General features: G+C 72.0%; 55 protein-coding genes, 1 rRNA gene and 1 riboswitch (1 of these 57 only partly in view). Of the genes, 23 read left to right on the top strand and 33 right to left on the bottom strand.

The features are described 5' to 3' along the window. Positions 1-243 carry the end of an alpha/beta hydrolase family protein gene (locus ACZ6BG_RS14425; RefSeq protein WP_469000445.1) on the top strand. 2580 nt of this gene lie to the left of the window's left edge, so only the last 243 of its 2823 coding nucleotides appear in the window; the start codon falls outside the window, past its left edge; its stop codon occupies positions 241-243. On the opposite strand, the gene ACZ6BG_RS14420 is transcribed toward ACZ6BG_RS14425, so the two are convergent. Further along, a complete protein-coding gene (locus tag ACZ6BG_RS14420; RefSeq protein ID WP_469000441.1) occupies positions 215-817 on the bottom strand; it encodes a cupin domain-containing protein in 603 nt (200 codons plus the stop codon). The genes ACZ6BG_RS14425 and ACZ6BG_RS14420 overlap by 29 nt on opposite strands. A gap of 169 nt (positions 818-986) precedes the next feature. Between ACZ6BG_RS14420 and ACZ6BG_RS14415 the strand changes: the two genes are divergently transcribed. Further along, on the top strand, positions 987-1910 hold the full coding sequence (locus ACZ6BG_RS14415) for a LysR family transcriptional regulator (RefSeq protein WP_469000437.1): 924 nt from the start codon (positions 987-989) through the stop codon (positions 1908-1910). Between the two features lie 3 nt (positions 1911-1913). Here ACZ6BG_RS14415 and ACZ6BG_RS14410 read toward each other — a convergent pair whose 3' ends face one another. Continuing rightward, complete coding sequence (locus tag ACZ6BG_RS14410) at positions 1914-2600, bottom strand: TetR/AcrR family transcriptional regulator (protein WP_469000433.1); 687 nt, start codon at positions 2598-2600, stop codon at positions 1914-1916. Positions 2601-2668: 68 nt separating this feature from the next. Here ACZ6BG_RS14410 and ACZ6BG_RS14405 point away from each other — a divergent pair, with 68 nt between their 5' ends. From ACZ6BG_RS14405 to lnt, 4 genes are all read left to right on the top strand, one after another. Further along, positions 2669-4162, top strand: coding sequence for an MFS transporter (locus ACZ6BG_RS14405; protein WP_469000431.1), 1494 nt, complete (start codon positions 2669-2671; stop codon positions 4160-4162). 295 nt (positions 4163-4457) lie between these two features. Further along, positions 4458-4637, top strand: coding sequence for a hypothetical protein (locus tag ACZ6BG_RS14400; protein ID WP_078619226.1), 180 nt, complete (start codon positions 4458-4460; stop codon positions 4635-4637). A 242-nt stretch (positions 4638-4879) separates the two neighbouring features. After that, positions 4880-5407 carry a nuclear transport factor 2 family protein gene (locus tag ACZ6BG_RS14395; RefSeq protein ID WP_469000428.1) on the top strand — a complete coding sequence of 176 codons (528 nt, stop codon included), beginning with the start codon at positions 4880-4882 and terminating at the stop codon, positions 5405-5407. Between the two features lie 106 nt (positions 5408-5513). Then, positions 5514-7184: an apolipoprotein N-acyltransferase gene (lnt, locus tag ACZ6BG_RS14390; RefSeq protein WP_469000426.1), complete on the top strand. Its 1671-nt coding sequence runs from the start codon at positions 5514-5516 to the stop codon at positions 7182-7184. Here lnt and ACZ6BG_RS14385 read toward each other — a convergent pair. Both ACZ6BG_RS14385 and ACZ6BG_RS14380 read right to left on the bottom strand, forming a co-directional pair. Next, a complete protein-coding gene (locus tag ACZ6BG_RS14385) occupies positions 7108-8013 on the bottom strand; it encodes a Gfo/Idh/MocA family protein (RefSeq protein WP_469000424.1) in 906 nt (301 codons plus the stop codon). The genes lnt and ACZ6BG_RS14385 overlap by 77 nt on opposite strands. A 10-nt stretch (positions 8014-8023) precedes the next feature. Then, complete coding sequence (locus ACZ6BG_RS14380) at positions 8024-9262, bottom strand: FAD-dependent monooxygenase (protein WP_469000422.1); 1239 nt, start codon at positions 9260-9262, stop codon at positions 8024-8026. A 114-nt stretch (positions 9263-9376) separates the two neighbouring features. On the opposite strand from ACZ6BG_RS14380, the gene ACZ6BG_RS14375 reads away from it, so the two are divergent. Further along, positions 9377-9991 carry a TetR/AcrR family transcriptional regulator gene (locus ACZ6BG_RS14375; RefSeq protein ID WP_469000420.1) on the top strand — a complete coding sequence of 205 codons (615 nt, stop codon included), beginning with the start codon at positions 9377-9379 and terminating at the stop codon, positions 9989-9991. A 102-nt stretch (positions 9992-10093) separates the two neighbouring features. Continuing rightward, positions 10094-10627, top strand: coding sequence for a hypothetical protein (locus ACZ6BG_RS14370; RefSeq protein WP_469000418.1), 534 nt, complete (start codon positions 10094-10096; stop codon positions 10625-10627). Positions 10628-10743: 116 nt separating this feature from the next. Here the strand turns inward: ACZ6BG_RS14370 and ACZ6BG_RS14365 are convergent, their stop codons facing one another. The 7 genes from ACZ6BG_RS14365 to ACZ6BG_RS14335 all read right to left on the bottom strand — a co-directional run bounded on the left by ACZ6BG_RS14365 (position 10744) and on the right by ACZ6BG_RS14335 (position 17037). Next, entirely contained in the window at positions 10744-11238 is a 495-nt protein-coding gene (locus ACZ6BG_RS14365) for a hypothetical protein (RefSeq protein ID WP_469000415.1), read from the bottom strand. Between the two features lie 225 nt (positions 11239-11463). Further along, positions 11464-12147 (bottom strand): uracil-DNA glycosylase, encoded by a 684-nt coding sequence (gene ung / locus ACZ6BG_RS14360; protein ID WP_469000412.1) that lies wholly within the window; start codon positions 12145-12147, stop codon positions 11464-11466. 115 nt (positions 12148-12262) lie between these two features. Further along, complete coding sequence (locus ACZ6BG_RS14355; RefSeq protein ID WP_469000409.1) at positions 12263-13849, bottom strand: ABC transporter substrate-binding protein; 1587 nt, start codon at positions 13847-13849, stop codon at positions 12263-12265. A 172-nt stretch (positions 13850-14021) separates the two neighbouring features. Next, on the bottom strand, positions 14022-14777 hold the full coding sequence (locus ACZ6BG_RS14350) for an SDR family oxidoreductase (RefSeq protein WP_468462283.1): 756 nt from the start codon (positions 14775-14777) through the stop codon (positions 14022-14024). A gap of 46 nt (positions 14778-14823) precedes the next feature. Next, the gene (gene fabG / locus ACZ6BG_RS14345) at positions 14824-15585 is read right to left on the bottom strand and encodes a 3-oxoacyl-ACP reductase FabG (RefSeq protein WP_469000405.1); all 762 of its coding nucleotides are present in this window, start codon (positions 15583-15585) and stop codon (positions 14824-14826) included. A 232-nt stretch (positions 15586-15817) separates the two neighbouring features. Then, a complete protein-coding gene (locus ACZ6BG_RS14340; protein WP_469002879.1) occupies positions 15818-16171 on the bottom strand; it encodes a DUF3037 domain-containing protein in 354 nt (117 codons plus the stop codon). An 89-nt stretch (positions 16172-16260) separates the two neighbouring features. Then, positions 16261-17037 (bottom strand): HipA family kinase, encoded by a 777-nt coding sequence (locus ACZ6BG_RS14335; protein ID WP_469000402.1) that lies wholly within the window; start codon positions 17035-17037, stop codon positions 16261-16263. A 97-nt stretch (positions 17038-17134) separates the two neighbouring features. Between ACZ6BG_RS14335 and ACZ6BG_RS14330 the strand changes: the two genes are divergently transcribed. After that, a complete protein-coding gene (locus ACZ6BG_RS14330) occupies positions 17135-19408 on the top strand; it encodes a S9 family peptidase (protein WP_469000400.1) in 2274 nt (757 codons plus the stop codon). A 32-nt stretch (positions 19409-19440) separates the two neighbouring features. Further along, the gene (locus ACZ6BG_RS14325) at positions 19441-20007 is read left to right on the top strand and encodes a Rieske (2Fe-2S) protein (protein ID WP_469000398.1); all 567 of its coding nucleotides are present in this window, start codon (positions 19441-19443) and stop codon (positions 20005-20007) included. 46 nt (positions 20008-20053) lie between these two features. Here the strand turns inward: ACZ6BG_RS14325 and ACZ6BG_RS14320 are convergent, their stop codons facing one another. Then, positions 20054-20698, bottom strand: coding sequence for a cysteine hydrolase family protein (locus ACZ6BG_RS14320; protein ID WP_469000396.1), 645 nt, complete (start codon positions 20696-20698; stop codon positions 20054-20056). 290 nt (positions 20699-20988) lie between these two features. On the opposite strand from ACZ6BG_RS14320, the gene ACZ6BG_RS14315 reads away from it, so the two are divergent. Then, on the top strand, positions 20989-21456 hold the full coding sequence (locus ACZ6BG_RS14315) for a pyridoxamine 5'-phosphate oxidase family protein (RefSeq protein ID WP_469000393.1): 468 nt from the start codon (positions 20989-20991) through the stop codon (positions 21454-21456). 155 nt (positions 21457-21611) lie between these two features. On the opposite strand, the gene ACZ6BG_RS14310 is transcribed toward ACZ6BG_RS14315, so the two are convergent. Further along, positions 21612-22514 (bottom strand): LysR family transcriptional regulator, encoded by a 903-nt coding sequence (locus ACZ6BG_RS14310; RefSeq protein WP_469000391.1) that lies wholly within the window; start codon positions 22512-22514, stop codon positions 21612-21614. A gap of 74 nt (positions 22515-22588) precedes the next feature. On the opposite strand from ACZ6BG_RS14310, the gene ACZ6BG_RS14305 reads away from it, so the two are divergent. Further along, positions 22589-23704 carry a DMT family transporter gene (locus ACZ6BG_RS14305; RefSeq protein ID WP_469000389.1) on the top strand — a complete coding sequence of 372 codons (1116 nt, stop codon included), beginning with the start codon at positions 22589-22591 and terminating at the stop codon, positions 23702-23704. A gap of 128 nt (positions 23705-23832) precedes the next feature. Here ACZ6BG_RS14305 and ACZ6BG_RS14300 read toward each other — a convergent pair whose 3' ends face one another. Next, entirely contained in the window at positions 23833-25164 is a 1332-nt protein-coding gene (locus ACZ6BG_RS14300; protein WP_469000386.1) for an aminotransferase class I/II-fold pyridoxal phosphate-dependent enzyme, read from the bottom strand. 90 nt (positions 25165-25254) lie between these two features. Here ACZ6BG_RS14300 and ACZ6BG_RS14295 point away from each other — a divergent pair, with 90 nt between their 5' ends. Together ACZ6BG_RS14295 and ACZ6BG_RS14290 are read left to right on the top strand one after the other, a co-directional pair. Then, positions 25255-25956 carry a pyridoxamine 5'-phosphate oxidase family protein gene (locus ACZ6BG_RS14295; protein ID WP_469000384.1) on the top strand — a complete coding sequence of 234 codons (702 nt, stop codon included), beginning with the start codon at positions 25255-25257 and terminating at the stop codon, positions 25954-25956. A 7-nt stretch (positions 25957-25963) separates the two neighbouring features. Further along, positions 25964-26608 (top strand): FMN-binding negative transcriptional regulator, encoded by a 645-nt coding sequence (locus ACZ6BG_RS14290; RefSeq protein ID WP_469002877.1) that lies wholly within the window; start codon positions 25964-25966, stop codon positions 26606-26608. A 59-nt stretch (positions 26609-26667) separates the two neighbouring features. Here the strand turns inward: ACZ6BG_RS14290 and ACZ6BG_RS14285 are convergent, their stop codons facing one another. The 3 genes from ACZ6BG_RS14285 to ACZ6BG_RS14275 all read right to left on the bottom strand — a co-directional run bounded on the left by ACZ6BG_RS14285 (position 26668) and on the right by ACZ6BG_RS14275 (position 29616). Then, positions 26668-27648, bottom strand: a complete 981-nt coding sequence (locus tag ACZ6BG_RS14285; RefSeq protein WP_469000382.1) for a DMT family transporter — start codon at positions 27646-27648, stop codon at positions 26668-26670. Between the two features lie 263 nt (positions 27649-27911). Further along, positions 27912-28931 carry an EamA family transporter gene (locus tag ACZ6BG_RS14280; protein ID WP_469000380.1) on the bottom strand — a complete coding sequence of 340 codons (1020 nt, stop codon included), beginning with the start codon at positions 28929-28931 and terminating at the stop codon, positions 27912-27914. 142 nt (positions 28932-29073) lie between these two features. After that, entirely contained in the window at positions 29074-29616 is a 543-nt protein-coding gene (locus tag ACZ6BG_RS14275) for a peptidase (RefSeq protein ID WP_469000378.1), read from the bottom strand. Between the two features lie 198 nt (positions 29617-29814). Here ACZ6BG_RS14275 and ACZ6BG_RS14270 point away from each other — a divergent pair, with 198 nt between their 5' ends. Then, a complete protein-coding gene (locus ACZ6BG_RS14270) occupies positions 29815-30003 on the top strand; it encodes a hypothetical protein (RefSeq protein ID WP_289953619.1) in 189 nt (62 codons plus the stop codon). 141 nt (positions 30004-30144) lie between these two features. On the opposite strand, the gene ACZ6BG_RS14265 is transcribed toward ACZ6BG_RS14270, so the two are convergent. Next, positions 30145-30921 (bottom strand): putative protein N(5)-glutamine methyltransferase, encoded by a 777-nt coding sequence (locus ACZ6BG_RS14265; RefSeq protein WP_469000375.1) that lies wholly within the window; start codon positions 30919-30921, stop codon positions 30145-30147. Between the two features lie 155 nt (positions 30922-31076). Here ACZ6BG_RS14265 and ACZ6BG_RS14260 point away from each other — a divergent pair, with 155 nt between their 5' ends. Further along, entirely contained in the window at positions 31077-31505 is a 429-nt protein-coding gene (locus ACZ6BG_RS14260; protein ID WP_469000373.1) for a type II toxin-antitoxin system Rv0910 family toxin, read from the top strand. A gap of 94 nt (positions 31506-31599) precedes the next feature. Here ACZ6BG_RS14260 and ACZ6BG_RS14255 read toward each other — a convergent pair whose 3' ends face one another. Next, entirely contained in the window at positions 31600-32220 is a 621-nt protein-coding gene (locus tag ACZ6BG_RS14255; protein WP_469000370.1) for a PadR family transcriptional regulator, read from the bottom strand. A gap of 216 nt (positions 32221-32436) precedes the next feature. Between ACZ6BG_RS14255 and ACZ6BG_RS14250 the strand changes: the two genes are divergently transcribed. The 3 genes from ACZ6BG_RS14250 to ACZ6BG_RS14240 all read left to right on the top strand — a co-directional run bounded on the left by ACZ6BG_RS14250 (position 32437) and on the right by ACZ6BG_RS14240 (position 34851). Then, positions 32437-33015, top strand: a complete 579-nt coding sequence (locus ACZ6BG_RS14250; RefSeq protein WP_469000366.1) for a carboxymuconolactone decarboxylase family protein — start codon at positions 32437-32439, stop codon at positions 33013-33015. Then, the gene (locus tag ACZ6BG_RS14245) at positions 33015-33881 is read left to right on the top strand and encodes an RNA polymerase sigma-70 factor (RefSeq protein ID WP_469000363.1); all 867 of its coding nucleotides are present in this window, start codon (positions 33015-33017) and stop codon (positions 33879-33881) included. Before ACZ6BG_RS14250 ends, ACZ6BG_RS14245 begins: the two co-directional genes overlap by 1 nt. A gap of 142 nt (positions 33882-34023) precedes the next feature. Next, positions 34024-34851, top strand: coding sequence for a PhzF family phenazine biosynthesis protein (locus tag ACZ6BG_RS14240; protein WP_469000360.1), 828 nt, complete (start codon positions 34024-34026; stop codon positions 34849-34851). A 66-nt stretch (positions 34852-34917) separates the two neighbouring features. Here the strand turns inward: ACZ6BG_RS14240 and ACZ6BG_RS14235 are convergent, their stop codons facing one another. Then, on the bottom strand, positions 34918-35718 hold the full coding sequence (locus ACZ6BG_RS14235; RefSeq protein ID WP_469000356.1) for a CPBP family intramembrane glutamic endopeptidase: 801 nt from the start codon (positions 35716-35718) through the stop codon (positions 34918-34920). 203 nt (positions 35719-35921) lie between these two features. Here ACZ6BG_RS14235 and ACZ6BG_RS14230 point away from each other — a divergent pair, with 203 nt between their 5' ends. Further along, entirely contained in the window at positions 35922-37694 is a 1773-nt protein-coding gene (locus tag ACZ6BG_RS14230) for a substrate-binding domain-containing protein (protein WP_469000354.1), read from the top strand. Positions 37695-37758: 64 nt separating this feature from the next. On the opposite strand, the gene ACZ6BG_RS14225 is transcribed toward ACZ6BG_RS14230, so the two are convergent. Continuing rightward, positions 37759-39279: a glutamate-cysteine ligase family protein gene (locus tag ACZ6BG_RS14225; RefSeq protein ID WP_469000352.1), complete on the bottom strand. Its 1521-nt coding sequence runs from the start codon at positions 39277-39279 to the stop codon at positions 37759-37761. Positions 39280-39760: 481 nt separating this feature from the next. Between ACZ6BG_RS14225 and ACZ6BG_RS14220 the strand changes: the two genes are divergently transcribed. After that, positions 39761-40345 carry a hypothetical protein gene (locus ACZ6BG_RS14220; protein ID WP_469000348.1) on the top strand — a complete coding sequence of 195 codons (585 nt, stop codon included), beginning with the start codon at positions 39761-39763 and terminating at the stop codon, positions 40343-40345. Between the two features lie 358 nt (positions 40346-40703). Beyond that, positions 40704-40910 carry a DUF5999 family protein gene (locus ACZ6BG_RS14215; RefSeq protein ID WP_190120131.1) on the top strand — a complete coding sequence of 69 codons (207 nt, stop codon included), beginning with the start codon at positions 40704-40706 and terminating at the stop codon, positions 40908-40910. Positions 40911-41016: 106 nt separating this feature from the next. Here the strand turns inward: ACZ6BG_RS14215 and gcvP are convergent, their stop codons facing one another. Then, entirely contained in the window at positions 41017-43905 is a 2889-nt protein-coding gene (gene gcvP / locus ACZ6BG_RS14210) for an aminomethyl-transferring glycine dehydrogenase (RefSeq protein WP_469000345.1), read from the bottom strand. Positions 43906-44093: 188 nt separating this feature from the next. Continuing rightward, a riboswitch (glycine riboswitch) is annotated at positions 44094-44191 on the bottom strand. Positions 44192-44376: 185 nt separating this feature from the next. Between gcvP and ACZ6BG_RS14205 the strand changes: the two genes are divergently transcribed. After that, a complete protein-coding gene (locus ACZ6BG_RS14205; RefSeq protein ID WP_469000342.1) occupies positions 44377-44739 on the top strand; it encodes a PRC-barrel domain-containing protein in 363 nt (120 codons plus the stop codon). A gap of 155 nt (positions 44740-44894) precedes the next feature. Here the strand turns inward: ACZ6BG_RS14205 and ACZ6BG_RS14200 are convergent, their stop codons facing one another. The 11 genes from ACZ6BG_RS14200 to rrf form a co-directional block, all read right to left on the bottom strand. After that, positions 44895-46742 (bottom strand): DNA polymerase IV, encoded by a 1848-nt coding sequence (locus ACZ6BG_RS14200; protein ID WP_469000340.1) that lies wholly within the window; start codon positions 46740-46742, stop codon positions 44895-44897. Between the two features lie 93 nt (positions 46743-46835). Beyond that, positions 46836-47468: a MerR family transcriptional regulator gene (locus ACZ6BG_RS14195; protein WP_468462228.1), complete on the bottom strand. Its 633-nt coding sequence runs from the start codon at positions 47466-47468 to the stop codon at positions 46836-46838. Positions 47469-47716: 248 nt separating this feature from the next. After that, positions 47717-48190 (bottom strand): bifunctional nuclease family protein, encoded by a 474-nt coding sequence (locus tag ACZ6BG_RS14190; protein WP_005475662.1) that lies wholly within the window; start codon positions 48188-48190, stop codon positions 47717-47719. A gap of 53 nt (positions 48191-48243) precedes the next feature. Then, positions 48244-48987: a transcriptional regulator FtsR gene (gene ftsR, locus ACZ6BG_RS14185; protein ID WP_469000336.1), complete on the bottom strand. Its 744-nt coding sequence runs from the start codon at positions 48985-48987 to the stop codon at positions 48244-48246. 43 nt (positions 48988-49030) lie between these two features. Continuing rightward, a complete protein-coding gene (locus ACZ6BG_RS14180; RefSeq protein ID WP_469000334.1) occupies positions 49031-49915 on the bottom strand; it encodes an FHA domain-containing protein in 885 nt (294 codons plus the stop codon). A 139-nt stretch (positions 49916-50054) separates the two neighbouring features. Continuing rightward, entirely contained in the window at positions 50055-50888 is an 834-nt protein-coding gene (locus ACZ6BG_RS14175) for a DUF881 domain-containing protein (RefSeq protein WP_469002874.1), read from the bottom strand. A gap of 56 nt (positions 50889-50944) precedes the next feature. After that, positions 50945-51277 carry a small basic family protein gene (locus tag ACZ6BG_RS14170; RefSeq protein ID WP_003988855.1) on the bottom strand — a complete coding sequence of 111 codons (333 nt, stop codon included), beginning with the start codon at positions 51275-51277 and terminating at the stop codon, positions 50945-50947. Further along, a complete protein-coding gene (locus ACZ6BG_RS14165; RefSeq protein WP_469000332.1) occupies positions 51274-52173 on the bottom strand; it encodes a DUF881 domain-containing protein in 900 nt (299 codons plus the stop codon). The genes ACZ6BG_RS14170 and ACZ6BG_RS14165 overlap by 4 nt, the downstream gene beginning before the upstream one ends. Positions 52174-52262: 89 nt before the next feature. Then, entirely contained in the window at positions 52263-54758 is a 2496-nt protein-coding gene (locus tag ACZ6BG_RS14160; protein WP_385725489.1) for a sugar phosphate nucleotidyltransferase, read from the bottom strand. Positions 54759-54869: 111 nt separating this feature from the next. Then, positions 54870-55478, bottom strand: coding sequence for a CDP-alcohol phosphatidyltransferase family protein (locus tag ACZ6BG_RS14155; protein ID WP_087883245.1), 609 nt, complete (start codon positions 55476-55478; stop codon positions 54870-54872). Positions 55479-55652: 174 nt separating this feature from the next. Next, positions 55653-55746 (bottom strand): 5S ribosomal RNA (gene rrf / locus ACZ6BG_RS14150); the annotation flags it as partial.

The raw sequence follows: 55746 nt of genomic DNA, 5'->3' as shown, positions 1-55746 counted from the left end.
CTGAAGGAGACCTTCGACCGGTCGCCGAACCCGGCACGCCGTCTGTCCAAGGTGTCGGAGATGCCGTACATCCCGGCGGGCATCGCCGCGGGCAAGCGCAGCGTCGAGGTGACCGTGCCCACCGTCAAGGACCGGGTGCGGGAGTCGAAGGAGACCGTGCGGCTGCGCCTTGTCACCTACGACCAGTCGTGGCAGCAGCACCGCGGCCCGACGGTCACCGGGACGGTGCGCGACCCGGCGTAGTCCGGCCGCGTGCCGCGTCCCAGGCGGCGGCGTCCGCGCCGCCGATGAAGTGCACGTCGTACCGGTCCTGTTCGGGCAGGAGGCTGTCGAAGGCGTCCAGGCCGTGCTGCACACGGCCCAGGGTGCGGAAGTAGCCGAACCGGTCGACACCCGGTGTCAGGACCGCGAGCAGCGCGGCGGTCGCACCGTCCGCCGCGCCGAACGCGTGCGGCATCCCGGGCGGGATGACGACGAGACCCCCACGGGTCACCGTCGTCATCCCGCCGTCCAGGGAGAACTCCACGGCTCCGTCGAGGACGTAGAACAGCTCCGTCGACCGCGCGTGGACGTGCGGCCTGGCTCCGTCCGCGCCCGCGCCGAGGGCCAGCCGGTTGGCCCCCAGGGCGCCGCCCGTGTCCGCGGCGTCGGCCAGCAGGTCGAAGCCGCCGCCGTGCGGAAGGGGTACGTGTTCGGCGGACCCGGCCCGCACCACGAGGGCGCCGGGCCGGTCCGGAACATGATCGGTATCCGAGGTGTACGGGATGTCCGGGGCATTGAGGGTGTCCTGGGCCTTCGGGATCGCTTGATTCGTCATGGTCCGCGTTCTCCCTGTTCTCTCTTCCGGTTTCCGGTTTCCGGTCCCGTCGCGCGCTGCGACCTTCTTCGTGGCTCCCATTCGATCCGGGGAAGAAGCCGCGAACCACCAGCAGTTGTTCCCTGCAGAAATCACCGATCGTGATGAATCGGCGCCGCAGGAGGAACCCGTGGAACTGCGCCAGCTCCAGTACTTCGCCGCCGTGGCCGACGAGGGCGGCTTCAGCCGGGCCGCCGAGCGGCTCGGCATCGTGCAGTCGGCGGTCAGCCAGCAGGTCCGCCGACTGGAACGCGAGCTGGGCGTCGCGCTGTTCGACCGTTCCACGCGGTACGTCCGCCTCTCCGCCGCGGGCGAGCGGCTGCTGCCCGAGGCCCGCGCCGTGCTCGCGGCGGCCCTGCGCACCCGGCAGGTCGCCGCCGACATCGCGTCCGGCGACGAGGGTCTGCTCCGCCTCGGCACCGTCCAGGGGCCGGGCGACCGGACGTACCGCCTCTTGGACGAGCTGCGGCGCACGGCTCCCCGGCTCCGGGTGCGGCTGCGTCGGCTGCCCCTCACCGAGCGGCTCGCGGCGGTGCGCTCCGGCGAGCTGGACGCGGCGCTGGTGCGGGCGGCGACGGCGGCGCCGGGGCTCGAACTCCTGCCGGTCCGGCGGGATCCGCTGTACGTGGCGCTGCCCGAGGACCACCCGGCGGCAGCCCCGCCCGACGACGTGCCGGAGTCCGCGTCCGGCCCCGCCCCGGCGAGCGCCCCGCCCGTGCGACTCGAACAACTGGCGGGCCTCCCGCTGCGCCTGGCCCCGCGCGAGCACAACCCGCCCTTTCACGACCTGGTGACCGGCGCGCTGCGGGCCGCCGGGGTGGAACCGCCGCCCGGGCCGCCGTTCACCAACCTCCAGGAGACCCTGACCGGCCTGGCCGAGCAGCGCGCGGACTCCCCGTCCTGGACGGTCTTCTACGAGGTGGCGGGGCTGCCGCCGGTGCCCCGCGTGGCCGTACGACGCCTTGCCGCGCCCGAACTCACCACGTCCCTGGCCGTGTTGCCCGGCCCGCCCGGCCCACCGCTGCGCCACCTGCTCCGGGCGCTGCGGGCCTGACCCTCAGCCGGTGCGTCCGCCCGGGCGCGGGTCGTCCTGGTGCCGCTGCTGGTAGTGGCCGCGCCAACGCGGTGTCGCGGCACCCTCCATGAGCACCATCACGACGTCGTGCGCGAGTGAGTCCGTCACCGGCAGATGCCCGAAGAGCACGCGGTGGTACGTGGTGGCGCCGAGCATGTCCAGGAGCAGGTCGATGTCGGCGTCGGGGCGGATGTCACCCCGCTCGATGCCCCGGCGCAGCGCCGCCTCGGTCGTGGCCCTGCGGGGCCGGAAGAGGGTTTCGGTGAAGACGCGGTCCAGCTCCGGGTCGTCGGCCAGTTCGGCCACGAGGGCGGGCAGCGTCCTGCGTCCCAGCGTCCCGCCGAACGCCTGGCTCAGGGTCTCGACGCCGAGGATGAGGTCGCAGTGCGTGCAGCCGGTGTCGGGGGTGGGCGCGGTGCCCACGGTCTCCGCGAGCGCGGCGATGACCAGGTGCTGCCGGGAGGACCAGCGGCGGCGGATGGCCGGCTTGGTCGTACCGGCGCGGCGCGCGACGCCCTCCATCGTCAGGTTCGGGTAACCGGACTCCTCCAGGAGCGCCAGCGTCGCTTCCAGGATGGCCTCGTCGAGCCGCGCGTCGCGGGGCCGCCCCGTCCGGCCGGTCTCTGGGACGGAACGAGCGGCGTGGGCCACGGACTCGGGGGTTGCCATGACGGTCAGTATAGGTAGCATCTACTTTCATTCCGTTCCGGATCGAAACATAAAGAGGAGGGTCGACCTTGCCGTCCGAGCAGGAAACGACCACGCAGGAACCGCCCGCGCGGGAATCGGGTACGCAGGAATCGGGTGCGCGGCAGGCGCCCGCGCCGAGTGCCCGCCCCGAGAGCGCCTTCCGCGCCCCCTACTCCGCCCTCACCTGGGGCATCGTGCTCTCCGTCGGGCTCGTCGCCTTCGAGTCGATGGGGGTCGCCACCGTGCTGCCCGAGATCGCGGGCCGCCTCGGCGGACTCAACGCGTACGGCTGGGGCCTGTCCGCGCTGATGCTCGCGAACCTCATCGGCACCGTCGCCGCAGGCGTCGCCGCCGACCGCCACGGCCCGGCCCGCCCGTTCGCCCTCGGCCTCGCGGTCTTCGCCGTCGGCTGCGCGCTCGCCGGGGCCGCGCCGAACTGGCCCGTCTTCCTGGCCGGGCGGTTCCTGCAGGGGCTCGGGGTCGGAGCGGTCATGGCGCTGGCGTACACCGCCATCGCGCTGGCCTATCCGCAACGCCTGCGTGCGCGCGTGTTCGCCCTGGTCTCCGGCGCCTGGACCGTGCCGTCCCTGGTGGGTCCGAGCATCGCCGCCGTGATCTCCGACCAGGTGTCCTGGCGCGGCGTGTTCGTCCTGCTGCTGCCCCTGATCGCGGCCGCGGCGGCGCTCGCGCTGCCGCAGTTGCGCCGCCTCGGCCGCCCCGGCAGCCCGGGAGACCAGCAAGTCCCGAGCCCGGCCACCGCGGCGACCCGCTGGTGGTCCACCCCCGTCGCCCGCAGCGTCCTGCTGGCCGCCGGGACCGGCCTCCTCCTCGCGGGCCTCCAACTGCGCCAACTCGCCCTCCTGATCCCCCTGGCCGCCGTGGGCGCCGCCACGGCCGTGCTCGCACTGCGCCGGGTCACACCGGCGGGCACGCTGTCCGTGCGCCGCGGCGTTCCCACCGGTGTCGTCCTGCGCTTCCTGCTCTGCGGCGCCTACTTCGGCAGCGAGGCGTTCCTGCCCCTCGGGCTTGTCAGGCTGCGCGAACTGAGCGCCACGGAGGCCGGGTTGGGGCTCTCGGCGGGCGCCATCACATGGGTGCTCGGGGCGATGTGGCAGGGCCGGGCCGACAGCCGCTGGAGCGGGCGGTCGCGGGCCGTGCCGATCGCCGCCGGGTTCGCGGTCCTGCTCGTGGGGATCGCCGTGATGGCGCTCGGCGTCCTGGTCGACGCGGTGCCCGCCCTGACGGCCGTGGCGGGCTGGGCCATCGGCGGCGCGGGCATGGGCGTCGCCTTCAACGCGGCGACCACCGACGCCATGGAGCAGGCACCGGCCGACCGGCAGGGCGAGGCCAGCGGGTCGATGCAACTCGCGCAGACCCTCGCGGTGGCGGTACTCAGCGGCCTCGGCGGCGCCGCCGTCACCCTGTCCGCGACCCACGGCGGCTCGGTGTCCCTCGCCCTGACGGTGACCTTCGCCCTCACCGCGGCACTCGCGGCCGCCGGAGCCCTGACGGCGCGTCGCATCAGGCCCCGCGCCGCCTGACAGGCGCCGGACCCCGGTCCAGTGCCGGTGATGCCGCTGTCCGACGGCGGCATCACCGAACGCGGGCACCCGACGCCCCAAGCGACGTACGGAATCGTGCCGTCCATCACTGCCCGAGGCCGTCGCGCCGCGCCCCAACCGGCCCCAAGGGCCTCCCGCCGCCTCGCTGACCAGCGCGCCTGCCCCAACTCGCGCCGGACGCGCGCGCCTTGCGGCGCCCCGGCGCGATCACGTGCCGCAGGTGTGCGGTAGCTGACAGTTCCGATTGTCAGGGCTATCCCCTAGGCTTGACTTCATGCCCCTCACCCCTCAACCCCATGGTTCCGTGCGGTCGTCGGCCGAGTTGAACGAGCGGATACGCGGCCTGTGGCTGCGTGCGGGCGGCCGCCTCTCCGTCGAACAGCGGCGGGAGTACGAGCAGTTGGTGACCGAGTGGGCCGAGGCGGTACGCGCGGAGATCGTGCAGGCCGCGTAAGCGGCACACAACGGGGGCGACACGCACGCATCTTCCGCACGTGAGCCGTCCGTCGGCGTCACCGCACCGGAGGCCCGCCCTCCACCGAGGAATCCCTCACCGCGCGCGAGCGATCCGGACCCGCTCGCGCGCGCCCTCCCCACCCATCCGGACGAGCACATCGGGCCACCCCGGCCCCCGGCGGCACAACGACTCACGCCCGGCCTCTTGGCTCCGTACCCCCGGTGCCCAAGACTGATCCGATGACGCAGCGCGTGGAACTCGCCGCAGTCCTTGACCGGTTGGCCATCGACACCCTCATCACCGACTACGCCATCACCGTCGACGACGGCGACTGGGACGCCTACCGTCGGCTGTTCGCACCCGACGGACGCGCCGACTACCGCTCGGCCGGCGGCATCGAAGGACCCGCGTCCGAGGTCGCCGACTGGCTCACGGAGTCCCTGCGGATCTTCGCGGTACGCCAGCACCTCATCGTCAACCGCAGAATCCGCTTCGACGTCCGCGACCAGGACATCGGCGACACCGCCCGGATACAGGCCGACTACGCCAACCCCATGCGGTTCGCGGACAGGGCGGACAGCGCCGACAGCACGGGCGGGCCCGACGGCACGGGCGGCGCCGACCGGCGCGCGGGCACCGCGCCCGACTTCGAATGCGGCGGGCGCTACGCCTTCACCGCAGTCCGCGCCCACAACGGCTGGCGGCTGCGTCAGGTCGTCGTCCAGGAGAAGTGGCGCAGACAGAACTGGTCCGACCCGGTTACATGAACCAGGCGCCCCCTGTCCTAGATCGTCAGGGGCGCGCACACTGAACGTACGACGGCGGGGGGGGCACCGGCCGCGTCGGACGGATCGGGGCAGAAAGGCGCGCTGCATGGACGCACTCGGCAGCAAGCGGCGGCACCGATGGGTGCCGCGGTGGGCGGACGCGACAGCGTGGCGGCGCGGTGATCGCACCGCCCCGTGGCGGCACGTCGACCTGGCCTCGCCGTGGCAGCGCGGCGCCCTCGCCGCCCTGTGCGGCGCCCTGCCCGCCCTGGCGTTCCCCGCGCCCTCCTGGTGGTGGTTCGCGTACGTCGCGCTCGTGCCGTGGCTGCTCCTCGCCCGCTCGGCCCCGACGGGCCGCCGCGCGGCCCTGGACGGATGGCTCGGCGGGCTCGGCTTCATGGTCGCCGTGCACCACTGGCTGCTGCCGAGCCTGCATGTGTTCACGCTGGTCATCGCCGCGCTGCTCGGCCTGCTGTGGGCGCCGTGGGGCTGGCTCGTACGCCACCTCATCGGCGGCACGTCCTCCCCGGGGCGCGCCGCCGCCGCGCTGCTCGTCCTTCCGTCCGGGTGGCTGATGGTGGAACTGGTGCGGTCCTGGGAGGGGCTCGGCGGGCCCTGGGGTCTGCTCGGCTCCAGCCAGTGGCAGGTCGAGCCCGCGCTGCGACTCGCGTCGGTCGGCGGGGTCTGGCTGGCCAGCGCCCTGGTCGTGGCCGTGAACACGGGCGTCGCCGTGCTCGTCGCCCATCGCGGCGCCCGCGTCCCCGCCGTCGCCGGTCTCGTCGCCGTCGGCGCGGCCACCGCGGCGGCCTGGACCTGGTCCCCGCGCCCCGAGCCCGCGGGCCACATCCGCGTCGCCGTCGTCCAGCCCGGCGTCATGAACGGCATCGACAGCGGCGACCAGCGGTTCGCCCGCGAGGAGAGCCTGACCCGCACCCTGGCGGGCCGCGATCTGGACCTCGTGGTGTGGGGCGAGAGCAGCGTGGGCCACGACCTGACCGAGCGGCCCGATCTGGCCGGGCGGATCACCGCGCTGTCCCGGCAGGTCGGCGCCGACATCCTGGTGAACGTCGACGCGCGCCGCTCGGACCGGCCGGGCATCTTCAAGAGCTCGGTGCTCGTCGGTCCCCAGGGGCCGACGGGTGATCGCTACGACAAGATGCGCCTGGTCCCCTTCGGCGAGTACGTGCCCGCCCGCTCCCTGCTCGGCTGGGCGACCTCCGTCGGCAAGGCCGCGGGCGAGGACCGCAGGCGCGGGGACCGGCCCGTCGTCATGACCATCGGTCAAGGCCAAGGGCAGGGGCGGGGGCTGCGGGTCGGGCCGCTGGTGTGCTTCGAGTCGGCGTTCCCCGACATGAGCCGCCACCTCACGCGCGAGGGCGCGCAGTTGCTGCTCGCCCAGTCCGCCACGTCGTCGTTCCAGCACAGCTGGGCGCCCGAGCAGCACGCGTCGCTCGCGGCGGTGCGGGCCGCCGAGACCGGCCGCCCCATGGTGCACGCCACCCTCACCGGCGTCTCGGCCGTCTACGGCCCGAGCGGCGCACGCGTCGGCGCGCCGCTCGGCACGTCGGCGTCGAGCACCGCGGCGTACGAAGTGCCGCTGGCCACCGGCACCACCCCGTACGTGCGGTTCGGCGACTGGCCGGTGCACGCGGCCCTCGTCGTGCTCGCGCTGCTGTGCGCGGCGGAGGGCGCGCGGGCGTTCAGGAGGCCTGCTCCTGAACGGCCCGCACCACCCGCTCGCACAGCTCATGGCTCGCCAGCGCGTCCCGAGCACTGAGCACCTTGCCCGCGCGCACGGAGTCCAGGAAGGCGAGCACGACCTGCTCGATGCCGCGCTGCCGCGCCACCGGCACCCAGTCGCCGCGCCGCCGCACGGTGGGCTGGCCCTTGTGGTCGACGACGTCGGCGAGGTTCAGGACCTGCCGCTTGGTGTCCTGGCCCGAGACCTCCAGGATCTCCTCGGTGGACCCGCTCAGCCGGTTCATCACGCCGATCGCGGTGAACCCGGCGCCCCCGAGCTGCAGCACGACGTGTTCGAGCAGACCGTTCTCGACCCGGCCGCGCACGCTCACGTCGTCGATCTGGCCGGGCACGAGGAAGCGCAGGGTGTCGACGACGTGGATGAAGTCGTCGAGGACCATGGTGCGCGGGTCCTCCGGCAGTCCCACGCGGTTCTTCTGCATCAGGATGAGCTCGCGCGGGTGCTCGACGCACTGGGCGTAGCCGGGGGCGTAGCGGCGGTTGAAGCCGACGGCGAGGCTGACGCCCCGCTCCTCGGCCAGGTCCACGAGGCGCTCGGAGTCGGCGAGTTCGTAGGCGATGGGCTTGTCCACGTACGTCGCCACCCCGGCCTCGAGGAGGCGGCCGACGATCTCGGGGTGGACGGCGGTGGGCGCGTGCACGAAGGCCGCGTCCAGGCCCTGGGCGAGCAGGGAGTCCAGGTCGGTGTGGCGGCGCTCCCCGGGCACGTGGTGGACGGCGGCGACGCGCTCCAGGGTGGCGGGGGTGCGGGTCTGGAGGTGCAGTTCGACGCCGGGCTGTGCGGCGAGCACCGGGAGGTACGCCTTCTGCGCGATGTCGCCGAGTCCGATGCAGCCGACCTTCACCAGTGTCTCCCTATCGTCGTGCCGGTTCACGCTCCTGCGCCCCCGAGCCTGTTCCCGCAGCATACGGGGGCTGGGGCGGCCGCCAGTCGGCGATGGAGGCGAAGCCCCGCATGATCATGTCCGGGCCGAGCCCGGCCGCCGTGCGCACCAGGGAGTCGCGCACCGCCCGCAAGGGGCCGCTGGTGACGTGGTTGAGGCGGGCGGTGCGGGCGGCCTGGCGCACGATCGCCGTGGTCCGTGGCACGCGTACCGCGCTGTACGCGGCCAGGCCCGCGAAGAGGTCGGCGCGCGGTGCCGCGTGGTGGGCGAGCACGACGGCGTCCTCGATGGCCTGGTTGCCGCCCTGGCCGAGGGTGGGTGCCATGGCGTGCGCGGCGTCGCCGAGGAGGACGGTCCGGCCGCGGTGGTGGGCGGGCAGCGGGTCGATCAGGTGGCGCACGTCGTTGCGCAGGACGTCCTCGGGGCGGGCGGCGGCGATGATCCCGGGGATCGGGTCGTGCCAGTGCGCGAAGCGCCGCTCCAGTTCGGCCTTCTCGTTGTCGGGGGCGCGCCCGCCCTCGGGGACGAGCGCGGTGGCGTACGCGTACACCCGCCCGTCCTTGAGCGGCTGGGTGCCCCAGACTCCGCCGCGCCCCCAGGTCTCGTGCGGCGCGAAGGGGCGTTCGGGCGCGGGCACGATGAGCCGCCAGGCGGTGAAGCCGGTGTACGCGGGCGCGGGGTGCGCGGGGAACAGGGCCCCGCGGACGGCGGAGTTGATGCCGTCGGCGCCGACGACGAGGTCGGCCTCGATGTCGCCGTCGGGGGTCGTGACGACGGCCCTGCGGCCGGGGCCGCCGCAGTCGGTGAGGCGGGCGTCGACGCCTGTGCGCAGGCAGTGCGCGGGCAGTTCGGCGACGAGCAGGTCGACCAGTGTCGCGCGGTGCAGCAGCACCAGCGTGCCGCCGAACTCCCGCGTCGTCGCGGCCGCGCTGGTCCGCACGATCCAGCGTCCGTCCTGCGCGCGCACCCCGCCCACTCCCTGCCACGCTGCCAGGTCGCGCACCCGGTCGCCGAGGCCTAGCACGTCCAGGGCGCGCTGGGCGTTGGGGGCGAGGCCGATGCCGGAGCCGACGGGCTCCAGGGACGCGGCGCGTTCCAGGACCGTGACCCGCCAACCGGCCTTGTCCAGGCCGATCGCGGCGGTCAGCCCACCGATCCCACCACCTATGACGACGGCGTGGGGCTGGGGAGATTTCGCTGTTCCGGGCATGATCTCTCCTTGTCGCGCGCATACTTGGCAAAGGCGGAACCGTCGGCAACTACAGATGTAGTGCCCACGTCCAGACGCTACTACATCTGTAGTGAGAACGGTAGGCTGGGCCACATGCCTGTACGTGCCACGGGGACAGCCCGCACCGAACTCATCGCCGACACCGCCCTCTCGCTGCTCGCCGAGCGCGGCATGCGCGGCCTCACCCACCGGGCCGTCGACGAGGCGGCGGGGCTCCCTCCGGGGTCGACGTCGAACCACGCCCGCACCCGGCTCGCCCTCCTGGAGGCCGCGGTCCGCCGGCAGGCCGAGCGCGAGAACGACGTCCTCACCCCGAGCGAGCTGCCGGACCCGGCGGGCGACCGCGACACCCTGATCTCCGGCCTGGCCGTGGCCCTGCACCGCTTCCTCACCGGCGACGCCCACCGCGGCCTGCTCCTGTCCCGCTACGAACTCGCCCTGGAGGCGACCCGGCGGCCCGAACTGCGGTCGTACTACGACTCGGCGGGCGCCCAGTTCCGGGAGCCACTGCGCGAACTGATGGTCGCCGCGGGCTCCAAGGATCCGGAGCGGCACACGCTGTCCCTGGTGGCGTGGTGCGACGGCATGATGTTCTCGTGCGTCGCGGGTTCGTACCACGCGACGGCGCCGACGGTGGACGAACTGCGGGACGGCTTCGGGGAATTGCTGCGGGGGATGCTGGACGGGGAAGGGCGGGGAGGGGTGTAGGGCGGGAGCCGTCGCCCGGTGGCGCGCGCCGGTGTCACCCGTGCGGGGCATGCGGAGGCGTTCGGCGCCCGGGGACGCGCCGGGGCCAGCAGAGTGGCGCGGGTGCAGCGATCGACGACCACCTCGGTGACCACTTCGGTGCTCCTTGTGTCCACGTCCGTGGCCGTGCTGACTCTCTCCGGTTGCATGGGGGTGGAGCGGGCGGGCGGCCGGGGCGCGGTGTCGGCGGGCCCGGCGACACCCGCCCGGGCTCCTTGGAGTCGGCCGCCGCGGGCGGTGCAGGACCCGGCGCGTGACGCGCTGGAGCGCGGCGGCCCGGCGGACACGCCGTCCCGCACCGCGCCCCCGCGGGCGAAGGCCACCCCGTCCGACCGGCCCTCGGCCACGTCACCCGCGCCCACCGAAGGCGGCGCCGCTCGCGAGCGCGACGAGCACCGCGGGCGCTTGGCCCCGCCCCCGCGCCGCCACGACGGCCGCTCTCAGGATCCCGGTCGCGACGGCGGGGAGGCACCCCGCTCCGACGCGCCGCCGCACGTCCGCGCCGAGGTCGACCTGTGCGCACTCGGCCGCACGCACGGGGGCTGGGAGCCGGACAGCCCGGAAGCGACCATCTGCCGGGCGGCGTATGGGCATTGACGGGGGGCAGGCCCTCGGCGGAGCCTGCCCGGTCCCCCGCGCTGCCCGGCCTGGGCCTCGGCTGGCTCCGGCTGGCCCGACTGGGCCCAGCGGAGCCAATCACACCGACCAAGCCCCTACTCCTCCACCGCCCCCTCCCCCACCTGCGCCTCAAGGCGGTCCAGCGCCGCCCTGATGCCGTCCCCGTAACCGTCGTCGCCGAGCGCGCCCACCGCGCCGCGGGCCAGGCGCAGATGGCTGCGGGCCGCCTCGGGGCGGGCGAGCTTCACATAGTCCGCGGCCAGGTTGAGGTGCAGCGAGGGGTAGAACCCTCGCACCGCGAGGGACTGGTGGTGGGCGCCGACGCGTTCGTCCGACAGCTCCTGGGCCGCCGACAACGCCCTGAGGTCCCAGGCGAGTTCGTCCGCCGGGTCGTCCTGGGTGTCGGCCATGTAGTGCGCGAGGGTGCAGCGGTGCAGGGCGTCGCCCTCCTCGCCGATCTCCGACCAGAGCACGAGGAACCGCGTCCGCGCCTCCTCGCGGTCGCCCGCGTGCTGGAGCATGACCGCCTGCCCGATCCGGGTCATCATGGCGTCTTCGTCGTCCGTCGTCTGTTCCTGCCGCTCCGCCACCGCGTCGCCCTCCGCGTCCGCCGGACGTACCGCGGGCCGGGCGGGGCCCCGCGGCAGGTCCGACGTCAGTCCGTCGTCAGCTGTCAGTCGATCCGTCGGTCGTTCGTCAGCCGTGGGGCCGTCGGCCGGTGTCCGGCCACCGGCCCCACGAGTCGGTTCCGACGCTAGCGGCCACCACTGACAATCGCGGTCAGGCGCGGTGCGACGCGGGGCGCTCCCGCCTGCTCAGCCCAGGTCGGGGATGCGCCAGTCGATGGACTCGTGCCCCTGGGCCGCCACCGCCTCGTCGATCTGCGTGAAGGGCCGGGAGCCGAAGAACTTCTTCGCGGACAGCGGCGAGGGGTGCGCGCCCTTGACGACGACGTGCCGCTCCGTGTCGATGAGGGGCAGCTTCTTCTGGGCGTAGTTGCCCCACAGGACGAAGACCGCCGGATCCGGCCTCTCGGCCACCGCGCGGATCACCGCGTCGGTGAACTTCTCCCAGCCCTTGCCCTTGTGGGAGTTGGCCTCGCCGGAGCGGACCGTCAGGACCGCGTTCAGGAGCAGCACGCCCTGCTGGGCCCACGGCATCAGATAGCCGTTGTCCGGCACGGGGAGGCCGATGTCCTCCTTCATCTCCTTGTAGATGTTCCGGAGCGAGGGCGGGGTCTTCACTCCGGGGCGGACCGAGAAGCACAGGCCGTGGCCCTGGCCCTCGCCGTGATAGGGGTCCTGGCCGAGGACGAGGACCTTCACCCGGTCGAACGGTGTCGCGTCCAGCGCGGCGAACACCTCGTCGCGCGGCGGGAAGACCGGGCCCTTCGCACGCTCCTCCTCGACGAACTCGGTGAGCTCCTTGAAGTAGGGCTTCTGCAGTTCCTCGCCGAGGACTCCGCGCCAGGACGCGGGCAGCATGGCGATGTCGGTCACGTCAACAACCTCCGGGGTGCGTTCAGTTCTGCACCACAGAACCTACCGGCGGCCACTGACAATCCACCGCCCCCGGCCCCACCGGGCGGCCCCGCGCCCACGGGGAAGCCGCCACCTACCAGCTCGTCTTCCGCCCGAGCTCCCACATCATCATGATCGCCGAGGGGTCGAGGGCCCGCTCGGCGCCCGAGATCTCCTCGGTCGCCATCACGTACTGCTTGCCCTGCCACACCGGCAGCAGCCGCACGTCGTCGACGAGGATTCGCTGGGCGCGCTCGAACTGGTCCACGACATTGCTCCGGTCGGCCTCGCGGCGCGAGCGCGGCAGCAGCTCCTCGGTGAGTTCCCGCGACGGATAGGGCATGTTGTGGACGTTGCGCTCGCCCACGAAGGGCGCGATGAAGTTGTCCGCGTCCGGGAAGTCCGGGAACCAGCCGCGCCCGAAGACCGGGTACTCACCGCGCTTGTAGGCCGCGTCGAACTCCTTCCACGGCTGCCCCTTGACCGTGATCTTGAACAGGCCCGAGGCCTCCAGCTGCCGTTTGATCTCGGCGAACTCCGGCTCGGTGGCCGAGCCGTAGCGGTCGGTGGTGTACCAGAGGGTGAGCGGTACGCGCTCGGTGATGCCCGCCGCCGCCAGGATCCGCCGCGCCTTGGCCACGCTCGGATCGCCGTAGGCGTCGAAGAAGCTCGTGCCGTGCCCGGCGACACCGCGCGGGACCATCGAGTACAGCGGCTCCACGGTGCCCTTGTAGATCTTGTGTGCGATCGCGCCGCGGTCGATCACCTGGGCGAACGCCTTGCGCACGGCCGGCTTGCGCGCCCACCGGTCCTTCGGGTTGAACACCAGGTAGCGGATCTCGGTCCCGGCGCCCTCGACGAGCCGGATGTCGCTCTCCTTGTCCGGGCCCTGCTGCGCCACGATGTCCCGCGCCGCGAGACCGCGGAAGGTGACGTCGACGTCCTTGTCACGCAGTGCCTCGACCATGGAGTCGGAGTCACGGTAGTAGCGGATGGTCACGGCGTCGTTCTTGCGGTCGGCGGCGCCTTCATAATGGCTGTTCCTGGTGAGTTCGGCCCGGTCACCGGCCTGGTAGGACTCGAGGGTGTACGGCCCGGAGCCGCTGATCTCGTCGCCCTCGCGTATTTTGTCGGCCGGGTACTCGCGGGGGTCGACGATCGACATGGCGGGGGTGGCGAGGACGAAGGGGAACGTGGCGTCGGGCTCGCGCAGCCGGAACACCACGGTCCGGTCCCCCTTGGTCCGCACGGTCCGCAGCGCGCCCAGAAGTCCGGCCGGACCGCCCTTGACGTCGAGGCGCCGCATCCGGTCGATGGAGAACTTCACGGCCCGCGCGTCCAGCTCGTGGCCGTCGGAGAACTTCAGCCCCGCGCGCAACGTACACGTGTAGACCATGCTGCTGCCGTCGGTGAACCGGCAGCGCTCCGCCGCGTCGGGCTGGGGCTCGGTGGCGCCGGAGGGGAAGCTCAGGAGCGTCTGGAAGACGTTCCGGTACAGCTCCCACGAGCCGTCGTAGGCCGCGGCCGGATCGAGGGTGCTCGGCGCGCTCGTCGTACCGACGGTGATCGTGTCGCCGCCGTCCGAGCCCTCGGAGGACAGCACACCGCAGCCGGCGACGAGGGACAGGGACGCGAGCAGGGTGACCGGCCGCCGACCACGCGGGGGAACTCTTCTGAACACGTGCACGCTCCTCGGTCTGCCGTGCCATGGATCGGCAGACCATACCGCAGCGCCCCGCCGTGCCAACCAGGCTCACCGACGGGGCACTTCATGCGGGAGAACATCACGTACGCACGGGAATCCCGGCCTTCTTCACGGTTCCTCCGGTTCCGTCAGCCGATGCCCGGTTCCGTCAGCCGACGCCCGCGTTGAGGAACATGCCGCCGTCGACCTGGAGCGTCTGACCTGTGATCCAGTCGGACTGCTCGGAGGTGAGGAAGGCCGCCGCGCCGCCGATGTCGGACGGCACCCCGAGCCGACCGAGCGGGTAGGCCGCCGCGGCCTCCTCCTCGCGGCCCTCGTACAGCGCCTGCGCGAACTTGGTCTTGACCACGGCCGGGGCGATGGCGTTGACCCGCACCTTCGGCGCGAACTCGTGCGCCAGCTGCAGGGTCAGATTGACCATGGCGGCCTTGCTGATGCCGTACGCCCCGATGAACGGGGAGGGCGCGACGCCCGCGATGGAGGCGATGTTGACGATCGCGCCGCCGTGCTCGCTCTGCCAGGCCTTCCAGGTGAGCTGGGCGAAGCCGAGCGCGGAGATCACGTTGGTCTCGAAGACCTTGCGGGCCACGTTCAGGTCCATGTCGGCCATCGCCCCGAACACCGGGTTCGTACCGGCGTTGTTGATGAGGAAGTCGACGCGGCCGAACGCCTCCATGGCGCGCTCGACGGCGACCGCCTGGTGTGCCTCGTCGTGGGCCTTGCCCGGGACGCCGATGACGCGGTCGGCGCCGAGCTTCTCCACGGCCTCCTTGAGCGCGTCCTCGTTGCGCCCGGTGATGCACACCCGGTCGCCGCGGGCGACCAGTGCCTCCGCGATGCCGTAGCCGATGCCGCGGCTCGCTCCGGTGACGAGCGCCGCCTTGCCGCTGTCCTGCACTGCCATCTGTCCTGATCCTTTGCGCTTGGTCCGGTGCTTGTCGGGCGGGCCGCTAGTTGAGCGGTCCACCGGCCACGTACATGACCTGCCCGGACACAAAACCCGCCGCGTCGCCGGTGAAGAAGGCGATGGCGTTGGCGATGTCCTCCGGCCTGCCGACACGCTGCACCGGGATCTGGGTGGCGGCCGCGGCCTGGAAGTCCTCGAAGCCCATGCCGACGCGCTCGGCGGTGGCCTTGGTCATCTCGGTGACGATGAAGCCGGGCGCCACGGAGTTGGCGGTGACGCCGAACTTGCCGAGCTCCTTGGCGAGCGTCTTGGTGAGGCCCTGCATGCCCGCCTTGGCGGCCGCGTAGTTGGCCTGGCCGCGGTTGCCGAGCGCGGAGGAGCTGGAGAGGTTGACGATCCGGCCGAAGCCCGCGTCCACCATGTGCGCCTGACAGGCGCGGGACATCAGGAACGCGCCGCGCAGATGCACGTTCATGACCGTGTCCCAGTCGCTCGCGCTCATCTTGAACAACAGGTTGTCGCGCAGCACGCCCGCGTTGTTGACCAGGATCGTGGGCGCGCCGAGCTCCGCCGCGATCCGGGTGACGGCGGCCTCGACCTGGGCCTCGTCGGCCACGTCGCAGCCCACGGCGATCGCCTTGCCACCGGCGGCGGTGATCTGCTCGACGGTGTCCTTGCAGGCGGCCTCGTCGAGGTCGATCACGGCGACGGCGCGGCCCTCGGCGGCGAGCCGGACGGCGGTCGCCGCGCCGATGCCTCGCGCTGCTCCGGTCACGACCGCGACGCGCTGCTCAGTGGTGGACATGCTGGCTCTCCTCGCCCTTGGGGTGCGGCTCTCATGCCGTGCGGATCTTCTGGAGGTGCGGTGCCGCGGCACTCCCAAGTGAGCGACCGCTTAGTACCTTCAGCAGACGAGACGCTAGAAGCCCTGACACCCGGTGTCAACGGCCCCCCGGCCACTGTGACTCATTACGTCTCCCGCGGGCCCCGAACCGGTCGGACCACCCCAGGGCCTGCCCGATGGGCCGGCTGGCGCCCTAGCGCACCAGCAGCTCCACGAGGCGCTCCACCTCGGCCTCGGGGTCCGCGGTGAGGCCCGTGTGCACCGGCCCCGGCTGGACGACGGTGGAGCGCGGCGCGATCAGCCAGCGGAAGCGCCGCCCGGCGTCGTCGCCCGCCGCCTGCCCGGCCGCGGCGCCGCCCGCGCAGACGCCCTCGACGGCCGACAGCGCCGCGCGCACGCCCGCCGGGTCGGCCCCGGGGTCCAGGGCGCGCAGCTTCGCCTCGTCCAGATGCGTGCGGGCGGCCACGTAGGACTTGGCGCGGCAGTAGAGCACGACGCCCGCGTTGAACTGCTCGCCGCGCTCCACGCGCGGCACGACGCGCAGCAGCGCGTACTCGAAGACGTCCCGCGCGGGGGCGCTGTTCGGCTCGGCCGTGTCGGTCGTCTCGCCCGGTTCGGTCGGCTCAGTCGGTTCGCTCACTTCGCGGCGCCTTCCAGGGTGATGCGTTCGTGGATGCTCTCCGCGCGCGGGAGCAGCATCTCGGCGTACGCGCGCCGCACCTCGTCCGGCGTGTCGAAGCCCGGCTCGTCGGCCAGCCACGCGTCGGGCACGTCGGCGGTCACCTCGGCGAGCAGGTCCGCGGTGACCCGGGGGGCCAGCTCGGCGGCGGCCGCGGCGATGTCGGGGGCGTACCGCGCGAGGACGTGGTCCGCGGCGGCGTACGGCTTGGCGGCCGCGGCCGGGGCCGTCGGCCAGTTGTGGTGCCAGATCATGCTCGCGCCGTGGTCGATGAGCCAGACGTCGCCGTGCCACACCAGGAGGTTCGGGTTGCGCCAGGAGCGGTCCACGTTGTTGATCAGCGCGTCGAACCAGATGACGCGCCCGGCCTCCAGCGGGTCCACCTCGAAGGCCAGCGGGTCGAAGCCGAGGGCGCCCGGCAGGTAGTCCATGCCCAGGTTCAGCCCGCCGCTCGACTTCAGGAGCTGCTGCACCTCCTGGTCCGGTTCGCCGAGGCCGAGGACCGGGTCGAGCCGGATCGCCGCGAGTCCCGGCACGCGCAGCCCGAGGTGGTGGGCGAGGCGCCCGCAGATCACCTCGGCGACGAGCGTCTTGCGGCCCTGGCCCGCGCCCGTGAACTTCATGACGTACGTCTCGTAGGCGCCGCGGCCGTCGTCGGTCTCGACGAGTCCGGGCAGCGATCCGCCCTCACGCAGCGGCGTGACGTACCGGACGGCGGTGACTTCGGTGAGCATCGCCCCAGGTTACTGCCGAGGTCCGACACCCCGGCCGCTCCCCCGGAGCCCTCGCCCACCCCTGCCGAAACGCCTCCGTGGTGCCTACCGTCACCCCATGAACTCCCCTGACCTCCCGTCCCAGTTCGCCCGCACGCACCGCTTCGCGTTCGGGGTGCCGCGCGGCTTCGCCGTGTCGCGGGACGGCACCCGTGTGCTGTTCGTGCGCTCGACGGCGGGCGACGACCCGGTCAGCAGGCTGTGGCTGTACGAAGTCGGGGCCGATGCGGGGGAAGACGCCGAGGCTGGCGAACGCGCCGAGGGCGGGTTCGGTGGCGAGCGGATGCTCGCGGATCCACTCGCGTTGGGCGCCGCCGGGCCGGTGCCCGAGGCCGAACGCGTGCGCAGGGAACGCGCGCGGGAGGCCTCCCAAGGAGTGGTGTCCTTCGCCACCGACGACTACGCGCGCGTGGTCGCCTTCGCGGTGTCGGGCGCCCTGTGGACGGTCCGCACGGACGGCGGCGTGCCGCGCCGGATCGGCACCCCGGGTCCCGTCGTCGACCCGCGCCCCTCGCCCGACGGCTCGCTCATCGCGTACGTCACCGGGGGCGCCCTGCGCGTGGTCGGCGCCGACGGCACCGGCGACCGGGCCCTGGCCGAGCCCGAGGGCGACGAGGTGACGTACGGGCTCGCCGATCACGTCGCCGCCGAATCCATGGACAGGCACCGGGCGTTCTGGTGGTCGCCGGACAGCGATGCCCTGCTGGTCGCGCGCGTGGACACCGCGCGCGTTCAGCGCTGGTGGCTCTCCGACCCCGCGCACCCGGAGCGGCCGCCGCGCTCGGTGCCGTACCCGGCGGCGGGCACCGACAACGCGGAGACGACCCTGCACATCCTGCGGACGGACGGCTCGCGCGTCGCCGTCCGCACGCCGTCGGAGGCGTCGGAGGCGTCAGAGGCGTCAGAGGCGTCAGAGGCGTCAGAGCGAACCTCGGTGCGCTCACACGACTCCGAGCACGCCTCGGAGCGCTCACGAGACGGCCATGCGCCCGCATGGACGGACACCGCCTTCGACTACGTCCTGCGGGCGTCCTGGGACGCGCACGGCCCCCTCGTCACCCTCCAGACCCGCGACCAGCGCACGGCGTGCGTCCTGGAGGTCGCCCCGGAGAGCGGCGCGTGCCGCCTGGTCGACCAGCGGCACGAGAGCCCGTGGCTGGGCCTCGTCCCGGGCACCCCGGCCCGCCTCGCGGACGGCACGCCCCTGCTGCACCGGCTCGTCGACCCCGACACGGCGGGCCTGCGCGTGGGCAGCGCGGAGACGCCGCCGGGACTGCATGTGCGCGCCGTGCTCGCCATCGTGGGCGAGCGGGTGTGGCTGACGGCGTCGGACGAGCCCACGGAGGCGCACGTCTGGTCGTGGTCGGTGGCCGGTGCGGCGGACGGCCCGGTCCGCACCACCGCCCCGGTGCGCCTCAGCCAGGGCCCGGGCGTGCACACGGCAGCGGTCGGCGGGGACACCGTCGTCCTCGACAGCCGGACAGCGGACGGACACACGGTGACCGTGCTGCGCGGCGGGCGGCCCGCAGGACGGATAGCCGTGCACTCCGAAGAGCCCATAGTGAAGCCGAACCCCCGTCACCTCGCCCTCGGGGAACGTGCGGTGCGCGGCATGCTGTTCCTGCCGTCGTGGCACGAGCAGGGCTCCCGGAAACTACCGGTCCTGCTGTGTCCGTACTCGGGCCCCTCCGTCCAACTCGTGACGCAGGCGCGCGCGTGGTGGACGGTCGTCGCCCAGTGGTTCGCCGAGCAGGGCTTCGCGGTGCTGACCGCGGACGGGCGGGGCACGCCGGGGCGCGGGCGGGGCTGGGAACACGAGGTGTACGGCGATCAGTTGACGCCCGTCCTCGACGACCAGGTGGACGCGGTCCGGGGCGCGGCCGAGCTGTTTCCCGACCTCGACCTGGAGCGGGTGGGCATCCGGGGCTGGTCCTTCGGCGGCTATCTCGCGGCGGGCGCCGTGCTGCACCGGCCGGACGTCTTCCACGCGGCGGTGGCCGGGGCCGCGCCCTCCGACCTGCGGCTCTACGACACCCACTGGAAGGAGCGCTTCCTGGGGCACCCGGACGTACAGCCCGCGCACTACGAACGCTGCTCCCTGGTGGCGCACGCGCACCGCCTGTCGCGTCCGCTGATGCTGGTCCACGGCCTGTCCGACGACAACGTCCTGCCGGTGCACACGCTGCGCCTGTCGTCGGCCCTGCTCGCGGCGGGGCGGCCGCACACGGTCCTGCCGCTGCCCGGGGCGAGCCATCTGGTGGCCCAGAAGGACGTTGCGGCCAATCTGCTGAATCTGGAGCTCGACTTCCTGAAAAAGTCCTTGAACGCCTGAACAACCCGGCGCCGCCGTCCGTACCATCCGGCATGACTGCTTCCAGGGAAGACAGGGCCGACACCGCCGAGCCGCTCCTGCCGACGGCGGACAGCCCCACCACCCCCCTCTCCGCACGCCCCTCGGGCCTCTGCCTGAGCACCTCCTCGCACCCCGCCGGATCCCCGAGCCCCACCCGTCGCGCCGTCGTCGCCGCGGTGGGGGCCGCGGGCCTGGCCGCCGCGCTCGTCGCCTGCGGCTCGGACGACGGCAAGGACTCGTCGGAGCCCGCCGGTGAGGCCTCCGAGAAGGACGAGGGCGGCGGTGGCGGCGGTGCCGTGCTGGCCAAGACGGCGGACATCCCCGTGGGCGGCGGCAAGATCTTCAAGGACGAGAACGTCGTGGTCACCCAGCCGAAGAAGGGCGAGTTCAAGGCCTTCTCGAACCGCTGTACGCACAAGGGGTGCCCGGTGACGAGCGTCGAGGGCGGCACCATCAACTGCCCCTGTCACGGCAGCAAGTTCGACATCACCGATGGCAGCGTGAAGCAGAACCCGGCGCCGAAGCCGCTGCCCGCGACGAAGATCACCGTCGAGGGCGACTCGATCAAGCTGGCCTGACGCGGGCGCTCTCCGAGGTCGGCGGGGGCCGCGTCGCGCCGGGTGCTCACCCGGAGCGGCGCGGCCCCTGCCATGCGCCGAGGACCTCCTCCGTCGTGGTGACGGTGGCGACCAGGGCGAGGGTGTTCCTGACGACGGCGGGGGTGTACTCGGCGGGGACGCCCGCGATGGCGTCGGCGGGCACCACGGCGGTGTAGCCGAGGTTCACCGCGTCGAAGACGGCGTTCGGTATCGCCACGTTGGCCGAGACGCCGGTCACGACCAGGGTGCGGCAGCCCAGATTGCGCAGCAGCGCGTCGGCGTCGGTGCCCGCGATCGGCGACAGGCCGTGCAGGCGGCGTACGACGAAGTCCTCCTCGGCGACCTCGATCGGCGGCGCGATCCGCACGGCCGTCGTGCCGGACAGCTGCTGCACGGGCAGCCGTTCGGCGGCGCGGAAGAGCCGCGCGTTGCGGTTGGCTCCGCGTCCGTCGGGGCGGCGCTCGGCGACGGCGTGCAGGACCTGGACGCCGCCGAGGTGCGCGGCGTGCACCAGGCGGGCGACGTTGCCGAGCGCGCCGGACGAGCGGGCTTCCTTGGCGAGTTCGGGCAGCGCGCTGTCGGTCCCGACGACGCCCTGTTGGCACTCGACGGTCATCAGGACGGTGCTCGCGGGGTCGAGGATCTCCTTGAGCTGTGCGTACGACGGCATGCTTCCCCCTGTCGCGGACCACGGGCCGACCGGTGCCGCGCGCCTGCCGGGCAGGGGTGCCCCGCGGGCGGAGATCGCGGTGCGCGGGAGGCTAACCGGCATTGCGTCACGAAGGAAGACGCCTCATGCTTCTCTGACGCTCAGTCAGTTTTGCGGCCAGCCGTGCGGTCTGCCGCCCGGTCCGGCAGTCGCGTGGTCCGCTGCGCGGTCTGCCGCCCGGTTCGCAGTCGCGCGGTCCGCTGTCGGCCTGAGCGACGAGACGGGCTCATCGGCAAACGGGAGGACGACGCATGGCCACCACACAGCGGCGCGGTCGCCGGATCATGATGACTCCGGACGAGGTGGACGCCTTCCTCGCCGCCGAACGCACCTGCCGGGTCGCGACGGTGTCCGCCGACGGCGCCCCGCACGTCAGCGCGCTGTGGTTCGCGTGGGACGGCACGTCCCTGTGGCTGTACTCGATCACGCGCAGCAGGCGCTGGGCCGAGCTGCGCCGCGACCCGCGCGTCGCCGTGGTCGTCGACGCCGGTGAGCAGTACGGAGAGCTGCGCGGCGTGGAACTGACCGGCACCGCGGAGTTCGTCGGCGAGGCGCCGCGCACCGGGGAGCCGTGCCCGGAACTCGACCTGCCGGAGCGGCTGTTCGCCCGGAAGAACTTCGGCCTGGAGGAGATGGTGCACGACGGCCGGCACGCGTGGCTGCGGCTCACGCCGGACGCGATCGCCTCCTGGGACTTCCGGAAGCTGGCGCAGCTCTAGGGCCCCTGCGGCGGGTCGGCGTCGCGGCACCGACCCGCCGCACAGGCCCTTACGGTTGCCCCGGGTCGGCCTCAGACCGCCCTGGCCACTCTCAGGCTGCCCCGGCCACCCCTCACTCAGCCCAACCGCCCCTCGCCCAAAGGGCCGACGCCCCCTCACCCCAGCCCTGCCCCCGCCACCCGCAGCGCCTCCACGGCCGCCCGGATCGACGGCCGCCGGTCGGCGTCCGCGCGCCACACCACGTACACATGCCGCCGCACCCGGTGCCGCACCGGGACCGTGCGCACGCCCGTCGGCATCGGGTCGCGGCCGAGCCGCGGCGCCACGCAGACCCCGAGTCCCGCCGCGACCAGCGCGAGCTGGGTGTGGTGCTCCTCCGCGCGGTGCCCGATGCGCGGCTCGAAGCCCTTCGCGCGCAGCGTGAACATCAGCCACTCATGGCAGAACTCGCCCTCCGCCCACGTGATCCACTCGTCGTCCGCGAAGTCCTCCAGGTCCACCTCGGGGCGGTCGGCCATCGGGTGGGCGACCGGCATCGCGACGTCCGCCGGGTCGTCGATGAGCGGTGCCTTCATCAGGCCCTCGGGCACCGGCAGCGGCTTGTTGTACCAGTCGAGGACCACCGCCAGGTCCAGGTCGCCGCGCACCACGCCGTTCACCCCCTGCTGCGGCTCCAGCTCCTGGGCGCTGACGCGCAGCCCGGGGTGGCGCACGCGCAGGGACGACAGCGCGGCCGGCAGGAGCCCGCGCATCGCCGTCGGGAAGGCGGAGATCCGCAGCTCGCCGACCGCCTGGCCGCGCTGCCGCTCCAGGTCCGACTGGGCGAGCTCGACCTGGGAGAGGATGCGCGCGGCGTGCTCGGCGAGCAGCCGTCCGGCGTCGGTGAGGCGCACGCCCCGGCCGTTCTTGGCGAGCAGTTGCTGGCCCACCTCCCGCTCCAGCTTGGTCATCTGCTGGGACACGGCGGACGTCGTGACATGCAGGCCCGCCGCGGCACCGCTCACCGATCCGTGCCGGGCGAGGGCGTCGAGGGTCCGCAGGCGCTCCAAGTTCAACATGTAAGCGATGCTACGCGATACCGGGCAACAAATCTCGCTTGTACTAAGACGTCAGATACCCCATGGTGGCGTGCATGAGCACCTCCGCGGCCCCTTCCGCGCCGACGTCCACCCCCGAGCCGACCATCGCGTCGGACCCACACACCACACCCGGCACACGCGCCGCGTCCATCACGTCCAGGGAGTCGGCCAGACCCACGGAGTCCGCCGGGCCCACGTCGGCCGCCTCGGCCGCCGCGGATTCCGCCGGGCGGGAGTCCCGCCGGCGGGGGCCCCGGGCGCGGGCAGCCGGGCGCCGCGCCCTGGACTGGCGCGTCCGCTTCGCCGTCCTGTCCCTGATCTGGGGCTTCAGCTTCCTCCTGATCAAGGTCGGCACGGAGGGGTACGCACCGTTCCAGGTCACCTTCGGGCGGCTCTTCTTCGGCACGGCGGTGGTCGCCGCCGTCCTGGTCGTCAAGCGCGAGCGGCTGCCGCGCTCCCCGCGCACCTGGGCCCATCTGTCGGTGGCGGCCCTGCTGCTCAACGCCCTGCCGTTCTCCCTCTTCGCCTACGCCGAGCTGACGATCCCCTCGACGCTCGCGGGCATCTGCAACGCGACCTCACCGCTGTGGGGCATGGTCCTCTCGCTCGCCGCGCTCTCCGAGGACCGCCCGACGCGGCGCCGGGTCGCGGGGCTCGCGCTCGGCTTCATCGGGGTGCTCACGGTGCTCGGCGCCTGGCAGGGCTTCAGCGACCTGGAGCCGCGCGGCACGGCGATGGCTCTGCTCGCCTCGCTGAGCTATCCGATCGGCTGGATCTACGTCCGTCGCACGCTGGCGGGCTCCGGCCACTCGAACCTCGCCCTGACGGGCACGCAGCTGCTCCTGGCCACCCTCGAACTGGCCGTCGTGACGCCCCTGTTCACGTCCATGCCGAACCACCTCCCGGTGGTGCCGCTGCTCGCGATCGTCGCCCTGGGCGCGCTCGGCACGGGCATCGCGCTGCTGATCCAGTACGGCATCGTCGCCGAGGTCGGCCCGACGATGGCCCAGATGGTCACGTACTTCATCCCCGTCATCGCGACGGCGGCGGGCGTCGCGGTGCTCGGCGAGTCGCTGACGTGGACGACGCCCGTCGGAGCCGTTGTCATCCTGGCGGGCGCGGCACTCACCCAGTCGAGGCCGCGGGCTCGCGCACCCCAGGGGACGTAACGTGCGCCGAGGGGGCGCGTTGCGCCCAGAGGGGACGGCGGGCCCAGCGCCGTCCGAGCAGCACCCAAGGGCATGGCGCACCCCCGCCCCTCCATCACCCCTCAGCCATACGTCCACCCCCATCCCCCTCAGCCATACCTCCGCGCAGGCACCGGCCCGACAGCCGCCGCGACCGCGTCGGCCACCGCGACGATGTCGTCGCCGGACAACGGGGACACGGTGATCCGCACCCCGGGGGGCGAATCGAGGCGGTACCGGGCGCCGGGCGAGACCGCCCAGCCGGCGTGCAGCATGCTCGCGACCACACCGGTCTCGTCGGGCACCGGCACCCACACGTTCATCCCGCTGCGGCCGCGGGCCGCGACCCCGCGCGCGGCGAGCGCCTCGATCAGCGCGTCGCGTCTGCGCCCGTACGCCGCCGACACCTCCCGCGCGTCCACCGCCCCGCCCTCCCAGAGGCACACGACGGCCCGCTGGAGCACCTTGCTGACCCACCCGGGGCCCAGGCTGATCCGCCCCTGCACCCGGTCGACCGTCTCCGCGTCCCCGGTGAGCACGGCGAGCCGCAGATCCGGACCGTAGGCCTTCGCCGTGGAGCGAACGAAGGCCCACGCGCGCGTGGCGCCCGACAGCGTGTGCAACGGCAGGTCGACGATGCCGTGGCCGTGGTCGTCCTCGACGACGAGCGTGTCCTGGTGCGCGGCGAGGACCGCGCGCACGGCACGCGCGCGTGCGGCGCTGATGGCGGCCCCCGTCGGGTTCTGGGCGCGGCCGGTGACGACCAGGGCCCGCGCGCCGGACCGGAGCGCTCGCTCCACGTCGTCGGGCAGCGGCCCGTCGTCGTCCACCCGGACCGGGACCGGCCGGAGCCCGAGCCCGGACACGAGGTCGAGCACGCTCCCCCAGCCCGGGTCCTCGACGGCCACCGCGTCGCCCATCTTGAGGCGCACGGCGAGCACCCGCTCGATGGCGTCCAGCGCCCCGGACGTGAGGGCGACCGGCCCGTCCGGCACCCCGTCCGCGTCAAGGTCCGCACGCGCTCGGCGCTGGAACTCCGGCACCACCGGCGCTTCCCCGTACAGCGCGGGCGCCCGGTCCGACTGCGCCGCGGCTGCCGCGAACGCCCCGGCGAGGGGCGGCAGCAGGGCCGTGTCGGGGTTTCCGCTCGACACGTCGCGCACGCCGGGCGGAACGTCGAGGCGGACGTAGTCGCGGGCCGTCGTGGCGGGCTTGCTGCGGACGCGGCTGCCGCGCCGACCAGCCGTCTCGATCACGCCGCGCTCGCGCAGCGTGCGGTACGCGGCCGCGACCGTATTGGGATTGACGCCCAGGTGAACCGCCAACTCCCGCATCGGAGGCAGCGATTGCCCCGGCTCCAGCACACCGCCGCTCACCGCGCGCTCGACGCTCGACGCGATCTCTGCTGCGCCGCGCCCTTCGATCGGATACTCTCCTAGCACAAAGCACATTATGCACTAGTGCAAAAGCGTCGGCAAGGCGCGGCAAGACGACCCCGAACCGCAGGATCCCGCGAAGCGATGGAGAAGGCCATGGAGACGACGACGCAGCCGGCCACGCCGGACAGCGCCCCCTACACCCCGACCGACCGCACCGTCCCCACGCGGTCCCGCGATCGCGCGGCGTACGACCGCGAGCTGGTGCACGCGATACTCGACGAGTCGTACGTCTGCCACCTCGGCTTCGTGCGCGACGGCGCCCCCGTGGTGCTGCCGACGCTGTACGGCCGGGTCGGCGAGCGTCTCTACGTGCACGGCTCGACGGGGTCACGGCCCCTGAGGATGGCGGGCGCCACGCCGGACAGCGAGGCGGACCCGGGCCTTCCGGTGTGCCTGACGGTCACCCATGTCGACGGTCTCGTCCTGGCCCGCTCGGCCTTCCACCACTCCATCAACTACCGCTCCGTGGTGGTGCACGGCATCGCGCGGCAGGTCACGGACCCCGAGGAGAAGCGCACCGCCCTGGACTCCCTCGTCGACCACGTGGTGCCCGGCCGCGCCGCCGACTCCCGTCCCGCCAACGCCAAGGAGCTGGCCGCGACCGCCGTGCTGTACCTGGACCTGGACGAGGTGTCGGCGAAGATGCGCACGGGCGCCCCGAACGACGAGCCGGAGGACATGGACCTGCCCTACTGGTCCGGTGTCGTCCCGCTGCGCAAGGGCTACGACCCCGTCATTCCGTCGGACGACCTCGCCCCCGGCATCGCCGTGCCCGACTATCTGCCCGAGGTCTGACATGGTGCTGCTCGTCCACCCCTGGGACGCGCCGGCCTCCGACACCGAGTGGCAACGATGGCTGGCCCAGCACGACTTCGGGCAGCTCGCCGTGAACGGCCTGCCCGGCGAGCCGCCACACATCCAGCCGACGCACTTCGTGTACGACGCCGACTCCGGCCCGCGCGGCCGCGTCCTGCTCCACCTGGCGCGCCCGAACCCACTGTGGGCCGCCCTTGAGGCCAACCCGGACGTCGTCTTGAGCATCGTGGACGACTACGTCTTCGTGCCGGGACCGTGGGGCGCCGCCCCGGACGTCCCGGCCGAACAGGGCGTGCCGACCAGCTTCTACTCCGCCGTCCAGCTGCATTGCACGGCCCGGATCGTGGACGACCCCGCCGAGAAGGCCGAGCTCCTGAACCACCAGGTCGGCCACTTCCAGCCCGACGGCGGCTCGGCGCGGACGGCCGTGGGCGAGGAGCCGTTCGGCAGGCTGCTCTCCGGCATCCGAGGGGTGTCCCTCGATGTCGTCGACGTACAGGCGAAGTTCAAGTACGCCCACCACAAGCCGCTGGAGGTGCAGGACCGCATAGCGGCGGGCCTGAAGGAGCGCGGCGGCCCGCGCGACGCGGCCGCGCTGGCCCACCAGTTGGGCGGGCGGTCGGCACAGTAGCCGGAGCCGGCGGGCGGGGCGCAGGCCGACAGGCGGCGCGCCCCGCCCCCGCTACGCCGTCACGCCCCTTCCTCGCGCCCTCGCGCGGCCCCCCGTGCCTCCGCACCCGCGAGCCCCGTGACCGCCGCGAGCATCAGCAGCGTGCCCGCGACGGTCGCCGTGTTGAGTTCCTCGCCGAGCAGCGCGACGGCGATGGCGGCCGCGCTCACCGGCTCCAGAAGCATGATCACGGAGACGGTCGCGGACCGGACGACAGCGGCCCCGGCGAAGTACAGCGCGTACGCGAGAGCCGTCGGCACGGCGGCGATGTAGAGCAAGCAGGCCAGCACGCGCGCGGGTTCGGCCGTGTGCGGCACGAGGCCCTCGGCGGCGGCGAGCGGCAGCAGGCACACCGACACGACGGCGAAGGCCCACAACGTCGTGCCGCCGGTGGAGTCCGCCCCGCCGTCGCGCCCCCACCACCGGGTCAGCAGCGTCATGACGGCGTACCCGGCCGCCGACACCAACGCGAAGGCGACACCCCAGGGGCGTACGGCCGCGTCCCCGCCGCCGACGAACAGCACGGCGAGTCCGGCGAGCGCTCCGCCCACGGCGCAGCTCCCGCCGAGCCCGAGCCGCTCCCCCAGGGTGAGACGGGCGCCGAGCGCGATGAGGACGGGCCCCGCGCCGAGCGTGACGACCGTGCCGACGGCGAGCCCGGTGGCCTCCACGGCGGCGAAGTAGGCGGTCTGGAAGACGGCGAGGACCACACCGATGGCGGTGACCCGCAGCGCCCGGCAGCGGCGCGGCAGACCGGCCCCGGAGCGCGCGCCCCGGCGCGGCCGCGCGAGCCGCGCGCCGAGCAGCAGCAGGAACCCTCCGGCGCAGCGCCAGAAGGAGAGGGCGACGGGCCCCATGTCGCTGTCCGAGAAGACCAGCGACGCGGCGGCTCCGGCGGTGCCCCAGGCGGCACCGGCGATGCCCAGATACAGGAGGCCGCGCCGGACGGAAAGACCGGACGCGGCAGTTGACTCGGTCGACGCGCTGGACGCGTTCGACATGCTTGACACGCTCGACACGTGGAATTCTCCGCAGAGGTTCAGGAGGAAGACCGCGTCACGGGCGCACCGGAGCGCAGGCACCCGTACAGAGCTGTGGGTGCGTGGACACGCTCGGGAGAAAGGCCCGGCGACGCAGGTCCAGGACTGGCGTCTGCGGGCAGCACCGTCCACCCGGCCGATGGCCGGGCGTGATCCGTGAGAGGCCCGCGCGCTAGGCGGCGGGAGGCGGAAGGACGAGCGCTCGTGCGTGCATGATCGCCAGCCTAGGCGGCGCTGCCGCTCGTCGACAACTCCTCTTCGGAGTCCGAGACGCGGACCACGGAACTCACCGGCTTCGCGGGGGTCGCCGACTGGGCGATGAACGCGCCCACCAGGACGATGGCGCCCCCGGCGAGTTGCGGCGCCGAGAGCTGTTCGCCGAGCATGACCCAGGCGAGCACGGTCGCTATGACCGCCTCCAGGCACGCCACGACGCCCGCGACCTGTGGCGAGAGCCGACGTACGGACACGACCCCGGTGACGTACGCGACGACGGTGGCGATCAGCACGATCCAGCCGATGAGGACCCAGGCGGGCACCGCCGAGCCGTCCATGTCGGCGCTCCGGGCGAGCACCTGCCAGTCCATGCCCCAGGGGCGCGCGATGACGGTGAGCACGGCCGTGCCGACCAGCAGCCCGTACGCGATGACGCCGAGCGGGTCCGGCGCCTTGTCACCCGCGTCGCTGCCCTGGTCGGACAGGACGAAGTAGCCGACCTGACAGCAGGCGGCGCCGAGCGCGAGCAGCAGCCCGACGGTGTCGAAGCTCAGGCCCGACCACACCTCGACGACGCAGGCGAGTCCGCCCACGGCGAGGATCACGCCGAACGCGGCGGCCTTGGTGACGGGCCTGCGCTGCACGAACCGGACCCAGCCGAGGACGAGGGCGGGCGCCAGATATTCGACGAGGAGGGCCACGCCGACGGGGATGCGGGAGACCGAGGCGAAGTAGCAGGCCTGCACACCGGCGACGGCGAGGAGCCCGAAGCCCGCGAGCAGCGCGGGCCGTTGCCGCACCAGCACGCGGTGGCGCCAGGCGATCGGCAGCATCACCAGGGCGGCGCCCGCCACCCGCAGCCACACCACGTGCAGCGGGTCGAGGCCCGCCTCGATCAACGGCTTGGCCGCGACGCCCGAGCCGCTGAACGCGAACGCCGAGAGGAGTGCGAGGCCGAGACCGAGCCCGCGCCCGCGCTCGGCACGCCCCTGCGGGTTCCCCTGCGACTTCTCCTCAGACCCAAGCACCGGCACATGATGACAGGCGACGTCATGACCGTCACCCTCTTTGACCACTGTCTCAACCGGCGGACAGCGGACGCCCGCGAGCGCTACGAGCACCTCGGGTGTCCGGGCACTCCCGCCCCATCCGGCGCTGGCGGCCACCAGCTCACCAGCCCGACTCGCACCCCGTCTCGCACCCGTTCTCGATCCGCAGCAGCAGCGCGTCCGCGTCCACACCCGCGCGGCGCAGCACCTCCGCGGCCCGGCACTCGGTGTCGGCGGCGAGGGCGGCGAGCAGGTCGACGCCCTCGGCCTCCGCTTCGCCGCGCAGGGTGGCACGGTCGGACGCGGCCTCCATGGCACCTGCGGCCGCGGGCGAGAGAACCGTTTCTTTGGCGGCTGACACCAACGGCACGGCTCCGGAGTCCTCGACGGTGCCCTGCCACTGCAGCCCGTAGCCGATGCTGCGCTGCACGAGATAGCCGAGCAGCCGGGCGACCTGCGGGCCGCCGTCGAAGACGGACCGTACCCGCGGCTCCTGTTCCAGGAGCGAGTGCAGCAGATGCGCGGTGTCGACCTGCCGGTCCCCGTCGCGCACGGCCCGTCGGCGCGCACCGGCCATCACCGAGGCCAGCGCCACGCTCAGGCTGGATTCGATGTCTGCTCGGTTCGGGCCGGGTTCGGCGCCCTGGGGGGTACGGCTTTGCACATCCCCCACCCCATCAGCCTCCGGGAGCCACGGCATCGGCGGCGGGAAGCATTTCCCCGTCCGACACAGGTTGGGGATGGCCGGATAGGTTGTCCTCCTTACGGATGACATCTGACCGTTTTCCCAGGTGGGGCGCGCGCCGCCTTGCTTCACGCCGGGTGCGCAACCGACGCGCACCGGCGCTCGTCTGTCAGAGGCATGGAGAGCAGGTGCTGGATGGTCGCCCTCCTGGCCATCGACGGCAGACAGTACGTGTACCGGGTGTACGCCCCCGCGGACGCGCTGCCCGCCGACTTGTTCTGGGACGCCTGGCACTGCCACGACGAGGGACCCTTCCCGCGCGCCCTGGACCTCTTCGACGCGGCGGTGATACAGCGGGTGGGCTGAGGGGGGCGCGGCGGCGGCACCCCGTACAGGTCGAGAGCCGCTACGGGAGCCCGCCCGGCCACGCGCGCCCGCTCCCCACCGCGCACGCCCGTGCCTGCTCCCCACCGCGCACGCCCGTGCCTGCTCCCCCACCCCCCACGCCTACACCCGCTCCCCCACCACCACAGTCGCGTACAGCTCCTCGTCCGTGACCACCCTCGGCACGAGCCCCGCCGCCCCGACGGCCTCGACCGCCGACGGCACCTGGCGCTCGCTCGTCTCGAACAGCAGCCGTCCGCCCGGCGCCAGCCACCGCCGCGCGTCCGCGGTCACCCGCCGCAGCACGTCGAGCCCGTCCACGCCCCCGTCGAGGGCCACCCGCGCCTCGTGCTCGCGCGCCTCGGCGGGCAGCAGGGCGACCTCGTCCGTCGGGACGTACGGAACGTTCGCGAGCAGGACGTCGACACGGCCCCGAAGTCGGCCGGGCAGCGCTTCGTAGAGGTCGCCCTCGTGGACGTGCCCTCGGGCGGCGGCGACGTTGCGGCGGGCGCAGGCCACGGCGGCCGGGTCGATGTCGGCGGCGTGCAGTTCGACGCGTCCGAGGGCGACGGCGAGCGCGGCGCCGAGCGCGCCCGAGCCGCAGCACAGGTCGACGACCACGGCGCCGGGCCCGGCGAGCGAGGCCGCCTCGCGGACCAGGAACTCGGTGCGGCGGCGCGGCACGAAGACGCCCGGGTCGACGGCGACCCGCAGCCCGGCGAACTCGGCCCACCCGACGACGTGTTCCAGCGGAAGGCCGCTCACCCGCCGCGCCACCATGGCGTCCAGTTGGTCGGGGCCGTCGGCGGCGGCGAGCAGCAGGTCCGCCTCGTCCTCGGCGAACACACAGCCCGCGGCACGCAGCCGCGCCACCACGGCGGGGTGGGCTGACCAGGGCATTGAGGGCCTTCCTGCGGTCCGGGCAAAGAACCCAACCCTACCCGGGCGGCCAGATCTGATGACCCATCAGTATTGAATGTTCCGGGGCCTGCGGATACGTTCCGCGACACCGTGGCTGCGCCCGGCGCAGCACCCGACGAGAAGGGGTGGTCGCATTGGCCGAAGTGAGCGCGGAGGCGCGCATCGAGGCACCGGCGGAGAAGGTCTGGGAGCAGCTCACGGACTTCACGTCGTACGCGCGGTGGAACTCCACGCACACCAGCTTCCCGAAGGGTGGCCCCGAGACCCTCGTAACGGGCGGCACCTTCACGGAGAACATGAAGCTGATGGGTTTTCCGGCCGAGGTCGCCTGGACGATCGTGGAGGTGGAGACGGCCCGCACCTTCGCGATCAAGGGCAAGGGCCCGATGGGCGTCGACGTCAGCACCCGCTACACGCTCGAAGCCGACGGCGAGGCCACGACGATCCGCGCGAACGGCGAGTTCTCCGGCGCCGCGGTGAGCCTCATGGCGGGCAAGCTCAAGGACTCGGCGACGGCGGCCATGAACGAGTCCCTCCGCAAGCTGGGCGCGCTGGTGAGCTGACCTTGGCACGCCGGGGGCACGACGACAGCGAGGCGCCCCGCGCGTGCCGCGCGGGGCGCCTCACCAGCGGTGCGGGCGGCGAGCCCGCTCCGCGTCAGTCCTCATCGGCGAGGATCAGGTACAGCTTCTTACGGGCGTCGTTGATGACCGTGAGCGCCTTCTCGCGCTGCTCCTTGGAGCCGGTCTTCCAGACCTGGCCGAACGCCTCCATCAGGCCGAACCCGGCCTGCCGGATCTCGGTGAGCGCCTCGAAGTCGACCCCGCGCCCGGCCTCTTCCCAGGGGGCGTCCGGGCCCTCGTCCGCCGCTTCGCGGCCGGAGTCGGTGAGCGCGAACAGCTTCTTGCCGCCCTCGCTCTCGCTGGCGATCAGGCCCTCGTCCTCCAGGAGCTGGAGGGTCGGGTAGACCGAGCCGGGGCTGGGCTTCCACGCGCCGCCGCTGCGCTCGGCGATCTCCTGGATCATCTCGTAACCGTGCATCGGCCGGTCCTTCAGGAGGGCCAGGATCGAGGCGCGCACATCACCGCGCCGCGCCCTGCCCCGGGGCCCGCCCCTGCCCCCGCGGCCACCGCCCCAAGGGCCGCCGAACCCGGGACCGAAGGGCCCGAAGGCGGCACGCCGCCCCTCGGAACCGCCCCGGCCCTCACGACCGGGTCCGTACGGGCCGCGCCCGCGTCCATGGCCGCCGTGCGTGTGCTCAAAACCGTGGGATCGCATATCGATCATCCCTTTCGTCTCATCGCCGCTCGCCTCATGACGAGCCTTCCGCGACATCGCGATCAGTGACATCGTTGATCAGTCGCGATGCTTCAACGATATATCGGAACTGTTCGGTCGGCAACCCCTTGTCACATCCGTGGATCCGGCGGTGTCTTCATGTCGAGCAGGCCACGAGGCCAACAGGCCAGCAGGCCACCGGACAGGGAGAACCTCATGACACCGCGCATTCCGAAGGCAGAGCTCCCCGCCGAGCTGGGCGAGAGCATGATCAAGCAGCTCGGCGCCGTGGCCGAGCCCGTCGAGGTGGTGTGGCACAACCCCAAGGTCGCCACGTCCAACTTGGAGTTCTCGGCCAGGCTGGCCGAGTGGGACGCGGCCGACGCGAGCCTCAAGTCGTTCGCGCACATGGCGGTCGCGGCACAGGTCGGCTGCGACTGGTGCCTCGACGTCGGCTACTTCCAGGCGCAGAACCAGAACCTGGACCTGACCAAGGCGAGCCAGGTGCCGCGCTGGCGGGAGTCGCAGGTGTTCACGCCGCTGGAGCGGGACGTCCTGGAGTACGCCGAGGCCATGTCGAGCACGCCGCCGACCGTCACCGACGAGTTGTACGCGGGCCTCCTCGACCGACTCGGCGCGGCGGCGATGGTCGAGCTCACCGCGTACATCGCCTTCGTGAACATGGCGACCAGGAACAACAACGCGAACGGGATCTCGTCGCAGGGCTTCTCCGACGCCTGCGGGATTCCGCTGGCCGCGGGCGCCCAGAGCTCCGGCGCGGCCCTGTCGTCGTGATGGCCGAGGATCCGTTCGTCGCCCATCGCAGCCTGCTGTTCACCGTCGCCTACGAGATGCTCGGGTCGGCGGCCGACGCGGAGGACGTGCTCCAGGAGTCCTGGCTGCGCTGGGCCGACGTCGACCACGCGCAGGTGCGCGACCCGCGGGGCTACCTCGTCAGAACCGTCACGCGGCAAGCGCTCAACCGCCTGCGGACGCTGTCGCGCAGCCGCGAGGACTACGTGGGCGAGTGGCTGCCGGAACCACTGCTCACCAGCCCCGATGTCGCCGACGACGTCGAACTCGCGGAGAGCGTCTCGATCGCGATGCTGACCGTGCTCGAAACGCTCGGGCCCACCGAGCGTGCGGTGTTCGTGCTCCGGGAGGTCTTCGAGATGCCGTACGCCGAGATCGCCGAGGCCATCGGCAAGTCCGCGGTCGCGGTGCGTCAGATCGGACGGCGGGCCCGCGCGCACGTGGCGGCCCGGCGGCCGCGGGCGCGGGTGAGCCGGTCGGAGCAGCAGGCCGTGATGGATCGGTTCCTTCTCGCTCTGCGCACGGGGCGGTTGCAGGAGCTGATGGAGGTCCTGGCGCCGGATGTGGTCATGATCGCCGACGGCGGCGGGCGCGCGGCGGCCGCGCTGGCTCCGCTCCACGGGTCCGAGTTGGTGGCGACGGTGCTCGCACGCGCGAACCAGCTGACGGCCGCGTTCGAAACGACCACCGTGTGGCTCAACGGCGCACCCGCGGGCCGGTTCGAGATCGACGGCGAGCCGACCGCGGTGAGCCTCGTGGTGGAGAACGGCCGGGTCACCCGGGTCTATCTGATGCGAAATCCGCAGAAGCTGACGCGCCTCGACGAACTGGCCCGACTCGCGCGGTAGGCCCGCTGCCACATCGGCATCGTGGGTGTTCCGGGTGGTGCGCCGCCCGGAACACCCACCGCCGCGCAGTGGCCGGAGTTCAGGTCCAGTCGAAGCGAATTGGCCTTGGCGGCCCGCATGATTGGCCTTCTAACGTCGTCCCATGACGACAGCACCGAGCACGCGGATCCGTATCGTCGACGCCTTCGCCGACCGCCCGTTCACCGGCAACCCCGCCGGGGTCGTACTCCTCGACGCGTTCAGGGACGACACCTGGCACCAGCACGTGGCCATGGAGGTCAATCACGCCGAGACGGCCTTCGCCCACCCCCTGCCCCCGGGCGGCGAGGCGGACTGGGCGCTGCGCTGGTTCACACCCGCCACCGAGGTCGACCTGTGCGGCCACGCCACGCTGGCCACGGCCCACGTCCTGCACGCCACGGGCGCCGCCACCGGCCCCGTGCGCTTCGCCACCCGCGCCGGCGTGCTCAGCGCCACCGTCCACGCCGACGGCACCCTCACGCTCGACTTCCCGACGGCCCCGCTCACCCCGGCCGAGCTGCCGGAGGCCGCGGTCGAGGCCCTGGGCGCGCGACCGCTCGCCGCGTACGACACGGGCCCGCACCTCGGCGACCTGCTGGTCGAGCTGGCCGACGAGAAGGCGGTCCGCGCGCTCACGCCGGACCACCGGAGCCTCGCCCGGCACTCCGAGCGCGGCGTCATCGCGACCGCGCCCGCCGAGGACCCCGGCCGAGGGTACGACTACGTCTCGCGCGGCTTCTTCCCGCGCGTCGGGATCGACGAGGACCCGGTGACGGGCAGCGCGCACACCGCGCTCGCCCCGTTCTGGAGCGAGCGCCTGGGCCGCACCGACCTGACCGGCCTGCAGGCCTCCCCCCGCTCCGGCCTCGTCCGCACCGCGGTGCGCGGCGACCGCACCCTCCTGACCGGCCGCGCGGTGACGGTCATCGAGGGCGATCTGCTGGCGTGACGACGGCTCATGGGCAGAACGGGGCGGCTCGCGCGCTCGCGGACGTGGCGCGCGCCGCCGCGCACCTCACGCCGTCGGCAGCCACCCCACCTTCCCCGCGAGCAGCGCGTAGCCCACGAACGCCCCGATGTCGAGGAGGGAGTGGGCCACGACCAGCGGCCCGACCCGGCCCCACCGCCGGTACAGGTACACGAACACCACACCCATCGCCATGTTCCCGATGAACCCGCCGATGCCCTGGTACAGGTGGTACGAGCCGCGCAGCACCGAACTCCCGATCATCGCCTTCGTCGGGCTCCAGCCCAACTGGTCCAGCCTGCGCAGCAGATACCCGACGACGATCACCTCCTCGAGGACGGAGTTCTGCAGCGCGGACAGCACGAGCACGGGGTACTTCCACCACACGTCGGGCAGGTCCTCCGGCACCACCGTGAGGTTGAAGCCGAGCCCGCGGGCGGCCAGATAGAACGCGATGCCGGTGGAACCGATGACGGCGGCCACCGCCGCACCCCGCCCGAGGTCCGGCCAGGGGCGGCTCCGGTCGAAGCCGATGGCCCGCAGCCCCGAGCCCTCGCGCAGCAGGAAGTGCGCGACCAGGGCCACCGGGACCAGGGCGGTCGTGATGCCGAACAGCTGCCAGGCGAGATCGAGCCATGGACGCCCCGGCGCGGCCGACGAGTTGAGGGTCGCCGCCTGATCCTTCAGGCCGCCCGGCCTTGTGACCGAGCCGACAAAGCTGATCAGCGCGGACACTCCGCTCGCGCCCAGTGAGAGCGCAAGGACGAGCACCGTCTCGTCCCGCAGGAACCGCCGCGAGGGCCCCGCCTCAGGAATAGAACCGGCCATTGGCCCCGGCTCCGCTTGCACTCCTGCCTCCAGTTGAGTAATCCCGCCTCATCCCCGCCCCCGTGCCGCTAGGGTCTCGAAAGAACTTACGAACCACGTGCGCGACAGGCCGAGGGGGACGGACGCCCACCGTGGCGCGCCGTCCCCCTCATCCTCGTTCATCCTTGATTGTTGCTTTTCATCGCTTCGTCGCAGCTTCATCGCACGGGGAGGGGAGCACCGCCATGGGACGTCACAGCTTGCCCGATGGGCGCAGGACTGCGGCATCCGACCCACGTCCACGGGGCCGCGGCCGCACCGTCGCCCTGGTCACGGCCCTCGTCCTGGTCGTCGCGGCGGGCGCGGCGGTGGCGGTCCGCGCCGGGTTCCTGCCGCTCGGCGACTCGTGTCGCGACGACGCGGTGCGCCTCGACGTCGTCGCCGCGCCCGCCGCGACGCCCGCCCTCAAGGACGCCGCCGACCACGTGCGCGACAAGGACATCACCTCGGACGGCCACTGCATGGACATCCGCGTCGCCGCACGCGAGCCGTACGAGGTCGCCGACGAGCTCCGCCGCGACAGCGCGAAGGCGGACTACGACGTGTGGGTGCCGGACTCCGGCGTGTGGGTGCAGCGCGCCGGGACCGGCGGCAGCCAGGAGCGGGTGTCCCCCGCGGGGAACATCGCCACCTCGCCGATCGGCGTCGGCATGCTGGAGCCCGCCGCGGAGGATCTGGGGTGGCCCCGGCAGACGTACACCTGGAGTCGGCTGGCGGGCGCGTCGGCGCGCGAGGACGCGCCGCGGCTCGGTACGGCGGATCCGGCGCGCAGCGCCAGCGGGCTGCTCGCGCTGACCCGACTCGGCGCCTCCGCGCGGGCGTCCGGCGCGAAGGACGCCGACACCCGGGCCGCCGCGACGGCCAAGGCCCTGGCGTCCCGCACGTCCGACAGCGACAGCAGGCTCCTGGACACCCTGGCCCGCGACTCCTCCGGCGCCGAGCGCGGCAACCCGCGCCGCAACGAGGCTCTGATCCTCTCCGAGCAGGCGTCGTTCGCGCACAACGCGTCCGCCGACGAGGAGCACGATCTGCGCCTCTTCTACCCCAAGGACGGCTCACCGGCCCTCGACTACCCGTACACGCTGATCCGCGAGAACGACCTCTCCACCGACCAGAGCCGGGCGGCGCTGCGCTTCATGACGTTCTTCGGCGAACAGGCGGGCCGACACATCCTCACGGAGCACGGCTTCCGCACGGACGGGGCACGGCCGTCGGCCGAGCTGGTCACGGCAGCGGGCGGCCGCACCCCGCAGCCGTACGCCCGCGAGCCGGGCGAGGCGCCCTCCGACAAGGAGGTGCAGGAGGCCCTCGGCATGTGGACCATCACGGTGCGGAGCGCGCGTTTCATCACCGTAGTCGACGCGTCGGACTCGATGCGCCAGCTCGTGCCGGGGCGCGGCGAGTCCCGTATGGACGTCACGAAGGCCGCCCTGCTCCAGGCGCTCACGGGTTTCACGGACAACGACGAGATCGGCCTGTGGGAGTTCGCCGCCCGCCTCGACGGCGCGCGCGACTACCGCGAGCTGGTGCCCACCGGACGCCTCGGCGACCGGAAGGACGACGGCACCCAGCGCGACCGCCTCACCAAGGCGTTCGGCGCGCTGCGCCCCGTCCCCGGCGGGGCCACCGGGCTTTACGACACGACGCTGGCCGCGTACGAGAAGGCCCGCGCGGGCTACGCGCCCGGCAAGTTCAACACGCTCGTCCTGCTCACCGACGGCGTCAACCAGGACCCGGACAGCATCTCGCGCGCCGGCCTCGTCTCCCGCCTGCGCGCCCTCGCCGACCCGGAGAAGCCGCTGCCGATCATCGCCATCGCGGTCGGCCCGGACGCCGACGAGCGGGAGGCCGACCAGATCGCCCGGGCCACGGGCGGCTCGGGCCACGAGGTCGACGACCCCGCCGAGATCCACTCGGTGATCCTCAAGGCGATCGTGCAGGCGGGCACACGGCAGTGAATCGTGCAGGCGGGCACACGGCAGTGAGACACGACCCCGGCCGATGGTGCGGCCGACCCGCCCCCTAGCCCAGCGGCAACGCCGGTTCCGGCAGCCCCACCGGCCACGTGTGCACCGGCTCGCCCGTGTGCATCAGCTCGCAGTAGCGCCGTGTGGTGGCCGCGAGCGCCGCGTCGCGCTCCAGGCCGCGCTCCAGGGCCCGGTGGTAGGTGGCGGACTGCCAGGAGGCCCCGTTGACCCGCCTGCGGCATCGCTCCTCGATCACACCGAGGTACAGGTCCCGGTCGGCCGCCTCCACACCCCACGCGTCGAGCCCGGCGGCGGCAAGGGGCAGCAACTCGTCGCGTACGAGATCGACGGCGGCCACCCGCGCCGTGCCGCCGTACCGCCCCCGGCGGGGCCACTCCAGGCGCGCCTCGATGCCGTAGCGGCAGGCGGTGTCGAAGTTGCGGGCCGCCGCCTCGAACGGCAGCCGCGACCACACCGGCCGCGTCTCCTCGGCCAGTGCCCGCACCACGCCGTAGTAGAAGGCGGCGTTGGCGATCACGTCGGTCACCGTGGGCCCCGCGGGCAGCACCCGGTTCTCCACGCGCAGATGCGGTACGCCGTCGGCGATGCCGTACACCGGACGGTTCCAGCGGTACACCGTGCCGTTGTGCAGGGCGAGTTCCGCCAGCTGCGGCACTCCTCCGGCGTCGAGCACGCGCAGCGGGTCCTCGCCCTCGCACAGCGGGATCAGCGCGGGGAAGTAGCGCAGGTTCTCCTCGAAGAGCTCGTACGCGCTGGAGATCCAGCGCTCGCCGAACCAGGTGCGCGGCCGCACCCCCTGCGCCTGGAGCTCGGGCGGCCGGGTGTCCGTGGACTGCAGGAACAGCGGCGGCCTCGACTCGCTCCACAGCTCGCGGCCGAACAGGAACGGGGCGTTGGCGCCCACCGCGACCTGCGCGGCGGCGACGGACTGCGCCGCGTTCCACACATCGGCGAACTTCCCCGGCGTGACCTGGAGGTGCAGTTGCACCGATGTGCAGGCCGCCTCCGGCGCGATCGACGCCGACGTACACGTCAGGCGCTCCACGCCCTCGATGTCGAGCGCGAAGCTCTCGCCGCGCGCCGCCACGATCTGGTCGTTGAGCAGCACGTAGCGGTCCACGTCGGAGAGGTTCGCGGAGACCAGGTCCTGGCGCGACAGCGTCGGCAGAATGCCGATCATCACGATGCCCGCGTCCACCTCGTTCGCTTTCCGGTGAGCATAGGCGAGGCCGGTGCGCAGCTCTTCGGCGAGCCGGTCGAGAACACGGCCGCCCAACCGGTGCGGGGCAATGTTCACTTCCAGATTGAACATTCCGAGCTCGGTCTGGAAATCGCGACTCGCGATGCGCTTGAGAACCTCCGCATTCATCATTCTCGGCATGCCGTCGGGTCCCGCCAGATTCAGCTCTATCTCCAGGCCCATCAGATTCTTGGGCCGGTCGAACCGCTGCTCCTCGAGGAGCCGGGCCAGCGCCGCGAGGCACTGCCGGAGCTTGATCCGGTACTGGTGACGATCGGACAGGTCGAACGTTCCTGCCACGACCTTCTCGCCCATCGAAGCGTCCCTCCTCGGACCGGCCGCCGGCGACCCGGCCGCTGTGTACGGGGGATGATGCCCAGCCGATGTGATCCATAACGCCCCGTGCGGGACCATGGACAAGTACCCTTGAGGGAGTTGCCGCGCGGCACATTCACCAGGCATGACGAAGTGCGCAGTCCGATCCTCACGTTGTGGTGAAGAAAACCAACGAGAATCGGCCGACCGCAGCCGCGGAGAATACCGAGGTCATCGCTCGGGAAGCGATCCGGAATCGGGAGAAAAGCCTCAGCAGGGCGACCGGATTGCGACTTGCCCGCGATATTCGGAGCGGTTAGACGAAACACTCCCTGAACACCCGTCGTATAAACTCCGCGGTTGAGGCAGAGAGTTGGCGCTCGCGGTCCCCCTGCCCCCGCCCCTCTGGCCCAGAGCTGACAGCGCCGTCCGCACCTGCCCCCGCTCCACTGTGCCTGTCGAATGAGAGAGGCGACCCACCATGCCCCTGTCTGTCCCCCCGGCTCCCGCGCCCGCCCTGCGCAGCGTCCTCGCGGCCCTCGGTTCTCCGACCGCCGTCCGCGGGGCCCGCACCCCGGTGCTGCGCGCCACCCAGGGCCCCACGAGCGCGGAACTGCCGCTGCCGGTCCACGAGCTGGTCCACGTCACGGCGCCGGGCACGTCACCGACCAAGCTCACCGGATGGCGCTTCCTGATCCGCTGCGGCGAGCGCGCGGTCGCCGCGGCCGACACGATGCTCACACCGGACGGCTGGGCCTTCTCGCACTTCTGCGAAGGCCCGTACATCGCCTCCGCCGAACTGGCCCTGCGGCACGCCGAGACCATGCCGAAGCCCTATCAGCCCCGGCTGCTCTCCGTGCCCGAGCTGTACATGCTCACCCTGTGGCTGCACGCCGACTGCACGGACGACGGCGCCAGCGGCCCGCTCGCCCCCACGGACCTCCTGGTGCCCCTCGCCCCGGCGCCCCCCGGCATCGCGGCCCACCGCCCACACCGCGCCGCCGACCTGCTCCCGGTGCTCACCCACCGCCTGACCCCGGCACCGCTCCTGGGCTCGCCCGCCTGACGCCGCCACCCCGGGTTCCGCCGTGCCCCGCCGCCCCGCCCGGGCCGCGGGGCACGGCTGCGAGCGGCCCGGTCGCCGCGGGTCAGCGCCTCGTCACCGCCCGTCCCGCCCCGCCCAACCGGACTAGCCCACTTCGGCTATCACGAACCACCCGAAGGGACAGGGGAGTTGGGCTGAACCGTCCGCGCGGGTGATACGTCATTAAGCAGTAGGAACCGCTGCAGCAAAATCCCTGCGGAATGACGCCCGTAGGGCAACACTGGACCGGACCGACAAAAAACGGGGGGCGGCGATGAACACCGCATCGAGCCGCAAGACAGACGTCACGACCATCACCACGCAGCGAAAGAACCCTTCCATGTGCCAGCACCAGCCACCGTGCCCGACAGCCGAATCCGCCGACCGGGAAGCCGCGTTCCTCGTGGCACATCACCCGGAGCAGGGATGGAGTCTGCTGTGCAACGGCGTCCTGCTCTTCGAGGACACCGGTGAGCTACTGCCGAACGGGGAGATCATCGCCCCGCATCGACCGCTGGCCACCAGCCAGGTGATGACGGCCGCCTGAGCCGTCCACCACGCACACAAGGGCCGGCCCGGACATCCTGTCCGAACCGGCCCTGACTCATGTGCGCCCGCGGATCCGCCGACGCCGCGCCTACGGCGCCGCGGTATCAGTCCTCGTACGCATCCAGCGGCGGGCAGGAGCAGACCAGGTTCCGGTCGCCGTACGCCTGGTCGATGCGGCGCACCGGCGGCCAGTACTTGTCCGCTGCCACCACTCCGGCCGGGAAGACGGCCTCCTCGCGGCTGTAGCCGTGCTCCCAGTCACCGCCGAGCGCGGCTGCGGTGTGCGGGGCGTTGCGCAGCGGGTTGTCGTCGGCGTTCCACTCGCCGCTCGCGACCTTCTCGATCTCACCGCGAATGGCGATCATCGCCGCGCAGAACCGGTCGAGCTCGTCCAGGTCCTCGCTCTCCGTCGGCTCGATCATCAGCGTGCCGGCGACCGGGAACGACATGGTCGGCGCGTGGAAGCCGTAGTCGATGAGCCGCTTGGCGATGTCGTCGACGCTGACGCCCGTGGACTTGCTCAGCGGACGCAGGTCGATGATGCACTCGTGCGCGACGAGCCCGCCGGGACCGGTGTAGAGCACCGGGAAGTGCGGCTCCAGGCGCTTGGCGATGTAGTTCGCGGAGAGCACGGCGACCTGCGTGGCGCGCTTGAGTCCCTCACCGCCCATGAGGCGCACGTACGCCCAGGAGATCGGCAGGATCCCGGCGGAGCCCCACGGCGCGGCCGAGATGGGCCCGACGCCCGTCTCGGGACCGGCGGCGGGCTGCAGCGGGTGGTTGGGCAGGTAAGGGGCGAGGTGCCCGCGCACGGCCACCGGGCCGACGCCGGGGCCGCCGCCGCCGTGCGGGATGCAGAACGTCTTGTGCAGGTTCAGGTGCGAGACGTCGCCGCCGAAGTGGCCGGGCTTGGCGAGGCCCACCAGGGCGTTGAGGTTGGCGCCGTCGACGTACACCTGGCCGCCCGCGTCGTGCACCTGCGCGCAGATGTCGGCGACGTGCTCCTCGAAGACACCGTGCGTGGACGGGTAGGTGATCATCAGGACGGCGAGCTGGTCGCGGTGCTGCTCGATCTTGGCCCGCAGGTCCTCGACGTCGATCTCGCCGTCGTCCGCGGTCTTCACCACGACGACCTTCATCCCGGCCATCACGGCGCTGGCGGCGTTGGTGCCGTGCGCGGAGGACGGGATCAGGCAGACGGTCCGCTGGTCGTCACCGTTGGCACGGTGGTAGCCGCGGACCGCGAGCAGTCCTGCGAGCTCTCCCTGCGAACCGGCGTTGGGCTGCAGCGACACCTTGTCGTACCCGGTGACCTCGGCGAGCCGCTCCTCGAGCTCCCGGATCAGCGTCAGATAGCCCTGCGCCTGCTGGGCGGGCGCGAAGGGGTGCAGTTGGCCGAACTCCGGCCAGGTGACCGGCTCCATCTCCGTGGTGGCGTTGAGCTTCATGGTGCAGGACCCCAGCGGGATCATGCCGCGGTCGAGCGCGTAGTCCCGGTCGGCGAGACGGCGCAGGTAGCGCAGCATCGCGGTCTCGGAGCGGTACTGGTGGAACACCGGGTGCGCCATGAACTCGTCGGAGCGCTGCAGCCCGGCGGGCAGCGTGTCGGCGACGGAGGCGTCCAGCGCCTCGATGTCGGCCTCGACGCCGAACGCGGTCCAGATCGCGGCGAGCTGCGTCCGCGTCGTGGTCTCGTCGCACGCGAACGACACCTGGTCGGCGTCCACGAAGTGGATGTTCACGCCGCCCTCGCGGGCCGCGGTCACGATGTCGGCGGCCTTGCCCGGCACGCGGACGGTCAGCGTGTCGAAGTACGCCTCGTGCACGACCTCGACACCCCCGGCCTTGAGGCCCGCGGCGAGGATCGTCGCGTACCGGTGGGTGCGCCGCGCGATCGCCTTGAGCCCCTCGGGCCCGTGGTAGACGGCGTACATCCCGGCCATGACGGCGAGCAGCACCTGGGCGGTACAGATGTTGCTGGTCGCCTTCTCCCGACGGATGTGCTGCTCACGGGTCTGCAGCGCGAGCCGGTAGGCCTTGTTGCCGTCGGCGTCGACGGACACGCCCACGAGGCGTCCGGGCAGGCTGCGGGCGAACTTCTCGCGCACCGCCATGTAGCCGGCGTGCGGGCCGCCGAAGCCCATCGGCACGCCGAAGCGCTGGGTGGTGCCGACGGCGATGTCCGCGCCGAGCTCGCCGGGCGAGGTGAGCAGCGTGAGCGCCAGCAGGTCGGCGGCCACAGAAACGATTGCGCCCAGGTCGTGGGCCTGGTCGATGAGGGCCTTGATGTCCCGTACGGCACCGGAGGCGCCCGGGTACTGGACCAGCACGCCGACCACGCCGCGCTCGGCGACGTCGGCCGGGATGCCGTCCGTCAGGTCCGCGACGACGACCTCGACGCCGGTCGGCTCGGCGCGGGTCTGGATCACGGCGACGGTCTGCGGCAGCACGTCGGCGTCGACGAGGAAGACGCCGTTCTTGACCTTGCCCAGGCGCCGGGAGAGCGCCATGGCCTCGGCGGCGGCGGTGCCCTCGTCGAGCAGCGAAGCACCGGAGGTGGGCAGTCCGGTCAGGTCGGCGACGACGGTCTGGAAGTTCAGCAGCGCCTCCAGGCGGCCCTGCGAGATCTCCGGCTGGTACGGCGTGTACGCCGTGTACCAAGCCGGGTTCTCCATCACGTTCCGCAGGATCACCGGCGGCGTGAACGTGCCGTAGTAGCCGAGCCCGATCATCGAGTCGAGCACCTGGTTACGGTCGGCGAGGGAGCGCAGCTCGGCCAGGACCTCGGCCTCGGTCCGCGCGCCGGGCAGTTCGAGGGCGTCGGCGTTCTTGATCACATCCGGCACCGCGGCGGCCGTCAGCTCGTCGAGGGAGCCGTACCCGACCTGGGCGAGCATCTTGGCGCGGGCTTCTGCATCGGGTCCGATGTGCCGCTGTTCGAAGGGGATTCCCTGCTCCAGCTGCGAGAGCGGAGTACGAGGAGTGGCGGTCATTGCGGAGGCCTCCTGGTCTGACACGACCTGCGAGGGGCACCACGGCGCGGGTACCCGGACGGCCTCCCCCTCTGTCATCTCAACCTGAGAGCTTCACAGCTCCGCCCGAGGGCAGCGCTGCTTTCACCGTCGGTGAGGAAGGGTTCCGAACGTGCCCGCCCGACGCCCGCCCTGCTTTCCAGAGTGACCTCGTCCGTGCGGTACATGGGCCTGAGAGATTCCGGGGAGGAGTTGCTCCTTCGGCGCCTCCGGTGCTGCCACCGAAGAGCTCTCCCGCACGGGGTCAACAGCCACTCGCCAGCCTACCAGCGAGGACCGTGGCCGATCCCTCGAGTGGCCGCCCGCCTCGATGTGCTCTTTCGTAGTGATGACGAGCGAATTCTGGACGAGTACGTACTAGCACGTACGAGCAGGTACGAGTACGCACAAGCAGGTACGAGCACGAACGACTCGCGACCAGTTGGAGGGCCCGTGCAGACCGATATCGATCCGCGCAACCTGATCGGCCGCAAGGCGTTCGACCGCGACGGGGCCAAGATCGGCACAGTCGACGAGGTCTATCTCGACGATGCCACCGGCGCGCCGGAGTGGGCGGCCATACGGACGGGGTTGTTCAGCAGGGACGCCTTCGTCCCCCTGGAGCCCAGCGAGCTGGTCGACGACGGCACTCTCCGGGTCCCTTTCGAACGCGCCCTGATCAAGGACGCCCCGGACTTCGGCGTCGGCCGCCATCTGTCCCCGGAACAGGAACTCCAGCTCTACCGCCACTACGGCCTGGACCTGGCTCCACCGCCGCCCCCGCCGGACGTGGACTTCGGCCAGACGTCCGCGTAACCCACGGCGCCGAGATTCCGCCACCGGCCCACACGGCCCGTCCCGGCCCGTCCCGGCCCACACGGCCTACGCGACTCACGCGGCCCACGCGGCTCGCCGTGGCCAGCTGCGGGCTGTCGTAGCCGTCTTCGACCGGTTGTGGACCGGTTGCGTCGTCAGGGCCCCTCAGAGCCCTCGACCCTCACGGCGCCTCCGACACCGTCGGCGTCCCGCCCACCCCCCGTCCACTCCCCGCGCCTGGCCACTCCCGGCTCCCCCGTGGCCACAGTGCCCCCAGCGGAACCCTCCTCCACAGCAGCCCGACCAACACCGACACACCCCGAAGCCACCACCCCCTCGACATCCCCGGCCCCCTCGCCCTCCGCCGCCTCGCCCATCCCCGCGCCCCCGACGGCCTCCCCCACCTCCATGCCCTCAGCCACCAACGGCAACGGATCCGACAGCTCCAGCTCCGGATCATCCGTCCGGAACGTCCGCACCCGCCCCGGCGCCGACCCCGGCGTCTCGAACCGCACCGTCACCCGCCCCAGGCCGCTCCCCTGCACCCACCCCGCCCCATGCGCCGTATGCCGCACGTCATGCCCGGCCGACCACCTGCGCTCAGCCAACGACACAGACTCCCCACCACCACCGCCGCCACCACCAAACCCGCCACCGCTGGAGACCCCACCACCAAGCCCAACACCCCCAATCACCGCACCACCAGCTCCCTCACCACCAGACTCACTCCCGCCCGCAGCCTCACCCCGCCCATCCCCGTCCCCATCCAGCACCTCACCGCCACCCCACTCCCCCACCCCAAGCTCCACCCCGCCCCGAACCTCCACACGCGCGCCCGCACTCACGCCCACCTCAGCCCCCACCACACCCTGAGAACCCGCCCCGGCCGCACCGGCTCCCACACCCGCCTCCGCCGCAGCATCGGCCTGCGCCTGTGCCTGAGCGAACAAGTCCTCCTGCGTGTAGTCCGCAAGCCCACTCACCCCGACCCCCAGCAACCGCACCCCACCCGTCGTGTCCACGGACTCGAGGAGCCGCGCGGCAGCCTCCCGCACCACCCCGGGGTCGTCCGTGGGGCCGCGCAGCGTCTCGGAGCGCGTCAGGGTCGAGAAGTCGAAGCGCCGCACCTTCAGCACGATGGTCCGCCCGGAGTGCCCGGCGTCCCGCAGCCGCTGCACGCACCGGTCGGCAAGGCGCGCCACCTCCATCCGGACCCGCACCCGGTCGTGGATGTCCACGTCGTACGTGTCCTCGACGCTGACCGACTTGGTGTCCCGCTCGGCCACCACGGGCCGCTCATCCCGCGCCAGCGCCATCGCGTACAGCGACCCGCCGTGGGCCTTCCCAAGGAGCCGTACCAGCTCGTCCTCCCCGGCTTCGGCCAGCTCCCCGACGGTGGTGATCCCGGCCCGTCGCAGGTGGTCGCCGGTGGCGGGCCCCACCCCGGGCAGCGTCCGCACGGTCATGGGCGCGAGCAGTTCCCGCTCCGTACCCGGCGATATCAGCACAAGCCCGTCCGGCTTGGCCTGCTCGGAGGCGATTTTCGCCAGCATCTTGGACACGGCTAGCCCCACGGACCCGGTCAGTCCCGTGACCCGCAGGATGTCCGCCCGCAGCCGCTCCCCGACGGCGCGCGCGGCCGCCTCGTCCGCCGCGACGCCCCCCGCTTCCAGGTCCACGAAGGCCTCATCCAAGCTCAGCGGTTCCACCAGCGGCGACAGCTCCCGCAGGAGCCGCATCACCTGGTCGCTGATCTCCCGGTAGAACGAGAACCGGGGCACGAGGTACGCGGCGTTCGGCGCGAGCCGCCGCGCCTGCCCCATGGGCATCGCCGAGTGCACCCCGAACCGACGCGCCTCGTAGGAGGCGGTGGCGACCACACCGCGCGGGCCCAGCCCGCCGACGACGACAGCCTTGCCCCGCAGGCTCGGCTTGGCAGCCTGCTCGGCGGACGCGTAGAAGGCGTCCATGTCGAGATGCAGAATCGTCGGCGCGGTCCTCACATCTCCGATGCTGCCCTAAGCCACTGACAATGCCCCTGAGCCACCAGGCACAACCGCCCCGTCAGGACCCGCCGCCGACCACCGCCGACCGCCTCACACGGCCCGGTTGCGCCGCCTCGCGAGCTCGTCCCCGGGGTGGTGCCCCATCAGGGTCTCCCCGGTGTCGATGCGCTCCCCGTGGAGCTGCGACAGCGCGGCCTCCACATCGCGCCACACGACGCCCACGGCGATCCCGAAGACGCCCTGCCCGCCCTGGAGCAGATCGTGCACCTCATTGGGCGAGGTGCATTCGTAGACCGTCGCCCCGTCGCTCATCAGCGTCGTGCGCTCCAGGTCCCGAAATCCGCTGTCGCGCAGATGCTGGACCGTGGTGCGGATGTTCTGCAGCGACACCCCGGTGTCGAGGAACCGCTTCACGATCTTCAGAACGACCACGTCACGGAAGCTGTAGAGCCGCTGGGTCCCGGAGCCACCGGCCGCGCGCACGCTGGGCTCGACGAGCCCGGTCCGCGCCCAGTAGTCCAACTGGCGGTATGTGATGCCCGCGGCGGCGCACGCCGTGGGCCCCCGATATCCGACCCGGTCCTGCTCGGGGCTCTCCCCCTGACCTTCCGGCCCGGAGGTGCCACCGTGCACTGCCACCGGGCGCTTCGGAGAGTGATCGGCCGAGCTGCTGTGATGCGGGTACGGACCGCCCACCGCTGTGCCGTCGCCGCTGCTTCTCACGCCGACCTCCGTCCTTGACCTGCCTCCTCGACGGTAGGCAGTCACCAGGGGCTCGTCAACGAACGCCACACTCGGCACGCCGGGTGATAATCACCCTGCGAGTGGTTTCCCCTCCCACGCTGCGGGGAAAGGCTAGCCGAATGATCCGGGGACGGCCTCCCGGAGGGGTCCTACGGGCTGACGAACGACGGCGCGCCGCCTGCCGCCGACCGCCCAACCGGGGCGCCGGATTCGCCGCCGAGCGCGGCTCACTGACTGTTGGTGCCGAAGTCCTCGGGCGAGATCTGATCGAGGAACTCGCGGAACTTCTCCACCTCGTCCTCCTGCTCGTCCGGAATGGCGATCCCGGCGTCGTCGAGCACCCCGTCACTGCCGAAGATCGGCGTCCCGGTGCGCAGCGCAAGCGCTATGGCGTCGGAGGGCCGCGCGCTCACCTCGACTCCGCTGGCGAAGACCAGCTCGGCGTAGAACACGCCTTCCCGCAGGTCGGTGATGCGCACTTCGGTGAGCTCCTGGCCGACAGCCTCCAGCACGTCCTTGAACAGGTCGTGCGTCAGCGGCCGTGCGGGCGCCATGCCCTGCTGTGCGAAGGCGATGGCGGTCGCCTCCCCTGGTCCGATCCAGATGGGGAGGTACCGGTCGCCTCCCACTTCACGCAGGAGCACGATCGGCTGGTTGGAGGGCATTTCGACCCGGACACCTACGACGTCGAGCTCGTTCACACAGCAACCCTAGGACGTGCCCGGCAGGTTTGGGTAGTCGGGCACCGATCGGGTCAGCGCACCCGGACACCGAGCGCACTGTGCACGAGCGCCGCGTGCAGCCTGCCAGTGAGCCCCGCGAGCTCCTTCGTACGGGCTTCCGCATGGGCCCTGGTCTGCGGATTGCGGTGCCTGCGCAGCGGCGCGACGACCTGGTCGACGAGGCCCGCCTCTCGATCTGCGGCCGCTTTCATGGCCCTCAGATGGCGGGGTTCGATACCGAATCGCCCGAGTTCGACGACCAGCGCGGCCACCGTCACGGCGTCCGCGTCGTAGCTGCCGTCGGGCAGGGGCGTGATCAGGCCGTACGTCTCCCACTCGGCGAGCTGGCGCTCATCGGCCTCGGCTGCGGCCAACAGGGTGTCCCGGCCCAGCCGTGCCGCCGTGCGCTCCGCGTCGGCCTCCGCGAGTTCGCTGTCGGCGGACTCGGGCGACTGCCCGGGCGCGGGGACGGCGGGGACCTCACCGCGCTCCGTGGCGTCCAACTGCTCGCGGATCACCTTGAGCGGCAGATAGTGGTCGCGCTGCATCCGCAGGACGTACCCGAGCCGCTCGACGTCCTCCGGGCTGAACTTGCGGTAGCCGGACGGCGTGCGCTGCGGCTCGATGAGCCCTTCGGACTCCAAGAACCTGATCTTGGAGATGGTGACCTCGGGAAATTCGTCACGCAGCGCGTTCAGCACCGTGCCGATGCTCATCAGCCGACGGTCCGCGGCGGCGGTGCCGTTTCCGGCACCGCCCCTCGTTGTGTGCAGCATGGACCTTCCCTGGGGATCCCCCCAGACGGAGTCTGGGGGAGGGTCAGATGCCCCGCTGGCTCGCGTAGAAGACCAGCCGGTACTTGCCGATCTGCACCTCGTCGCCGTTGGACAGCGCGACGGAGTCGATCCGCTCCCGGTTCACATACGTGCCGTTGAGGCTGCCCACGTCGGCGACGGTGAAGGAGCCGTCCGCGAGGCGACGGAACTCCACGTGGCGGCGCGACACGGTCACGTCGTCCAGGAAGATGTCGCTCTGCGGGTGGCGTCCCGCCGTCGTCAGCTCGCCGTCGAGGAGGAAGCGGCTGCCCGAGTTCGGACCGCGTCGCACCACGAGCAGCGCCGAGCCGAGCGGCAGCGCGTCCACGGCCGCCTGGGCCTCGGGCGACAGTGCCGGAGACGGCGTCTGCCCCGTGACCTCGGCGTCGTAGGCCTCGAGTCCGGAGATGGAGATCGTCGAAGTGGTCTCGGACGGACGCTCGGCGACCGCTCCGGCCCGCAGCGGCGCACCGCAGTTGGAACAGAACCGGCTCGCCTGCGCGTTGCGGTTCCCGCACCTCGTACACACCAGGGCCGACATGGACGGATCCTCCTGCCGCGGCTGCCCCCCAGGGGCATGGGACGCGTACGGGTCGGGGGTAAACCCTCCACCCGTACTTGAGGTTGACGGTTCCCCGAAACCTATGCGGCCGGAACTGGCAGGGTCAACAGACGACGCGCCCTGTCCGCCCGAATTGTCTCCGCCGACCTGGTCCCGGAACAGCGGGCGCTCGCCCACCTGCGTCTCCGGCACGTCTCCAGCGCGCGGCGCACGATGACGGGCGTCTTCACGTGCGCTCTTGCCGAACAACTTCGCAAACAACTTCACGGGCGATTCCCCTTGACCGAAACAGACCCGCCCGTGGGGCAGGACGAACCCTGATTGCACACACCGTCATACCGCGGCACCACGGACATCCTCACAACGTCCGGAGCCGCCAAACAGTTTCCACCACGCACCCCATCTGCGGTGCGCCGACCCCCCGCAACCTCATGCCCTGGACCAACGGCCCCCATGCGCCCCCGGCTCACTGGGAGGACGACCGAGCGTAGTCAGGCCGCTTCGCCGGTCGCAAGGCATCCACGACGATCTTCTCCGTACGTGCGACAGTCACCGTGGCCTGCTCCTTCTCCAGAGTCTGCACCACCCCGCCAGGGATGTTCAGCGCCGGCTCCAGGTCCTGCGGCTTGCCGATGACCTTGAAGCGGTAGGGCGCGGAGACCTTCCGGCCGTCCACCCGCACACCACCGCCCGTCGCGTCCGACAGATGCGTACTGGCGACCACCCTGACGTCATTGACCTGGATGGCCTCCGCACCGGCGGCGCGCAACTCCTGGATGGCGTCGAGCAGCATGTCAGCCTCAACCGTCCCCTTCTTGTCGTCGATCGTCAGCGTGATGCCGGGACCCTGCGCGGCCACGGTGCCCGCCAGAATGCCGAGCTGCCGTTCCCTCTCGGCGGTCTGCTTGCGGGCCTCCTCGGCCTGGTCCGAGCTGTTCTCGAGACCGGTGCGCTGTTCCTCCAGTCTCCGCTTCTCATCTTCCAGACGCTGAGTTCGGTCATCCAGTTCATCGAGAATACGTACGAGATCTTCCTGACGTGCCCCGCGCAGCGCACTGCTGTCGTTCGTGGACCGCACCTGGATGGCGAGCCCGAGGCCGAGGACGAACAGCAGCAGGGCCACGATGAGTTGCGCCCGCGTAAGGCGCGGAGGCCAGATCCCCTGTACGAGCCTCTGACGCCCGGTCAGGGACGGCCCCCCGCTCTGCTCGCCAGGCGGCCCGTCAGCGGCCGTGCGGGGCGTCACCGGGACCTCGGCGGGCAGTTCCCTGCGCCTGCCGTCCTGAGCCGGGTCGTCCATGTTCTCGGGGTTCTCGGGGTTCTCGGGGTCCGTGGGATTCATGGGACTCATCGGCGTCACGCCCGGAAGACGTGCCGACGGATCGCCGCGGCGTTGGAGAAGATGCGGATACCGAGGACCACGACGACACCGGTGGACAGCTGCGCGCCCACCCCCAGCTTGTCGCCCAGGAAGACGATCAGCGCGGCCACGACCACGTTCGACAGGAACGACACCACGAAGACCTTGTCGTCGAAGATGCCGTCGAGCATCGCGCGCAGACCGCCGAACACCGCGTCGAGCGCGGCCACCACGGCAATCGGAAGATACGGCTCGACCACCGCCGGAACCTCGGGCCGAACCAACAATCCGGCCACGACTCCCACGACGAGGCCCAGTACGGCGATCACGATGTGCCCTTTCCTGCCTTCGGCTCTGCTGTTCGTACGGTCACACTGGGCGCGGCCGGAAGCCGGATGTCGTCCACCGCGGAAATACTGGTCCGGACGCCGAAGTTCTCCTGCAGACCGTGCAGATACTGGCCGTCGACGCTGTTCTGGAACCTCGTGCTCAGCCGCTGCCCGTCACCCACCGCGAGCACCGTATACGGCGGCACGAGCGGCTTGTTGTCGACCAGTATCGCGTCACCGGCTGCCCTGATCGCCGACAGCGCGGTCAGCCGCTGATCGTTGATCGCGATGGCCTCTGCGCCCGACTCCCACAGACCGTTGACGACCCGCTGCATATCGCGGTCCCGCACCCGGCCGTTGTCGGAGAACCCGGAGCTCTCCCGCGGACCGCCGCCACCCTGGTCGGCTTCCTTCTTGTCGTCCACCACGAGCTTCACACCCGGCCCGTGCACTTCCGTCGCACCGGACAGCAGCGACACCAACTCGGCCCGGCCACCGCCGTGCTTCTCCAGCGCGGCCCGCTGACGCGCGCTCACATCGCCGCGCAGGTCGTCGACCTCGTCCTCGAGCTTGTCCGCGTCCGCGGTCGCCGACTCGACCCGTTCGATCAGCTCGGAGCGCTCCTTGGCCAGCTCCGGCGCCGCTATCCGCGCCTGCGCCGCACCCACGGTCACCACGAGCGCGGCGAGCACCAGACCGACCGCGAGCCCCAGCTTGGCCCGCAGCGTCTTGGGGACTCCGCCTGTGCCGGTTTCCCTCTTGCGGGCGGCGGCCTCCGCGTACCCCTCGTCCAGGCTGTGGTCCATGACGGTGGTGAGCAGCGACATGGAGGCGTCCGGGCGCCGGGGGCGCGAGACGGTGCTCCGAACGGGGGGCTGCTGCGGCATGCCGCACATCGTCGCACGTCGCGGGCACTACCTCCGAACGGCCCCACCGGCGTGCCGGACAGCGCCACTTACGGGTGCTGTCCGGCACATATGCGCCATCAGTGCCCGGCGCTGTCCACCACCGCGGCCCACTCGTCGAGCAGCGCCTGGGCGGACGCGTCGTCGGGCCCTTCGGCCCACAGGTGCGTGACGGCTTCCGCGGGGTCGGGCAGGACGAGCACCCAGCGTCCGTCGGCCTCCACGACCCGTACGCCGTCCGTCGTGTCCACGGACCGCTCGCCCGCGGCCTCCACTACATGCCGCATCACCAGGCCCTTGACGGCCCAGGGAGTGGCGAGGTCACGCCTCAGAACGTGCGCACGCGGGATCCTGGCGTCGATCTGGCTGAGCGTGAGCTGCGTACGCGCCACAAGCCCGATGAGCCGCACGAACGCCGCTGTGCCGTCGAAGACGCTGCTGAACTCGGGCACGATGAACCCACCGCGCCCGTCACCACCGAAGACCGTCGAATCGCCGCGTCCGACCCGGGTCAGATCGTCCGGTGACGTCGTCGTCCACTCCACCTGCGTGCCGTGGTACGCCGCGACCTGCTCGGCGATACGTGTCGTGGTCACCGGCAACGCGACCCGCCCACTGCGCCGCTCCGCGGCCACCAGGTCCAGCATCACCAACAGGGCCCGGTCGTCCTCGACGATCCGCCCCTTCTCGTCGACGAGCGAAAGCCGCTCGCCCACGGGGTCGAAGCGCACCCCGAAGGCCGCGCGGGCCGACGCCACGATCTCACCGAGCCGCATCAGACCGGACCGGCGCGCGTCGGCGGACTCGGTGGGCCGCGACTCGTCGAGCCCCGGATTGATCGTCAGCGCGTCGACACCGAGCTTCCCGAGAAGGCTGGGCAGAACGAGTCCGGCGCTGCCGTTGGACGCGTCCACGACGACCTTGAGCTCCGACTCGGCGATGCCCGTGGTGTCGACATTGCGCAGCAGCGACCCGGTGTAGGAGTCGAAGACACTGGCGGGGAAGTGCAGGTCCCCGATCTCGCCGGGGAACGCACGCCGGTACTCCTGGCGCGCGTACACGCGGTCCAGCTTGCGCTGACTGGCCTGCGAGAGGTCCGCCCCGCGCCCGTCGAAGAACATGATGTCGACGGAGTCCGGCACCCCCGTCGTCGTACGGATCATGATGCCGCCGGCACTGCCACGCGCCGTCTGCTGCCGCGCGACCGGCAGGGGCACGTTCTCCAGGTCGCGTACGTCGATGGCGCTGGCCTGGAGAGCGGAGATCACGGCCCGCTTCAGGGCCCGCGCGCCACGGGAGTGGTCACGCGCCGTGGTGACGGTGGAGCCCTTCTTGAGCGTCGTCGCGTACGCTCCGGCGAGCCGCACGGCGAGTTCCGGGGTGATCTCCACGTTCAGGATGCCGGAGACGCCTCGGGCCCCGAAGAGATGCGCCTGTCCGCGGGACTCCCAGATGACGGAGGTGTTGACGAACGCTCCGGCCTCGATCGTCTTGAACGGATAGACCCGCACATTGCCCTGGATGATCGATTCTTCGCCGACAAGGCACTCGTCGCCGATGACGGCGCCGTCCTCGATGCGGGAGGCCCGCATGATGTCGGTGTTCTTCCCGACGACGCAGCCTCTCAGATTGCTGTGCTGCCCGATGTAGACGTTGTCGTGCACGACCGCCTTGTGCAGGAAGGCTCCGCTCTTCACGACGACGTTCGAGCCGACGACTGTGTGCTCACGGATCTCGGCGTCCGCTTCGATCTTCGCGTAGTCACCGACGTACAGCGGGCCGCGGAGCACGGCGTCGGGATGCACTTCGGCGCCTTCGGCGACCCATACGCCGGGCGAGATCTCGAAGCCGTCGAGTTCCACGTCGACCTTGCCTTCAAGGACGTCCGCCTGGGCCTTCACATAGCTCTCGTGGGTGCCGACGTCCTCCCAGTAGCCCTCGGCGATGTAGCCGTAGATGGGCTTGCCTTCCTTCATGAGCTGCGGAAAGACGTCACCGGACCAGTCGACCGGCACATCCGCTTCGACGTAGTCGAAGACCTCGGGCTCCATCACGTAGATGCCCGTGTTCACCGTGTCGGAGAAAACCTGTCCCCAGGTCGGCTTCTCCAGGAAGCGCTCGACCTTGCCTTCTTCGTCGACGATGGTGATGCCGAATTCCAGCGGATTGGGGACGCGTGTCAGACAGACAGTGACAAGCGCGCCTTTCTCCTTGTGGAAGCGGATCAGATCGGTGAGGTCGAAGTCGGTCAGAGCGTCACCGGAGATGACGACAAAGGCATCGTCCTTCAGTGCCTCTTCAGCGTTCTTCACGCTGCCGGCAGTGCCGAGTGGCTTCTCCTCATTGGCATAGGTGAGCTCCATCCCGAGCTCTTCACCGTCGCCGAAGTAATTCTTGACGAGCGACGCCAGGAACTGGACAGTCACTACGGTCTCGGTGAGCCCATGCTTCTTCAGCAGGCGCAGCACATGCTCCATGATCGGCCGGTTGGCCACCGGCAGGAGCGGCTTGGGCATGCTCGAGGTCATGGGGCGCAGGCGGGTGCCTTCGCCTCCGGCCATCACGACGGCCTTCATGTCGGAAACGTCCTCCTTGATAGACGACGATCTAGCCGACTCAGCCTGCCAGGATTGGCCCGTTCACTCAGGTACGAGCCTTCCGGCCGCCCCACCCGTCATTTGACGGGCTCAATCGGCCATGGCATCCGTCTTGACAAGTCGGCGGACCTGAACCACGTAGAGGATCCCTGCCCACCAGTACAGCGTTGTACCCCATCCGGCGAACGCCCATCCGAAAATAGCAGCGAGTGTATGGATCCAGCCACTTCCGTCACTGAGCAGCAGCAGCGGAAAGGCGTACATCAGGTTGAAGGTCGCGGCCTTGCCGAGGAAGTTCACCTGCGGCGGCGGATAGCCGTGCCGCCGCAGGATCCAGACCATCACCAGCAGAACCAGTTCGCGCAGCAGTAGCAGCGCGGTCACCCACAGCGGAAGAATCTCCCGCCAGGTGAGGCCGACAAGCGTCGAGAGGATATACAGCCGATCGGCTGCCGGGTCGAGGAGCCGGCCCAGGTTGCTGATCTGGTTCCATCGCCGCGCCAGTTTGCCGTCGAGATAGTCGCTGACGCCGCTCAGCGCGAGCACCAGCAGCGCCCAGCCGTCACTGTTCGGCCCGCCGAACTCCGGCCTGAGGATCAGCCACAGGAAGAGGGGCACACCGACGAGACGCGCCATGCTGAGGATGTTCGGGATGGTGAGGACCCGGTCCGTCTGGACGCGAGTCTCCTGGACCTCCACCCGGGGGCCTCCTGTGGGGAACGAGCCAATGATGCCCCCTGACCTTACCGTCAGTTGTCAGACGGCCGTGCAGAGGGGTGGCGCGGCTCCAGGAAAGCTCGGAAGAGGTGCCAGAAAACAAAAAAGCCGTGGTTCCAGGACATATGTCCTGGAACCACGGCTTTATAAAGTTAAGTTCGGCGGCGTCCTACTCTCCCACAGGGTCCCCCCTGCAGTACCATCGGCGCTGTAAGGCTTAGCTTCCGGGTTCGGAATGTAACCGGGCGTT

The sequence above is a fragment of the Streptomyces sp. NPDC041205 genome (assembly GCF_055591765.1).
This window is presented reverse-complemented; position numbering and strand designations above follow the sequence as displayed.

Bases quoted from the DNA above. Each gene is read 5' to 3' on its own strand.
- ACZ6BG_RS14420 (WP_469000441.1), bottom strand. From the start codon at position 817: ATGACGAATCAAGCGATCCCGAAGGCCCAGGACACCCTCAATGCCCCG.
- ACZ6BG_RS14410 (WP_469000433.1), bottom strand. From the start codon at position 2,600: ATGGCAACCCCCGAGTCCGTGGCCCACGCCGCTCGTTCCGTCCCAGAG.
- ACZ6BG_RS14400 (WP_078619226.1), top strand. From the start codon at position 4,458: ATGCCCCTCACCCCTCAACCCCATGGTTCCGTGCGGTCGTCGGCCGAG.
- ACZ6BG_RS14395 (WP_469000428.1), top strand. From the start codon at position 4,880: ATGACGCAGCGCGTGGAACTCGCCGCAGTCCTTGACCGGTTGGCCATC.
- lnt (WP_469000426.1), top strand. From the start codon at position 5,514: ATGGACGCACTCGGCAGCAAGCGGCGGCACCGATGGGTGCCGCGGTGG.
- ACZ6BG_RS14380 (WP_469000422.1), bottom strand. From the start codon at position 9,262: ATGCCCGGAACAGCGAAATCTCCCCAGCCCCACGCCGTCGTCATAGGT.
- ACZ6BG_RS14375 (WP_469000420.1), top strand. From the start codon at position 9,377: ATGCCTGTACGTGCCACGGGGACAGCCCGCACCGAACTCATCGCCGAC.
- ACZ6BG_RS14350 (WP_468462283.1), bottom strand. From the start codon at position 14,777: ATGGCAGTGCAGGACAGCGGCAAGGCGGCGCTCGTCACCGGAGCGAGC.
- fabG (WP_469000405.1), bottom strand. From the start codon at position 15,585: ATGTCCACCACTGAGCAGCGCGTCGCGGTCGTGACCGGAGCAGCGCGA.
- ACZ6BG_RS14335 (WP_469000402.1), bottom strand. From the start codon at position 17,037: ATGCTCACCGAAGTCACCGCCGTCCGGTACGTCACGCCGCTGCGTGAG.
- ACZ6BG_RS14330 (WP_469000400.1), top strand. From the start codon at position 17,135: ATGAACTCCCCTGACCTCCCGTCCCAGTTCGCCCGCACGCACCGCTTC.
- ACZ6BG_RS14325 (WP_469000398.1), top strand. From the start codon at position 19,441: ATGACTGCTTCCAGGGAAGACAGGGCCGACACCGCCGAGCCGCTCCTG.
- ACZ6BG_RS14320 (WP_469000396.1), bottom strand. From the start codon at position 20,698: ATGCCGTCGTACGCACAGCTCAAGGAGATCCTCGACCCCGCGAGCACC.
- ACZ6BG_RS14315 (WP_469000393.1), top strand. From the start codon at position 20,989: ATGGCCACCACACAGCGGCGCGGTCGCCGGATCATGATGACTCCGGAC.
- ACZ6BG_RS14310 (WP_469000391.1), bottom strand. From the start codon at position 22,514: ATGTTGAACTTGGAGCGCCTGCGGACCCTCGACGCCCTCGCCCGGCAC.
- ACZ6BG_RS14305 (WP_469000389.1), top strand. From the start codon at position 22,589: ATGAGCACCTCCGCGGCCCCTTCCGCGCCGACGTCCACCCCCGAGCCG.
- ACZ6BG_RS14295 (WP_469000384.1), top strand. From the start codon at position 25,255: ATGGAGACGACGACGCAGCCGGCCACGCCGGACAGCGCCCCCTACACC.
- ACZ6BG_RS14285 (WP_469000382.1), bottom strand. From the start codon at position 27,648: ATGTCGAACGCGTCCAGCGCGTCGACCGAGTCAACTGCCGCGTCCGGT.
- ACZ6BG_RS14270 (WP_289953619.1), top strand. From the start codon at position 29,815: ATGGAGAGCAGGTGCTGGATGGTCGCCCTCCTGGCCATCGACGGCAGA.
- ACZ6BG_RS14265 (WP_469000375.1), bottom strand. From the start codon at position 30,921: ATGCCCTGGTCAGCCCACCCCGCCGTGGTGGCGCGGCTGCGTGCCGCG.
- ACZ6BG_RS14255 (WP_469000370.1), bottom strand. From the start codon at position 32,220: ATGCGATCCCACGGTTTTGAGCACACGCACGGCGGCCATGGACGCGGG.
- ACZ6BG_RS14250 (WP_469000366.1), top strand. From the start codon at position 32,437: ATGACACCGCGCATTCCGAAGGCAGAGCTCCCCGCCGAGCTGGGCGAG.
- ACZ6BG_RS14245 (WP_469000363.1), top strand. From the start codon at position 33,015: ATGGCCGAGGATCCGTTCGTCGCCCATCGCAGCCTGCTGTTCACCGTC.
- ACZ6BG_RS14240 (WP_469000360.1), top strand. From the start codon at position 34,024: ATGACGACAGCACCGAGCACGCGGATCCGTATCGTCGACGCCTTCGCC.
- ACZ6BG_RS14230 (WP_469000354.1), top strand. From the start codon at position 35,922: ATGGGACGTCACAGCTTGCCCGATGGGCGCAGGACTGCGGCATCCGAC.
- ACZ6BG_RS14225 (WP_469000352.1), bottom strand. From the start codon at position 39,279: ATGGGCGAGAAGGTCGTGGCAGGAACGTTCGACCTGTCCGATCGTCAC.
- ACZ6BG_RS14220 (WP_469000348.1), top strand. From the start codon at position 39,761: ATGCCCCTGTCTGTCCCCCCGGCTCCCGCGCCCGCCCTGCGCAGCGTC.
- ACZ6BG_RS14215 (WP_190120131.1), top strand. From the start codon at position 40,704: ATGTGCCAGCACCAGCCACCGTGCCCGACAGCCGAATCCGCCGACCGG.
- gcvP (WP_469000345.1), bottom strand. From the start codon at position 43,905: ATGACCGCCACTCCTCGTACTCCGCTCTCGCAGCTGGAGCAGGGAATC.
- ftsR (WP_469000336.1), bottom strand. From the start codon at position 48,987: ATGCTGCACACAACGAGGGGCGGTGCCGGAAACGGCACCGCCGCCGCG.
- ACZ6BG_RS14175 (WP_469002874.1), bottom strand. From the start codon at position 50,888: ATGGACGACCCGGCTCAGGACGGCAGGCGCAGGGAACTGCCCGCCGAG.
- ACZ6BG_RS14165 (WP_469000332.1), bottom strand. From the start codon at position 52,173: ATGTGCGGCATGCCGCAGCAGCCCCCCGTTCGGAGCACCGTCTCGCGC.
- ACZ6BG_RS14160 (WP_385725489.1), bottom strand. From the start codon at position 54,758: ATGAAGGCCGTCGTGATGGCCGGAGGCGAAGGCACCCGCCTGCGCCCC.